We start from the raw sequence: 56,390 nt of genomic DNA, 5'->3' as shown, positions 1-56,390 counted from the left end.
CCTCGGCTGCCAATATGCCGGCTGGAGCCTGCGCGCCGGGAGCGGCAAGGAGGCCTATTTCGCGCTCGGCTCGGGGCCGGGACGCGCTGCCGCGCGGGTGGAACCTCTTTTCGTGGAACTGGGCTACAGCGACGATGCCGACAGTGCCGTCCTGATCCTGGAAACCGCCTCGCCGCCGCCGGAGGCTGTGGTGCGCAATGTCGCCGAAGCGACGCGGCTGGCGCCCGAAGCCCTCACCTTCATCTATGCGCCGACCCAGAGCCTGGCCGGGGCGACCCAGGTCGTCAGCCGCGTGCTCGAGGTCGCGCTGCACAAGGCGCACAGCCTCGGCTTTCCGCTTGCCGACATCGTCGACGGCCTGGGCACGGCACCTTTGGCGCCGCCCACGCCGGATTTCGTGCGCGCCATGGGCCGAACCAACGATGCCATCATCTATGGCGGCCGCGTCCACCTGTTCGTGACCGGCACGGCCCAGGCCGCCAAATCGCTGGCCGAAGCCCTGCCGAGCCCCACCTCCCGCGACCATGGCAAGCCCTTCGCCGAGATTTTCAGCCGTTTCAAGGGAGACTTCTATGCCATCGACCCGCATCTGTTCAGCCCGGCGGAGGTCATCGTCACCGCGCTCGAGAACGGCGAGACCTTCCGCGGCGGCCATCTGATGCCGGATCTGGTGGATGCCTCCTTTTCGTAGCGAACGCTGGCCTCGCAGGAACAAATCTCGCAGGAACTCTTGGTAGGACATCTCGAATTGAACCCGGTCGAACACCCTGTGGGACGCGGATTGCGCATCGGTCTGGCGGCCGACAATGGCGAATGGCATCGCGGCCGCCTGCTTGGCGCCCTGCGCGCCTGCGGCATCGAGCCGGTGCTGTTTTCCCTGGCTGACGTGGCCATGGTCACCGGCGGGGGCGAGCCGCTGCGCATACCCGGCTTCGAGGGAGAATTGCCGGACGGGGTGCTGCTGCGGACCATATCCGGCGGCACCTTCGAGGCGACCACCATGCGGCTCGGCGTGCTGCATGCCCTGGTTGCCGCGGGCGTGGTGGTGTGGAACGATCCGCGCGCCATCGAGCGCTGCGTCGACAAATCGATGACGAGCCTGCTGATCGCCAGGGCCGGCCTGCCGACGCCGGACACCTTCGTGGTCTCGAGCCGGGAGGCGGCGGCGGCGGTCGTGCGGCGCGAGGCCCGGGCGGACGCGCCGCTAGTGCTCAAGCCGCTGTTCGGCTCGCAGGGCAAGGGCCTGCGCCTGATCGGTGCGCCTGACGACCTCCCGGAGACCGAAGAGGTGGCGCGGGTCTATTATCTGCAGCGTTTCGTGCGCCGGAACGTGGAAGGATGGCGGGACTATCGCGTCTTCGTCTGCGGCGGCCGCGTGGTTGCAGCGATGGCGCGCGAGGGCGATGGCTGGATCACCAATGTGCACCAGGGAGGGCGCCCGTCGCGCTGGCAGATGCCGGAGGAGGCGGAGAGCCTCGCCCTGCGGGCGGCCCAGGCCGTGGATGTCGCCTATTGCGGGGTCGATCTCATCGAGGATGACAGAGGCCGCTTCCTGGTGCTTGAAGTCAACAGCATGCCGTCCTGGTCCGGCCTGCAGAGCATCGTCGACGTCGATATCAGCGAGGCCGTCGTCCGCGCCTTCCTGAAGGCCGTCTATGCCGCCCACCGTCCCGCCATGGTGGCCGTGTCATGAACTATCATCGCCCCAGCCTCGATCTTGCCGGCGCCTACAGGGACGCCTGCCTGGCCGAGCTCCAGGCCCTGAAGCCCGGCAATGTGCATGTCTTCGCCGATATCGGCGAAACCAGGGTCGCCGATTTCGAAGCGAGCGCCCGGGCCTCCGCATCCGCGATCGGGCAACCGGGTGCCAGCGTCGGGGCGCGTATTCTCGGCGCGATCCGGGCAACACACGAAACGATCGGCTGGAACACCAATCTCGGCATCGTGCTGCTCTGCGCGCCGCTTGCCGTGGCCGCGGAGGCAAAGGGAGCCTTGCGGGCGGCCCTTGCCGAGGTCCTGCGCGGGCTCGACAGGAACGATGCGGCCGACGCCTTCGAGGCGATCCGCCTGGCGTCGCCCGGCGGGCTGGGAAGCGCCGACCGGCACGACGTTCGCGAGCCGCCGACCGCGACCCTGCGCGAAGCGATGGGCGAGGCTGCCGGGCGCGACCGCATTGCCCGCGCTTATCTCACCGATTTCGAGGACGTCTTCGAGACGGGCCTGCCGGCGCTCCGGCAGGCACGGGCGGCGGGGCTCGACGAGCCCTGGTGCGCCACTTCAGTGCACATGGCCTTCCTGTCGCGTTTTGCCGATACGCATATCGAGCGCCGCCGCGGCCGCGAGCAGGCCGAAGCGGTGCGGGCGCGCGCTGCCGAAATCATCGAGGCGGGTCCGCCAGGCCCTGCCTCGCTCGCAACCTTGCTGGCATTCGATGCCGAACTGAAGAAAGGAGACCTCAACCCCGGAACTTCCGCCGATTTCACCGTGGCGACATTGTTTGCCGCCGCAATCATGCGCCTTCCGGCCGCCGGCACCTGAACGGATGCTTGCTGGTGACGGGATGCGCGGTTACGCTCATAAAGCTATCTGGCCAACCGGTTCGGCGCCGTGCCGAACGCTGAAAACAAGGATAGATGGCTCGGCCGCCGTTCCAAGGGATCGGGGCCTTTGTTCTCGCAGGGAGGACTATCGAATATGGCAAAGATCACGAAGGTTTTGATCGGCGAATCCCTTGTCGGCGACGGCAATGAAGTCGCTCATATCGACCTGATCATGGGTCCTCGCGGCTCGGCCGCGGAGACGGCGTTCTGCAATGCCCTCACCAACAACAAGGATGGCTTCACCTCGCTTCTGGCGGTGATCGCTCCGAACCTGCAATGCAAGCCCAACACCTTGCTGTTCAACAAGGTGACCATCAAGGGCGCCAAGCAGGCTGTGCAGATGTTCGGGCCGGCCCAGCACGCCGTGGCGCGTGCGGTGCAGGACAGCGTCGCCGACGGCACCATTCCCGCCGATGAGGCCGACGACATCTTCATCAGCGTGGGTGTCTTCATCCACTGGCTGGCGGACGACGACGCCAAGATCCAGAAATACAACTACGAAGCGACCAAGCAGGCGATCGAACGCGCCGTCAATGGCTGGCCGAGTGCGGCCGAGGCCACCAGCAAGCGCGAGCAGGTCAAGCACCCCTTCGCTGCATAGATAGGGGACAGCCCTGGGCAGGAGCCGCCTGCTGCGCCCATGCCTGCAGGCCTGCTTCGGCGGCTGGCCGCCGTCTTTCTCGGACGCTGAAATTTCGCCGGAGGGACGCTGTTTCCTCCGGCGAAGACTTGGATCATTGTTGCAAGACTTGGATCGTCATTGCGAGCGCGGCGAAGCAATCCAGAAGCCGGCAAGTGTCAGGGCTGGATTGCTTCGCTGCGCTCGCAATGACGGCGCGCCTTCAATACTGGCCGATATTACAGGCGCCCATCATGCAAAGCCGAGGCGACGAGAATGCCGGATATGCCGATGCTGGCGAGAGCGGCAAGGTCGCGCCGGTCCCGGAGGCCACCGGCGGCATAGAGCCTGCAGCGGGCCGGTGCCTGCTCGCGAAGCGCGGAGAGACGCTCGAGGTCGGGCCCGCTGCCCATGCCGACGCGCCCCAGCGTCATGACGATCACCCGCTCCGGCCAGATCGACGGCGTGGCGAGGATCGCGTCCGGGCCGACATAATCGTCGCCGCGAAAATCCAGCGACAGCACGGCATGATCGGCCAGGTCCCGCACCAGTCTGTCGTCGCTCTGGCTCTCGGAGCCGAGCACCGGCAGGCCGAGGCCTTCATCGAGAAAGGCTTCCGCTTGCGAGCGGGTGGCAATGCCGGCGTCGATCCACAGGCGCACCGTCGGAAAGGCGGTGGCGAGGCGCCGCAGGCTGGCGGTATCGCGCCCGCGTCCCTCTATGCCGTCGAGGTCGGCGACATAGAGCTGGCGCGACGGCGCGGCGTTGAGCAGGCCGGTGGCGACATCGACCGGATCGGCCGTCGGGCTGAGCGGCGTGACGATCGGCCGATACAGGGCACGATCGCCCGCTTTGGCCCGCACCACCGATCCGTGCCGGAGATCGATCACCGGCACGATCTCGACGCCGGCGCTCCCGTCCGCCGAGGCACGGCTTTTGTCCTGTCGATACGGTGCGGGCATGATGACGACTCGAAAGCGGCGCTACCCCTTTGTGGCACGGCGCCTTGAATGGGGAAAGCAACAGGCCGTGAAAGTGACAGGTATGGATTCCACTGCGCATGATGATCCGGGGATCGCCACGAACGACCTGGTGCTGGGCTGGGATCTCGGGGGCGTGCACGTCAAGGTCGCCGGCGTGGCACAGGGCCGGCTCCAGGCAGTGACGCAGGAACCCTACCAGATCAGGCAGGGGCTCAAAGTGCTCGACGAAGCCTTTGCCGCTCTGCCGGCCTGGGCGCGGCAGGCGCGCCATCATGCGGTGACCATGACCGGCGAGCTCAGCGCCCTGTTCGACGATCGTGCCGCCGGCGTGACGGCCCTGACCGATTGGGCCACCCGGCATTGCCAGGGCGAAATCGTCATCTATGGCGGACGGGCGGGCTTCCTGCCGCCCCATCGCGCGGCTGCCCATGCGGTGGATGTCGCCTCGGCCAATTGGCATGCGACCGCAGCCTTCGTCGCGTCCCGTCTACCGAATGCCCTGCTGATTGACATCGGATCCACCACCTCCGATCTCATCCCGATCGAGGACGGGAAAATCACGGGCATCGGCTATACCGATGCCGAGAGACTGGCGTCGGGCGAACTGGTCTATGCCGGCGTCGTGCGCACGCCCTTGATGTCGCTCGCCGAAAGACTGCCCTTCCAGGGGCAGGACGTCACGCTGGTCGCCGAGCATTTCGCCACCATCGCCGATGTCCATCGCCTGCTCGGTACCTTGCCCGAGGAGGCCGACCAGCACGATACGGCCGATGGCCGCGACAAGAGCCTCGCCTCCACGCGGACCCGGCTGGCGCGCGTCGTCGGCCAGGATGCGGGCGAGGCCGCCGATCATGTCTGGAATGAGCTGGCGGCTCATTTCGCCGAGCTGCAGCTGCGCCGCCTCCACGATGCCGCGGCCCGCATCCTGTCGCGCCGCAAAGGTGCGGCACGCCCGCCCCTGGTGGGCTGCGGCGTCGGCCGCTTCGTGGTGCAGGCGCTCGCGGCCCGCATGGGCCTCGCTTATCACGATCTCGCCGACCTGGTGCCGAGCACCGAGGGGGCGAAGAGTTACTGGGTCTCCTCCTGCGCACCGGCAGTGTCGCTCGCGCTGCTCGCGGCCGATCAGACCGTCATCCCCTTCCCTCGCCACGATGTGGCTCGCCGGGGATGACAGAGCCGTTCCCGGCTCGGGGATCGCGTCTCGACCCTACGAACCAGCTGGTGTCGGCCCGGCCAGGATCTTTTCCTCGATCCACTGCCAGGCTTCCAGCTCGGCCTCGCCGGCCGTCTTGCTGATGGCGATGCGGAGGTAATCCATTTCGGTGCGGATCTTGTCGGGGCTGAGCATATGCAGCCTCGTCGACAGGATGGCCGCTTCCAGCACCGCGGCCTGGGCGCGGTTATAGCCGAGGAAGGGATGGTGGAGGCCCTGGTGGACGACGCGGCAGCGAAAGCGAGGCCTGACCTCGTCGGGCACGATAGCCTCGACCGCGAGCTCCATATGGGCCAAGGCCTCGGCCAGCCTGACCCCCTCGATCCGCTCGCAGGGGCAGGTCGCCCAATCGCGCCGCCCGGTGACGCAGCCGGCGATCACCCTGATATCGAGCGGCGCCGCGGCGGCAAGAAAGGGATGGCGCTCCAGATTGGCGATGGTCGGCGAGGGGCAGAAGGGGGCGACGACATAGTGCTCGCCTTCCTCGATCAGGCCGAAGGGCACCAGATGCGTGCTGCCATCGGCATTGAGGGTGGTCACGACGGTTTCGAGAATGCGCGGCATCTTTATTGTTCCTTGCGGCCGGCCAGCGTGTGGCCCGGCGCCTTGAAACCGGTGGCGTCTTCGTCCGGCTTGTCCGCGGCGCAGCCGAAATCGAGCGGCTCGTCCTGGGCATAGCGCTTGCCGAGCCGCCAGGCGGTTTCGGCCTTGGCCAGTTCCGTGCCGAGATAGAAGGCATGGGCCGCGTCCTTGGCGACGTCGAGCTGCGGATAGAAGGCCAGGGCATCCGTGCCGCGGGCATGGATGGCGCGGTTATAGGCGTGGATGCCGTCATCGCTGACCTCGATGCGGAAATTGGTGTCGCGCACGGCCGCGGCATTCTGCTCCACCTGCTCGGGCGAACTCACCACCGGCCGTTTGTCGTGCAGGGCAAGCAGGGCCGAGCCATAGCCCTTGGGCAGGGAACCGTCCGCCTTGGCCGCGAACATCAGCCGGCGTGCCGCGTCGTGCTCCTGCAGCGTGCGGCGGGTATGGGCGCTGACCTGCACCACCAGCACATGACGGATGGCGAGTTCCGAGCAGATTCCCATCAGGAGGGCGGTGAGGCCCAGACTGTCGGCTTCGGTCAGCTCCGTGAGGTTGCCGGTTCCCATCAATATTTCGGCCTGCGGTTTCAGGCGCCGGAACTCGACATAGCGTGCAAGCGAGGCGGCAAAGCCGAAATGGATCGGATCGAGCACGGGGTCGGCGATGAAGGGCCGGCCCGCCTCTTCCATGCGCTCGACGGCCCGCAGCAGCGAGGCGAGATCGCTGGGTTCGACGGGCACCAGCACGGGGATGGCCTGTGTGCCCAAGGCGAGATCGAGCGTGTGCTCGTTGAGGCTCAGCAGGAAATCGGCGCCGGCCTCGGCGCCTCGCCTGAGTTCGGCGGGAGCGGCGCTGTCGACGCTGACCCTGAAACCATGCTGCTTGAGCAGGCGGATGCTGTCTTCGAGATGCGGGAAGGGCGTATCGGGCAGCGCGCCGAGATCGATGACATCGGCACCCTTGGCGGCCATGGCGCGGGCGCGCTCCAGCAATTGCTCGGGCGAAAGCTGCGAGGCTTCGACGATCTCGGAAAAGATGGTGACGTCGTGGCGCGAGAGATCGGGCGGATGGCCGCCCCGGCCGAGAAAGGCCGGCAGGTCGGCGATCTCATCGGGGCCGCGCTCTACCGGAATGCCGAAATGGCCGGAGAGGGCCTCGAGGTCGGCCCGGCAGCGGCCGGGCAGCAATATGCGGGTGACGCCCTCGGGCAAGGCGATGCGCCGCCGGATGATCTCCTCCGTCATCAGGGCGGCGACCTTGACGCCGGCGTCAAGGATCAGCCAGTCGAAGGAGACCCGGCCCAGGGCCGTCATCGTGCGCTCGAGCCTGGCGCGGCTGAGGTGGCCGGTGATCAGGGCGAGGCGTTCACGCATTTCAGCCTTTCCAGCAGCGCCTGGCGCAGGCTCTCATAGGTTTCGACCACCGTCGTCGCCTCGAAGTCCTTGAGCCGCTCGACATTATCGAGGTCAATGCGCCTCGGATAGACCTTGACCATGCCGGAGGGGGCCTGCGTCTCCATTTCCGGTGCCGTGTCGCAGGCGAACACGATCGAGGGGATACGGCATTTGCCGGCCTGCGCATAGACATTGGTGGCGAGCGTGTCGGAAATGCCGAACACGCATTTGGCCACGGTGTTCGAGGTCGCCGGCGCCACCACCAGCGTATGGTAGTCGCCATGGTAGAAGGCGCCGACCGGGGCGGCGCTGGCCGTGGTGTCCTTGATCAGCCGCGTGCCCTTGGGGAGCGCATCGAACTGCTTGCGATACATGCGGATCACCTCGGCCGCGGCGCGGGTGACGAAGAGATCGCACTCGCCCACCTCGCGGATCAGCTCCAGGCATTCTGTGAAGTAATGGCCGGAACCGGTGAGGGCCCAGGCAAGGCGTGGCTGTTGATAACGCCGGCTCATGAAGCCTCGCAGGGGACGGAGAGCAGGGCGGGAAAGCCGGCATCGGCGGAAGGCCCCGCCACCAGGATGGAGCCGGCGAACCGGGCCGCGTAGCGGGGAAAATGGGCATCGACGATATCGGCTGCCGCCAGGGCGGCGGGTGTCGATGCTGTTGGAGCGTCGACGGACTTGACCAGGATCAGCCTGTCGGCGCCGAGTTCGGTGGCCAGCCAGGCCGCCAGGCTGTCCGAGGTCACCGCCCAGCTTTCGGCGATATCGGGATGCCCGGCGCGCAGCTCGGCGGGGTGCCAGATCGGGAGCCTGCCTTGGCGGAGCGCCGCTTTGACCGCCTCTCTGTCTCCGGCCGTCGTCAGCCGCGGGTGGCGGGTGGCCAATATCTCGGCCAGATGCGTCATGGCGTCGAGGGCAAGGCGGTGGGCGAGCCCGTCGTCGAAGGGCATGGCCGCCTGCACCTGGCGCACCGCATCGGCAAAGGGACCGCCGCCGGCCACCAGCACCAGCGGCGCCCCGGTTTCACAGGCGAGCTGAGCGAGCAGCCGCTCTAGGCGGGCCGAGCCGCACAGGCTGCCGCCGATCTTGACCACGGTCAGGCTCATGCGGCCTGCTCGCCATCAACCTGCCGGCTTTGCCGGATGGCCTGAAGACGGTAGGCCGCACGGCCGATGGCCAGGGGATCGAGCTGGCCGCGCCGGTCGCCGGCCAGGCAAAGCCCGCCCCGAAAACCGAGGTAATCGGGATTGAGGGCAGCGAGCCGGTCGATGTCCTCGATGCGCAGGGAACCGGCAAGCCCCGACATCAGTCCGAGCTGGCGACAGTCCGCCACGAAGGAACCCAGCTGGTCCATCGTCAGCAGATCGGGCAGGCGGATGCCTCTTTTTTGGCTCGTATCCAGCATGGCGCCGACAAAACCGGCTTCATGCAGCGCTGCCACCAGAGTCAGCGGCGGGTTTTCGTCGGCGAACAGGACCGCGATGAAGCGTCCCTGCCCGGCGAGCCGCCGGCCAAGCGCGGCGACACCGGTGGGTCGGGCCATGGCACGGCCGAGGCCGAGCTTGACGAAGGTGACGCCGGTGGTGGCGACCGACAGGGCGCTGCGGGCCAGGCGCTCGACATCATCGTCGTCCCCGGCAACGGCGCTGGTGACGATGCCCTCGGGCAGGCTGGCATGAATGCTGCGGATGGAAGCAAGGGGCAGCGCGCCCAGGGCGCCGGCGTCCGGATCCTTGGCGTCGATGAGATCGGCCCCATGCGCAAGGGCGAGCCGCGCCTCGGCGCTGTCGACGACACTGACGAGCAAACGGGTCACGATGCGCAACTTCCCCTTCTTGTTTCCTAACAATGCCCGCATGGGCGGTCGGCGGCAACCATGCGATTTTCAACGCGCCTGCCGCGCTTCTTCCTGCAACTGGCCGGCGACGAAATCCGTGGCGTGCTGCCAGGCCTCGTTGGTGTCGCCCCGGAAGCTGATCTGCCGGAAAAACGTGCGCTTGCCGTCCTTGGCATCGAAAACACCGACCCAGATCGCCGAGATCAGGGTGCTGGTCTTGTGCACGGCGCCAGTCAGGATGAGATCCGCGCCGGCCTTGCGCGCTTCTCCCAGCAGGCAATCCTGGTCGTTGCTGGCGCAGGCGATGATTCCCGGCGTGGCCGGAACGATGCGATAGGAGCCGCCGGCCTGCAGCCGGTCGGTCAGGCGGGTCGACATCGCCTTCAACCGGTCGGCATGGGCCTCCTTCTGGTCGGATGCTTCGCCGGAGGTGTCGAGATAGCCGAAGGGCAGGGCGAGCAGGGCCTTACCGGCCTCACCGGCCCGGCCGTGCGAGGGCAGAGCGGCAGCCATTGCCAGCAGAACAAGCGCCGTCACGCCTGTCTGCCGCAGTTGGCCGCGAGGTCTTCCGCTCCAATACTGCAAGCTGCGCCGACGCGTTCCTACAATCAGGGACATCCAATCAAGCACAGTAGTCCCTTTGTAAATAAGAATATTCTATGAGAGCATATCAGTTCACGTTCTGTAAAAATTGCCATGAACACGAAAGCTAGTACAGACTGTATTCAGCTTATAATTTTCTTAGGTATATTAAGTTGACGTCCTTCAATTGCAATGCGTAAGCTTGCCGATGTGCAGGCACGCAGAGGCCTGCGCGTTCGGGAGCGAAATGTGTTGCCGGCTGCGAGTTCAAAAAGCCTGTCCAGCCTGATGGCAGCCTTGCTGTTCGTCTTTGTGGCTGTGCTGTCCTGCGGCGCGGCAAGGGCGGCCGAACCGCTCGAAATCCGCATCGGGGTCATGACCCATAAGGCTCCGCCCCCTGCGCTTTACGAACTCGATCCTACCCCGGAAGACGAGGCCGTTGCCGGCGCGGGGCTTGCCATCGACGACAACAACACCACGGGGCGCTTTTCCGGCCAGCGCTATGTCCTGGACCAGGCCGTGCTGGACAAGGGCCAGTCGCCGGTGGAGGCGGCCGTCAGGCTGGTCGATGCAGGAGCGAAATTCCTGGTCGTCGCTCTGACGGCGGACGAACTCCTGGCTGTCGCCGACGCCCTCAAGGGGCGTCCGGTGCTGGTGTTCAATGCCGCTGCGCAGGATGACAGGCTGCGCGGCGCCGATTGCCGCGCCAATCTGTTCCACATCCCGCCGAGCCGGGCTATGCTGACCGATGCGCTGGTGCAATATCTGGCGACCAAGCGTTGGATGAAGCTCTTTCTCACCTTTGGGCCGACCGGGGCGGACAAGCTTTATGCCGATGCACTCAAGCAGTCGGCCAAGAAATTCGGCCTCACTCTCGTCGCCGAGAAGGCCTGGGAATTCGGCCCGCTCGCCCGCGCCCGCGGCGACAGCATCACCCAATCGGATGCCTTGGTGTTCAGCCGCGGCATCGACTACGACATCATGGTGGTGGCCGACGAGGAGGCCGATTTCGGCGATTATCTCGGCTATCGCACCTGGGATCCCAAGGTCATCGCCGGCACGCAGGGCCTGATCGCCACCTCCTGGCACCGCGCCCAGGATGCCTGGGGCTCGGCGCAGCTGCAGAGCCGCTTCTTCAAGCGCGCCAAGCGGACCATGCGGCCGATCGACTATCAGGCCTGGGTCGCGGTGCGCGCCGTCGGAGAGGCGGTCACGCGAACCAAGTCGGCAGATCCGGCAGCGATTTCCGCCTTCCTTGTCGATCCGAAATTTCAGCTGGCTGCCTTCAAGGGGGTGCCGGTGAGCTTCCGCGGCTGGGACCACCAGCTGCGCCAGCCGGTGCTGATCGCCCAGCCGATGGCGATCGTCTCGGTGTCGCCGCAGCCGGGCTACCTGCATCAGCGCAGCGTGCTCGATACGCTCGGCGCCGATCAGCCGGAAAGCCAATGCCATTTGCCGTGAACGCGCTGCGGGAATGCCCGCCTGGAGAGGAACCGATCATGCCGCATTTCGCCAAGGCTGCTTTTTTGGGGCTGGCGGCCGCTTGCCTGGCCGGAACCGCGCAGGCTTATACGGTCTATGTCTCCAACGAGAAGGGCAATTCGATCACCGTGATCGATTCCGAGACCCAGACCGTCAAGCAGACCGTGCCGACCGGCCGGCGCCCGCGGGGCATCACCATCTCCAACGACGGCAAGTCCCTCTATCTGTGCGCCAGCGACGATGACGGCGTCGAGGTGATCGACACGGCGACGATGAAGGTGGCGCGCACCTTGCAGTCCGGCCCCGATCCCGAGCTCTTCATCCTGCACCCTTCCGGCAATCCCCTCTATATCGCCAATGAGGACGATGCCCAGGTGACGGTGCTCGACGTGCGTGAGAACAAGGTGCTCGCCACCGTGCCCGTCGGCGTCGAGCCGGAGGGCATGGGCATCAGCCCTGACGGCAAGGTGCTGGTGAATACCTCCGAAACCACCAACATGGCCCATTTCATCGACACCACCAGCTTCCAGGTGATCGATAGCGTGCTGGTCGATTCGCGCCCGCGCTTTGCCGAGTTCAACAAGGACAATTCCAAGGTGTGGGTGAGTTCCGAGGTCGGCGGCACCGTCAGCGTGATCGAGCCGGGTACCCGCAAGATCCTCAAGAAAATCGAGTTCCAGATCCCCGGCGTCACGGCCGAGACGATCCAGCCCGTCGGCGTGCGCGTCACCAAGGACGGCAAGACCGCCTTCGTGGCGCTCGGGCCGGCCAATCGCGTGGCGGTGATCAATGGCGAGACGCTCGAAGTCGAGAAATATCTGCTGGTGGGCCAGCGCGTCTGGCAGCTCGCCTTCACGCCGGACGAAAAATATCTCTACGCCACCAACGGCAATTCCAACGACGTGTCGGTGATCGATGTCGCAAGCCAGAAGGTGATCAAGACCATTCCGGTCGGCGAGGCACCCTGGGGCGTGGTGGTCTCGCCGAACTGACGAGACGCTTCAACAGCAAGATGATTCGAAAGACTTGGGGAGGAAGACCATGCGTATCGCAACTCTTGTCGGCGCCCTGACGGTACTGGGCCTTGCCTGCGGCCCGGCCCTCGCGGAAAAGAACTCCAATCGCGTCGAGGGCAAGGGGACGCCGGCCAAGGCCTGGGCCCTGATCGGCGATTTCTGCGGCATCAAGACCTGGCACCCGGCCATCGCCTCCTGCGAGCTTTCGGAGAAGGATGGCGCCAAGATCCGCACCCTCACCACGAAGGACGGCGCCAAATTCGTCGAAAAGCTGGTCAAGTGGGACGACAAGGACACGTCCTACACCTATGCCATCCTCGAAAGTCCCCTGCCGATCGAGAATTACGTCTCCACGCTGAAGGTGGAAGAAGACGACGAGCCGGGCAAGATCGCCATCACCTGGTCCTCGACCTTCGATCCCAAGGGCGTGTCTGGGGACGCCGCGCGCAAGGCCGTGGCGGATATCTATCTGGCCGGTCTGCTTCAGCTCAAGGCCAAGCTCAAGGGCAAGTGATGGTTGTTCGGACTGCCCGTTCCTGGTGTATCCTGCCGCCTTCTCGGCGCGAGGATCGACCATGACGGTTCGCACGGACAAGCCGGCGCTCTCGGTTTCGGCCGTCGGCCACCGCTTCGGCAAGCGCGAAGCGCTGGCCGATGTCTCCCTTGAGGTGCAGGCCGGCCGCTTCGTCGCCCTGCTTGGACCGAACGGCGCCGGCAAGACGACCTTGTTCTCGATCGTGACGCGGCTCTATCAGAACCGCTCCGGCCGTGTCGAGGTCTACGGGCATGACCTCAACCTCACTCCGTCGCGGGCGCTTGCCGAGCTCGGCGTCGTCTTCCAGGCTCGCACGCTCGATGCCGATCTGACGGTGCGCCAGAATCTTGCCTATCACGCCGCCCTGCACGGTCTCGGCGGACGGGCGGTACGCGAGCATATTCTCGCACTTCTCAAGCGCGTGGGCCTCGGCGAGAGGGCCGACGAGAAGGTTCGCACACTTTCCGGAGGTCAGGCCCGGCGCGTGGAGATTGCGCGCGCTCTGGTGCATCGCCCCCGCCTCCTGCTCCTGGACGAGCCGACGGTCGGTCTCGACCTTGCGGCCCGGGCCGATATCGTGGCTACCGTGCGGCGGCTGGTGGCCGAGGAGGGCATCGCGGTTTTGTGGGCGACCCATATCTTCGAGGAGATCGCCAATGATGACGACGTCTATGTGCTGCATCGGGGCCGGATCGTCGCCGAGGGTAAGGCGGCCATGCTCGCCGCCCGCAGTGGTGCCAGCCTGGCGGAAACCTTCCGGCGCCTGACCGACAGGGAGGCCGCCTGATGTCGGATGCGGCGCTTTCCTCGCGGCTGAGCTTTTCGGGCTATCTCGTCTGCCTCGGCGGCATCGCGCATCGGGAGATGCTGCGCTTCGTCAACCAGAAGGAGCGTTTCCTCTCGGCACTGGTGCGCCCGCTGATCTGGCTGTTCATCTTCGCCGCCGGCTTTCGCAACGTGCTGGGGGTCTCGATCCAGCCGCCCTACGAGACCTATGTACTCTACGAGACCTATGTCATGCCGGGGCTGGCCGTGATGATCCAGCTCTTCTACGGCATGCAGTCCTCGCTTTCGATGGTCTATGACCGCGAGGTCGGCTCGATGCGGGTTCTGCTCACCAGCCCGTTCCCGCGCTGGTCGCTGCTGGCCGCCAAGCTCACGGCGAGCGTGCTGGTCTCGGTGCTGCAGGTCTATGTCTTCCTGGCGATCGCGGCCTGGTGGGATGTCGACGCGCCGGTGCAGGGCTATGTCCTGGCGTTGCCCGCGCTGGTGCTGACCGGCCTGATGCTCGGTTCGATCGGCCTCTTCCTGTCCTCGCTGATCCGCCAGCTGGAGAATTTCGCCAGCGTGATGAACTTCGTGATCTTCCCGATGTTCTTCGCCTCCTCGGCGCTCTATCCGCTCTGGCGCATCCGGGAGGCAAGCGAGGGGCTTTATCTGGCCTGCCTGGCCAATCCGTTCACCCATGGGGTCGAGCTGGTGCGCTTTGCTCTCTATGGCCGGCTCGAGCCGGTCGCGCTTGCGGTGGTGGTTGGCACCACGGTGCTGTTCTTCGCCGCCGCGCTCATCGCCTATGACCCGTCCCGCGGCCTGATGGTGCGCCGCGGCGGCCCCAAAGGAGAAGCGTCATGAGATTTGGCAGGCCCGCACTATCTGGCAGGTCCATGGTTCGGACCCTTCGGCCGGCCGTGCTCATGGTGATGCTGGCGGCCGGCATGGATTGGGGCCATGCAGTGCAAGCCCAGCAACCCCAGCCCGATCCCGACTGGCCCTGCGTCCAGCGCAAGGTCGGCACGCTCAGCGCCGGCGTGGTGTGGAGCGGGCCGGACATCGCAACGGCCGGCGACTGGACCAAGGATTTCGATACGGCGGCGATGGCCCAGAAGCTCGCTTCGCGCCGCACGCCGATCGAGGAGGTCGACGGCCTGCTCGACGGTTTCGTGCAGCAGGCCGGCGCGGACAAGGACATCCGCCTGACGCGCCTGTTCGCAGGCGTGCTCGAACTGGTCAATGAGGAGCGCGACAAGATTCTGGGCGGCATCGGCCGCTATGCCCGCGGCCAGAACAAGCTTGCCGACCGCATCCGGGACGAGAGCGACAAGATCAGCGCCGCCAAGGATTCCCCCGGCGCGACGGGCAGCAAGGAAACCGAGGATCTCGAAACGCAGCTCAAATGGGACAAGCGCATTTTCGAAGAGCGCGGCCGTTCCCTGACCTATGTCTGCGAGACGCCGGTCCTGCTCGAACGCCGGCTGTTCGACATCGCTCGCCGCATCCAGCAGCGTCTGTGACAGGGATCCCGGTCGACGCTCTGAACCGCGCGGGCCCATCGTGGCCGACGGGATGAAGTGGAACACGGCCTTTCGCCAGAGGTTTGGAAGGGCACCCTCGGCTTTGGGGTGCTCTTCACCAGAGCAAGGCGCGCGTGAACGCTTGTTTGCTCTAATTCTTTGTTTCCAAGCCAATCGAAGGATTGGCTTGAGTGTTTTGCGATTCCTGGTGACGCCGTCTCCTCGCAAAACGCTATGCTTCAAGGGAGAAGGCCAGTGATCAAGTCAGTCTGTGCCGCGGCGGCCCTCGCATTGGGCCTCGCAACCAGCGCTCTTGCCGCTCCAAATGGGGTGGTCACGCGGGAAAACCAATGCAGCATATCACGGCTCCAGCAGATGCAGCTCAGCGTGGACGGGATCCGGGATCCGCTGAGACACGAAGCGGCAGCCGAGGAATTGGGCATGGCGGTGGCCCTGATGCGGGACAACGATCCTGATGGATGCATGATCCATCTCAGCAACGCAGCGGAATATGTGACGCCGTGATGAGAAAGGGCGCCAGAAAGGCTAATGCAGTTCACTTAAGCGTTTCGGGGTGCTCGACCTTTGTCATTGCCGGGCTTGACCCGGCAATCCAGCTCTCCGACGGTTCATCCGTGCGGCTTCTGGGTAGCCGGGTCAAGCCCGGCTATGACAAATTCGGAGCGGTTCCTGCTTAAGTGAACCGTATTAGCCAGAAAGCGCCCTTTTTCCTGACGTCGGTACACGGGGCAAAGCTCTCCATCGGCCCGCTGAACCCTCGATTGGCAAATCCCTGACCGCCTATAGGCGAAGTAAATGTGTAATATTATCGATTAGAACCTGTGGGATGCGTCAATGACTCACGATCGAAGTGGTTTGGCGAGCAAATAGGTCTTCGGTTGGGACTTTCAAATGACTTCGCAGCACATCGTCGGACTCTCTGGCCCGAATTCCTTCCGGTGCCCCTGTTGCCGTTACTGGACACTAAGTGAGCGCGGTGGCTACGAGGTTTGTCCAGTCTGCCACTGGGAGGACGACGGCCAGAACGATCATGATGCCAGTCAGGTCCGTGGAGGCCCCAATGGTCTCCTGTCTCTGAGCCAGGCACGATGCAATTTCGAGCGGTTTGGCGCTGCAGATCCGGAGCGCTTCGCGCGGCGTCATCCTAAGCCTTCATAAGAACGGTTCCCTGAAAGTCCCGCGGCTCTCCAATTCCTTGTTTTGACGCGTTTTCTTAATCGAAAAGTCTATCAACTTTTCTAGAAAACGCTCTATAGCGTTTTGCGATTTGACGGAGTCACCTAGAATCGCAAAGACGCGTCAGAACGACGAGTTAGAGCAAATAAGCGTTCATACCTGAACGCGCTTTGCTCTAGGAGCGTAAGGTGCCCGGTGAAGTTGCTCGAAGGCGGCCGGCGCTGGCGTTGATCCTTTCAATCTTGGCGGAGGCTCTCCGGCCAGGCGGTGTTTTGAAAGCCAACTGGATAATCTGGTGCTCCTGCGTGAGCCAGCAAAATTCCGGCACGACCGGCGATAGATTGGCCCATATGTACGGGCTTCGCGATCTCGCACCCTGGCGACCTCACTTCTCGCCATTGTGAAGTCCCGCCGCCCGGAGATCATGTAGGCTGCTGCCGGATTGGAAAGGGGAGGGACGATCGATGACCCGCATGACGGCCAAGGATTTCCCTCAGGAGCTTCTGGAGCTCTACGACTATTATGCGCATGGCAAGATCTCCAAGCGCGAGTTCCTCGATCGGGCCGGTAAATTCGCCGTGGGCGGCCTGACGGCAACGGCCATTCTGGCCTCGCTGAGCCCGAACTACGCCTATGCGCAGCAGGTGCAGTTCACCGATCCGGACATCGTGGCCGAATACATCACCTATCCCTCGCCCAAGGGGCATGGCGATGTCAGAGGCTATTTCGTGCGTCCAGCCAAGGCGGCCGGTCCCGTCCCCGGCGTGGTCGTCGTCCACGAGAACAGGGGTCTCAACCCCTATATAGAGGATGTGGCGCGTCGCGTGGCCAAGGCGGGGTTCGTTGCCCTGGCGCCCGATGGCCTGAGTTCGGTCGGCGGCTATCCGGGCAATGACGACAAGGGGCGGGACCTGCAGGCCAAGGTCGATCCCGAAAAGCTGATGAACGATTTCTTCGCGGCGACCGAGTTCCTGATGAAGCACAAGTCCGGCACCGGCAAGGTCGGCATGACCGGCTTTTGCTATGGCGGCGGCGTCGCCAATGCCACGGCGGTGGCCTATCCCGAGCTTGCTGCCGCCGTGCCCTTCTATGGGCGCCAGCCCAAGGCCGAGGACGTGCCGCGCATCAAGGCGCCGTTGCTGATCCACTATGCGGAACTCGATACCCGCATCAATGAAGGCTGGCCGGCCTATGAGGCTGCGCTCAAGGCCGGCGGCAAGACCTATGAGGCCCATATCTACCCCGGCGTGAACCACGGCTTTCACAACGATTCCACCCCTCGCTACGACGAGGCGGCGGCCAAGCTCGCCTGGGATCGTACTATCGCCTGGTTCAGGCGCTATCTGGCCTGAGACGTTCTGTCCCTAAACCTTATGTCGGCGCCCCTTCGCGCGCTGCGCTGTCGGACGGATCGCAGAGAGCCCCGGACACTCTCGGCGCCCGATCGCATGGCTTCATCCGGCCCCCGATCGCAGCCATTGCCCGGCAAGCGAGTTAATCTGACTTTCTGCAATTTCTTTGCTACGGGAGGAAAATTCCCTACAAGGTGGGTTGTCTTAGTGTTGAACAGGCGCGACTTATCCAACATGTGCTGCCGTCGCCCTGCCGAGGATGCGAACAACCAAAATATTATTGGATATTGGGCATTTAAGATGCGGAATCCGCCAAAGCTGGACCCCGAATTGCTGCGGGCCTGCTATCTCTCGGGGCAGATGACGGAGGCTCAGTGGCAAGAGCACATCGCCAATGGCGATGTCGAGGAGCTTGCCGGAGCCAAGGATGACGGTGCTTCGATTTCACCCCTAGAAGCCGCGATGATCCTCGGCAAAGAGGCCATGCTGGTGCGTGCCCGTCAGTTCATGGACAAGCACCCCGAACTCTCGGTTGGTGATCTCATGGTCGAATTCGCGCTGCTCGAGGCTGAACTCCTGATAGCGTCGAAAAACCGGGCGGCCTAGAACGATAGTCAGTCAGACTGTTCGGATATCGTTCATGAATTCGACAAGATGGACGCGTCCTTCCGGTCCCGGTCGGATCGAAAACCGCCATATGCGGCAGGCTCGGTTGTTGTCGTCGTCTGAGGAACGTCGCCGAGTCCGGGCGATATTGTCGCAATCCGCAGATTGCGGGAGGTTTGACCCTGAGTAATATTGTTGGATTTTTCGATACTTGATTTATCACTTTCTTATAAATGGAGTGCGTTGAATTTAGGAATGTTATTCATGATCCCATGCACTGACATCATTTCATTCCTTTTCTTGATTCCGAGCTTTCGCATTATATTCATGACATGAACGCCAACCGTGCTTTCTGAAATAGACAGCATGGAAGCAATATCCTTGGATTTTTTTCCCTGTTTGAGAAATGACAGGATTTCGATCTGTCTGTCCGTAAGATTTTTGTCTTGAGTAATTACTTGTTTGCTGTTGTATATAGTCTGCTTTGCAGACAGGAAGCAGTGGGCAGGAATAAAGCTTCCACCTGCGCAAATCATTCGTATCACAGGCATCACGATCTCGAACCCTAGGTTCATCGTTATATAGCCGTTCACCCCGAGCAACATCGATTTCCGGATATACTCTCCCTCTTCGACATCGGTTATGATGATGACTTTGTTCGTGCTCGCGATTTTCATCACTTCCTGCTCGCGAGACGAAATTAGCTCCAATAAATCCTTTAATCCAATCGCAACAAAAATAAATAATACGTCGTTGTCGACCAGATCCTCGGAAGTTGCTTCATCGTCTTCGGCGGTTTCCGAAATACATATATCCGTTGCCCTCAGGGACGAAATTATACAATCTCTTATGAGCTTGTTATTGGAGGCGAATCTTATTTTCATGTCTCTTGTGTGTCCGACTGTCCGACAAGGCAACGTGAAGGAATAAACCCCCAACGCCGTGATACGCGCACGCCCCCGGAGCGGATCATTCCCTCTCTTCCAAGGGTCGCCATCCTCACATTCGGAACAGGCCCCATAATCATCGATCCCTCCGATCGTCTAAGGCGTCTCGATCTGAAACTCTCCTCTTTTCTCGGAGGGCTTTTATGTATTTTTAAATATAAAATTGGTGTAATAAGAAACTTTGCTGACCATGAAGCAAAAATAATTGATATTATCAATAAATTTAACTAATATATACTATATATTTGTCTATTCAGTTACTGACGATAAAAAGCCGAGATCCGATGGCGAGTTGTTAGTGCTTGTTAGCGATAGCAATCTTTATGGGGGCAATAAAGAAAATAGGTTCTCCTTATGCTCCGTAGGCCTCATTTTTTGATGCATATTTATGAACCTGATTGTTTTCTGTTTCCACACTGTGCACTGCGTGTGGAACCGTAACGGCAGATCAACAATTCGTGCCAGAAACAAAGGCGCGCGCGTCGCAAGCGCTGCTTGTGACCTGGAGGGAAGAGGTCCAGGGGGCTGAATGACGCAGACTTTAGCCCGTGATGAGCGGCTTCTTCATCGGGCCGCCAAAGCGCAACTTCGATGATGACGTTCACGTCATCTGGTGGATGATTGCTGATTGATGCCGCTTCGATGCGCATCTCGGCTCCGTTCCTTCCCTGACGGCTCATGCCCGAAGCAGCTCCCGGGCAGGTCACCAGAAATGCCGATGTGGAGGGCGGCAATTGCCCGGCGAGCCCGGACGCCGACATTGCGGTTAGACGAAGACCAGCCGCTGGAGCCTCGCGGCTCGGTCACCGGGTCTCGTTGCCTTGTTTTTGGCGTTTGGCCTTTTTCCTGCGTGTCAGCATGTTCAGCCCCTCGACAAGCGCCGAAAAGCCCATCGCGGCATAGATGTAGCCCTTAGGCACATGATAGCCCATGCCATCGGCTATGAGCGTCATGCCGATCATCAGCAGGAATCCCAGCGCGAGCATGACGATGGTGGGGTTCTTCTCGATGAAGGAGGCGAGAGGCGCGGCTGCCACCATCATCACCGAAACCGCCGCGATGACGGCGATATACATGATCGCGATTTCATCGGTCATGCCGACGGCGGTGATGATCGAATCGATCGAGAAGACAATGTCCAGCAGCAGGATCTGAAAGATGGCGGCGGCCATGGACAACTGCAACGCCTCCCCGACCATGTTGCTCTTATCGTCGTCCACGTCGACGGTATGATGGATCTCCTTCGTTGCCTTCCAGACGAGGAACAGGCCGCCCGCGATCAGGATCAGGTCGCGCCATGAAAAGGCATGGTCGAACAGCGTGAACACGGGCTGCGTGAGCTGGACGATGAAGGAGATCGTCGCCAGCAGCAGCAGCCGCATGATCAGGGCTGCCGAGATGCCTAGACGCCGCGCCCGCGCCTGCTGGTGCTTGGGAAGCTTATTGGTGAGGATCGAAATGAAGATCAGATTGTCGATGCCGAGAACCACTTCCAGCACGACCAGCGTCGCAAGGGCGGCCCAGCCGACGGGGCTGGTGATCCAGTCGAAATGGTGCAGCAGGCTTTCCGGCATAAGGCTCTCTTTCAAGTCTCGTCGGTTGCGGTGGACGGTTGAGGGTATCGGCGGGAAGGCGGCTGGAGCGTTTTTAAGAAAAATCGGCAGGCATTTCGACTGGAAAACGCGTCGTAACAAAGAGTTGGGGAAAAAGTGCGATTCATTGAATCGCACTTTGCTCTACCGGCTACGAGTTCCCGTCGCTTGGCTGACGTAGAAATGAAATCCCGATCATTGCGGTTGTTCAGATAGCCGATCAACTCGGGCCTATCATGATCGACGGCTGACCGGCTCCCAACGTGTGCTGCAGGGCGGCCGGCGGTATTCTCGCCACCGGATGCTCAGGCATTTCGTCGGCGCGCGCAGCATGGAAGGCAGCGGTCTGTGCCTCGATATGCGCTTTGGCGCGCTCGATACGCTCGTTGTTGGAGTCATCGAGAGCTCGGGATGAGCCTCAGCGCCGGGCGTGCCATCCCAGCCGGCTTTCGATGCGCCGGGCGCTTGCCTTGACCAGGGCGATCAGGTCCGGGTCCTTCTGCTCCAGTTTTCGGTCAGGTACCACGATCGAGATCGTCGCGCGGCAGGCGCCCTGATTGTCGCGGATCGGAGCAGCGATGCAGGCGACCGCGAAGTCGGAATCGCCGGCTTGGATCGAAAGGCCCTGCTCGAGGGCATCGGCCGATATCTTCGCCAGCACATTCTGGTCCGTCTCTGCCCGGCCGGTCGGCGAGGCGACCGCCGAGCGCGCGAAGATCGCACGGCGCTCGGCTTCCGGCAGATGGCCGACCAATATGCGGCCGGATGCGGTCCAGTTCAGCGGGCTGCGCGTACCGACGCGCGAGGTCACTTGGAAATGATCCTTGCCCTCTTCCATGGCCAGCACGACCATGTGGTCGCCGTCCCGCCCGCAGATCTGGATGGTCTCGCCCGAACTCTGGGCGAGCTCATGCATCTCCTGTTCCGCCACGGTCAGGAGGTCGAGCGTGCGCGCATAGGTCAGGCCGTAATGGTAGAGGCGGGGCCCGAGCCAGAGCAGGCCGCCATCCTGGCGGTCGAGCATCTCCTTTTCCACCAGGTCGTCAACGATGACGTAGATCGTCGACAGCGGAGCGCCGATATCGCGCGCGATCTCATAGGCGGTAGCGGGGCGCTCGACCTTCTGCAGATAGTCGAGAATCTGCAAGGCGCGGTCGATGCCGCTGGTGCGCGAGCGGCGCCGGGTGGCACCGCCTTCGTTGGCATCGTCACGCTCGAGGGCTGTCGTGGACATGGGATTCAGGGCTTTCCATCACACTTCATTCTATGCCGCGCTCCCGGCATTGAACAAGCAGGGCTCAATCCGGCCATTGCAGAATGGCGGCCTCTTTGGCCAGCAGGCGATCCTCGAAGGGGGTGGCAATCGGCAGATTGGACTTGCGGGCCTGTTCGAGTTCCTCGGTGAGGCGGGCCGCCACGGTATCTTCTTCATCCGGGTGCAGGTTGCAGGGATCGAGAAAGAAATAACCGTGCTCGACCTCGTGATCGCGCACGATCACCGGGCAATCGCCGGCGGCAAGGCGGTCGGCAAGGTCCCAGGCGGTGATGCGGGCTTCCTGGGGATCGACGAAGACCTGGAGCCGGTCGAGCGGATTATTGGTCGGGTCGGGCACGATCACCGCCTTCACGCCCGCCTTGCCGTCGAGGGCCATCACCCAGTAGTCGAGGGCCTTGCGCTCGCGGGCGCGGATGCCATCGTGATCGCGCGTCTTCCAGGCCTGCAGGGCAGCCAGCGTGCCGACGATGCCTTCCTTGCCCACCTTCATGCCGCGGCCGATGCCCCGGTTCTGCAGATAGACATTGCGCACCAGCTCCTTGGGACCGGCCACGATGCCGGAGGTCGGGCCGCCCAGGAACTTGTGGCCGGAATAAAGGACGAGGTCGGCGCCATCGGCCAGGAAGCCCTGGAGATCATATTCGGAGGCGGCATCGACGATAACAGGAATGCCGCGTTCATGGGCGACCTTGGCGAAGATTCTGAGCGGGATCTGCGCATAGTCGACGACGTGGTGGGAGACTACATAGACGGCGGCGGCCGTACGATCGGTGATGGCGCCGGCCAGATGGTAGGCCGAGGCGCTGGTGGCCTGTCCGATAGCGACAACCTTCGCGCCTGCAAGGCGGATCGCCTGCTCGACGGGCGCCCCATAGCTGACCATGTGGCCGGACTGGATGATCACCTCGTTCTTGAGGCCGGTGGTGTCGGGCAGGCGTTCGATGGCGGCCAGATCGGCGCCGGTCATAGCAGCGGCGACGGCGAGGCTGATCGCGGCCGAGCAGGAGGCGGTGATGAAGCCGGCCTCCGCGCCGGTCAGGTTGGCGATCACCGCGCTCGCCTTGCGATGGAGGTCGCCGAGTTCGACGAACTCGCTCAGGATCGCCGAGACCGCCTCCACGGCCGGCGGCACCACGATGGAGGCGCCGAGCGAGGTCATGGTCCCGGATACGTTGATGACGGGCCTCAGGCCGAGGCGGCTGCGGATATCGTTGGCGGGCAAGGAATTGCGCTCCGAAAGGCGAAAGTAGAAGTGGTTCAGTCGATCGCTACGATGGCTTCGATCTCGACGGTGATCTGGCCGGGCAGCGAGCCCTGGCCGACCGCCGAACGGGCATGGACGCCGCTGTCGCCGAAGACTTCGATGAGCAGGTCCGAGCAGCCGTTGATCACGGCCGGATGCTGGGCGAAATCGGGCGCCGCATTCACCATGCCGAACAGCTTGACCACCCGCCGCACCCTGGAGAGATCGCCGAGCGCGTCCTGCATCACGGCGATCAGGTTGATGCCGGTCAGGCGGGCATGCTGATAGGCTTCCTCGATCGAGACTTCGGCGCCGACCTTGCCGGTATGCGAGCGGCCGTCGGCATGGTTCGGCCCCTGGCCGGACAGGAACAGCAATTTGCCCTCCTGCACATGGGTGACGAAATTGGCAATGGGCGCGGGCGCGACGGGAAGTTTGATTCCGAGGGCTGCCAGCCGCTCATAGGGCGAGGCGTGCGGGCGCGGAACCGTCCCGGAAATGGTCATTGAAAACACTCCAATAATGCAAACAGCGCAGTCGTCATGCGAAGAGCTCGGCTTGGCGGATGCAGGCGACGTGGTGCCCGCCGCCGACAGGCTCGACCGGCGGGATGGTGGTCGAGCAGGCCGGCGCGGCGGAGGGGCAGCGGGTGCGGAACACGCAGCCCGACGGCGGGGCGATGGGGCTCGGAATATCGCCCTGCAGCGGCACGCGCGTGCGCCGGCGGGTGGGGTCGGGCACCGGCGCGGTCGCGAGCAGGGCCTTGGTATAGGGATGGCGGGGAGCGGCATAGACCTGCCGGCTCGGTCCCCGCTCCATGACACGGCCGAGATACATCACCACCACCTCGTCGCACAGATATTCGACGACGGAGAGGTCGTGGGCGATGAACAGCATGGTCAGGCCCAGCTTCTTCCTGAGATCGCCGAGCAGATTGAGAACCTGGGCCTGCACCGAGACATCGAGGGCCGAGACGGGCTCATCGGCGACGATGAATTCGGGCTCGACCGCGATGGCGCGGGCAATGCCGATGCGCTGGCGCTGGCCGCCGGAGAATTCATGCGGAAAGCGCGTGGCATAGTCGGGCGACAGGCCGACCAGGTTGAGCAGTTCGGCGACGCGTTCGGCCCGGGCTCTGCCGCGGGGATAGCCACAGGTATCGAGCGCCTCGCCGATGATGGCCGAGATGCGCATGCGCGGATTGAGGCTGGAGAAGGGGTCCTGGAACACGATCTGCAGCCGGCGGCGATAAGCCAGCATCTCTCTGGCGCCGAGGCCGAACAGGTCCACTCCGTCGAAGATGGCCTTGCCGGAGGTCGGTTCGACAAGGCGCAGCACGGAGCGGCCGGCGGTGGTCTTGCCCGAACCGGATTCGCCGACCAGCCCGACCGTGGCGCCGCGGCGGACATCGAAGCTGACATCCTCGACGGCGTGGACGATGCGCCCGTTGCGGGCGGGAAAATGCTTGGTGAGATTCTGCACGCTGAGCAGGGGCGTATCCGCCATGGCCTGGGGCGAGGGGGCAGTCGTCATAGCTCGGCGCTCCGGATGCAACGCGAGAAGCTGGCCGTACCCGTCGGCACCAGCTCAGGAATGGCGGCGCTGCAGGCCTGGAGCGCCATGGAGCAGCGCGGTCCGAAGGCACAGCCGGGCGGCAAAGCGGTGATCGGCGGCACAGTGCCCGGAATGGAATGCAGGGCCTGCCGCTCGCCATTGGCATCGATGTCACGCGCCGCGTCCGGCGTGCAGGCGAGCAGGCCTCTGGTATAGGGGTGGCGCTGACGGGCGAAGAGGTCGTTGACCGGAGCCTGCTCGACGACCCGGCCGCCATACATCACCACCACATCATGGGCGATCTCGGCGACCACGCCGAGATTATGGGTGATGAACAGGATGGACATGCCGAACCCGGCCTGGAGACGGCGCAGCAGGTCGAGGATCTGGGCCTGGATGGTCACGTCGAGGGCGGTGGTCGGCTCGTCGGCGATCAGCAAAGACGGGTTGCAGGCGAGCGCCATGGCGATCATCACGCGCTGGCGCATGCCGCCGGACATCTGGTGGGGATAGTCGTCGAGGCGGGAGGCGGCGTCGGGGATCTCGACATGCTTGAGCATGGCGAGCGCTCGCTGCCTGGCCTCCTGGCGGTTGACCGGCTCGTGCAGGGCGATCATCTCGCCGATCTGGTCGCCCACCGTGTAGAGCGGATTGAGGCTGGTCATCGGTTCCTGGAAGATCATGGCGATCTCCTTGCCGCGCATGCGGCGGAACTGGCGGGGCGTGAAGGCGGCGAGGTCGTGCACGCCGCCGGCCCTGTCGCGGAACAGGATCTTGCCGCCGGCGATGATGCCGGGCCTGGAGAGCAGCCCCATGATCGACAGGCTGGTGACGGACTTGCCCGACCCGGATTCGCCCACCACGGCAAGCGTCTGCCCGCGCTTGAGGTCGAAGGTCACGCCATCCACTGCCTTGGCGGCGAAGCGCTTGGTGACGAACCAGGTGCGCAGGTCCTGGACGGAGAGGATGGTGTCGGGTGCGATCGAACCCGTCATGACTGCCACCCGCAATGAGGGCAGGCGTGCTTGCCGGCCATCGGCGCCTGTGCCGGGACATAGCGCTGCGCGGCGATCGCCTCGGCGCCCAGAATGGCTTGGCGCGGCTCGAACACCTGGGTGAGCCGGCTGAGCGCACCCTGCGAGTCCTTGACGGCGATGTCGGCGTCGACGACATCGAACAGGGTGAACTCGGCGGGCCGGCCCTTGTCCAGCAGCCCATCCGCCTGAAGGCCGATGGCCCGGCGCGGCGCCGTGGTCACGGCGGCGACCACCTCTTCCAGCTTCATGCCGAGCGAGAGCAGCTTCGACATGGTCGTCGCCATGTCCCACACCGCCCCGTCGAGCGAGCGGTTGTGCAGGTCGGTCGAGATGGTCCGGGGTGGCAAGCCGCGCGCCAGGGCCGCCTTGGCGACGTCGAAGGAAAAGGAGGCGCCGCCATGGCCGACATCCAGCACGATGCCGCGCGCCGCCGCGTCCTCGGCGAGGCGATAGAGATCCTCGTCCTCCAGGATCGAACTGCCGGCCTTGCCGTTGAAGCAGTGGGTGACGATGTCGCCCCCCGTCAACAGGCCGAGGACGTCGTCATAGAGCGGGGGCGGCTCGCCGACATGCACCATCAGCGGCAGCTTGAGGACGCGGCCGAGCTTCTTGGCGAGCTTCACCGGCGTCAGGTCCCAGCCGCCGGTGATCACGTGGCTGGCCCGCACCTTCAGGCCGACGATGACGTCGCGGTTCTTCTCGACAGTCGAGATGATGCGCTCGAAATCGATGGAGCGGATGTCCATCAGCTCGCTGACGCGATTGCAGGCGACCAGGCCGATCGAGCCGAGATTGAGGAAGGCGTAGACGTTCTCGCGCGCCGGCTCGATGATGAACTCGCGCAGGCCGTGGAAATTGGCCTCCCCGGCCGAGCCGGCGTCGACCATAGTGGTTACGCCGCGCGCGGCGCCGCATTGCTCGGGGCGGAGCGAGATGTCGGTGCCGCCATACCAGACATGGACGTGAAGATCGGTCCAGCCCGGCGACAGTAAGCCCCCGCCGGCATCGAGGACGCGGATATCGTCACCGGTGGCGATCGAGGCCGCGACCTCGGCGATGCGGCCCTCCCGGTCGACGAGGATGTCGAGGGGCGTGCCGGCCGGGGCCGCGAAGCCGATGGTCCTCGCACCCTTGATGAGCAGCGGCCGGTCGGCGCGGGGGAAATGGTTGCCGATCATGGCTCAGATATCCTTTGCCAAGCGCGGATCGAGGAGATCGCGCAGGCCGTCGCCGACCAGTTGCAGCGACAGCACGGTGACGACGATGGCGGCCCCGGGAAACCACATGAGCCAGCCCGCTTTGTCCATGAATTGGCGCCCGACGCTGATCATGGTGCCCCAGGTCGGCGTGTCGGGCGAAATGCCGACGCCGAGGAAGGACAGGCCCGCTTCGGCGAGGATGGCATTGGCGAAGATGAAGGTGCCCTGCACCAGCAGGGGCGAGGTGACGTTGCGCAGGACATGGCGCAGCAGGATCTTCCAGGTCGGCACGCCGAGGGCGCGGGCGGCCTCGACATAGGGCAGTTCCCGGATGACCAGGGTGGAGGCGCGCACCACGCGGGCAAGGCGCGGGGCATAGACGATGCCGAGCGCGATGACGACGTTGATGGCCGAGGCGCCGAGGGCGGCCACCAGCGCGATCGCCAGCAGGATGTCGGGGAAGGCCATCATCGCGTCGATCAGACGCGAGAGGGGCGTGTCGGCCTCACGGAAGAAGCCCGCGGTGAGGCCGAGCGCGATGCCGATCAGCGAGGCCAGCACCACCACGGCGAGGCCGACGGACAGGGAGGTCTGGGCCGCATAGAGCATGCGGGTGAAGATGTCGCGCCCGAGATCGTCGGTGCCGAACAGATGGGCGAGGCTCGGGCCGTTCAGGCGATTGGCGACCGAGAGCTTGGTCGGCGAATAGGGGGCGACCAGCGGCGCGAGGATCGCGGCCAGGGCGATGACGGTGAGAACGGCAAGACCGATGAAGGAGGTCGGCCGTCTGATCAGGCGGGACAGCAGGCCGGGCGCCGCCTGGTAGGAGGAGGAGATGTCGGCCATCAGTAGCGCACCCTCGGATCGATGAGGAGGTAGAGCATGTCGATGCCGAAATTGACGAGGACATAGAGCCCGGCGATCACCAGCAGGGCTCCCTGGATCACGGGGTAGTCGCGCCGGAGCACGGCGGACACCACGAGGTTGCCGATGCCCGGCACGCCGAACACGGTCTCGGTCACCACGGCGCCGGAGATCAGCAGCGCGGCGGTGAGGCCGATGACGGTGAGGATCGGGATCAGCGCATTTTTGAAGGCATGCCTGATCACCACCCGCCATTCGCTCATGCCCTTGGAGCGGGCGGTACGCACATAGTCGTCCGAGAGCACGTCGAGCATCGAGGCGCGGGTGAAACGGGTGATCAGGGCCGAGGAGACCACGCCCAGGGCCACTGCCGGCAGGACCAGGTGATTGAGGCGCTCGCCAAAGGACGCGCCGGGGCCGCCATAGCCGGAGGTGTCGAACCAGCCGAGCTTCACCGCGAAGATCTGCATCAGGACGAGGCCGAGCCAGAAACTCGGCACGCTGGCGGCGAACATGGCGAGCGTGGTCGCCGCCTGGTCGAACAGCGAGCCGCGCCAATAGGCCGAGAGGATGCCCACCGGCAGGGCGATGATGCTGGCGATCAGCAGCGAGAACAGCGTGAGGAAAAAGGTCGGCTCGGCGCGGGCGGCGAGGGCCTGCGTCACCGGCTGGTTGAGGAAGATCGACTGGCCGAAATCACCCTGCACGAGGCCGAGGACGTAATAGGCGAACTGGGTGATGATCGGGCCGTCCAGGCCGAGCTTGGTGCGCAAGGCGGCGATATCGGCCTCGGACGCGTCGGGCCCGAGCATCATGGCGGCCGGATCGCCCGGCGTGACCCGGACGATGATGAACACGATCGTCACGACGAGGGCCATCACGATGATCATGCCGAGGAGGCGGTGGAGAATCGTGCGCAGCATCGATGGAGCCTTGCGTTGTTCGAGGCCGGAAGATCGCGGGCACCGGCGTCGGATGTCGGCCGGTACCTGCTCTCGAGCTCCCTTTGGGAGAGAAGGGAGCTATGACGTTTGAGCCGCCATCTCTTTCCCTCGGCCGTTGGCCTCGCCGGGAATGACAGATCTAGTTCGGCACGCTGGCGATCTCACTTTCCTTCCAGATAGGCATTCCAGAAATAGGGCCAGGGGGCCGGCGTGACGCCTTTCAAGTTTGGGGCCTGGGCAGCGAGGGCATTGAAATTACCGACCTTGAAGGCGGGCGCCTCGTCATAGAAAGCCTTCTGGACGGCCGGCCAGAGGGCCAGCCGCCTGGCGGGATCGGACTCGGCATTGAAGGCGCCGAGCGCCTCGTGCTTCTTGTCCGAGACCCACCAGCCGGGCGAGGTGTCCGACATGAAGCCGGTCAGGGACGGCTCCGGCAGGAAGGGGCTGTGGGTGATGTAGATGTCCCACAATTTGGGGTCGGTGCGGTTCTTGGTCAGCGTCGCCCATTCCACCACGTCGAGCTGGACCTTGAAGCCGGCCGCCTTGAGATATTCGGCGGCGACCTGCGCCAGCTTGTAGTGGAACTCATATTGGCGGCTGGTCAGGATGCGCAGCGGCTTGGAGCCGTCATAGCCGGCCTCCTTCAGCAAGGCGGCGGCGGCCTCGACGTCGCCCTCCGGCTTGTAGGGCTGCGTTCCTTCCTCGGTATGCCACTTGTAATCCTTGGGATAGAGGGCGCCGTCGACCGAGAAGAATTCCTCCGATCCGAAGGCGGCCAGCATCATGTCCTGCGGCGCCAGTGCCGCCTGGATCGCCTTGCGGATGCGGATGTCGGAGGCGAGGCCTTCCTTGTTGTTCATGAACAGGACCGGCCAGCCGAAGGGCTTCAGCAGGACCGGGGCGGTCTTGCCCTTGGAAATCTTGTCGAAAGCCTCGACGGGCAGGGAGTCGACATAGGCGAACTGGCCGGCGGCGGCGCCTTCGACGCGGGTATTGGGATCGGGCACCGGCACGAAGCGGATCTCGTCGAGATATTGCTTGCGCGCGCCGCCATAGCCATTGGGCTCGCCCGGGCGGGAAGCGTAGTCGTCAAAGCGCGCCAGCTGGATGAACTGGTCGGGCTTGCGCTCCTTGAGCTTGTAGGGCCCGGTGCCGATGAAGCTCGTCAGGGGATCCTGCCCGGCATTCTTGGCCGGAATGATGATCGCCGCGGCATTGTTGAAGGCGAGCAGGGCCAGCAGCGGCGCATAGGGCTTCTTGAGCTTGATGGTGACGGTGTGATCGTCGGTCGCCTCGATGGCGGCGATCATTTCCGCCGTCTGCTTGCCGCGCGTGGCGATCTTCGTCCAGCGCTGCAGCGAGGCGATGACGTCGGCGGAGTTCATCACCGAACCGTCATGGAACTTGATGCCGGTGCGCAGGGGGATGGTGTAGGTCAGGCCGTCGGCCGAGATCTTCGGCATCTCGGCGGCGAGCAGAGGAGTGACGCCCCAATCCTTGTCGAAGGTGAAAAGCGTTTCGAAGATGTGCTGCGAGACGATGCCCACGAGATCGGCGGTCGAGGCCATCGGGTCGAGCGTGGGCGGTTCGCCGACGGTGGCGACATCGATAACGCCGCCCTTGGCGGCATCAGCCCATGCCGGTCCGGCAGCCGGAAGCAGTGTCAGTGCAAGCACGGCAGTCAATCGCGCCAGGCGTCCCATATCGTATCCCCATGTTACATTACTATGTAATCTATAACTTATTTGTGTATCGTTATGCCCTCAATGCCGGGTCCGGTCAAGCTGGTTCGTCTCGCCCGGCCTCCACAGGGTTGGTCGGGAAGCTGCACCTTGTTGTTGAACGCACCCTGGATTTGCCGCTGTGTGAGGGGCGACGCTCCCGACACATGTCGAGGCTGCGCAACCTTGTGAGTAAACAGCGCGAGGGCACAAGAATCGTACGGACTTGACGAAGCGCGACGTTAGGGTAGGGCGGCGTTTTCGCCCAAACGCGCTTGGTCCGATCCGAGCACCGTACACGCATCGGTCGGCCAGGAAAGCCCATGGTTGAGAGGAAATGCGGCATGATCGCGCTCGCTGATATTCGCTATACGCTCCGGGGGCTCTATTTTGGCTCGAGCCGGAAGGCCGTCAGCTTCCAGATCCTGCGCTTCATCATCGATGTCGGCATTCTCGCCTTCTTCATCGCCGGGCCGAGCATGAAGAACGAGGCCTGGCATGCCGCCATCAATGTCATCGTCGCTGCGGTCATCGTGCTTGAACTCGCGGCCAGCGCCCTCGTCGCGCCCAGCCTGAAAAAGTGGGCGCTGCTGCCGATGACCTGGATCGACCTGGCCATTCTCGCCACTTTCGTGGTGCCTGCCTTCTCCAACCTGTTCCTGCGCGTGCTGCGCATCTGGTCGTTGAGCAAGAGCAATCTGTTCACGCTGGCGCTGCGCAAGTCGGGCTATCGGCAGATGGAAGACACGCTACGAGCCGTGATCGACCTCACGGTGTTCCTGTTCCTGGTCTCCAGCTTCGTCTACACCGTGTTCTACGGGAATGGCTTCGAGGGCTATATCCAGGCCCTCTATTTCACCGTCGCCACGGTGACCACGACAGGCTTCGGCGACATCACCCTGCCGGGCAATCTCGGCAAGCTCACCTCCATCGTCGCCATGATCATCGGCGTGTCCCTGTTCGTGCGTCTGGCCCAGGCAATCGTGCGGCCGCACAAGGTGAATTTCAGCTGTCCCCAATGCGGGCTTTCCCGGCATGAGGCGGACGCAGTGCACTGCAAGGCTTGCGGCCATGTCCTGAACATCCCGGATGATGGGGAGTAGGCTCGCTCGATCGAGGTCCGCGGGAGCGCCCGGTCGGCCGCCTGGGCAGGTTATGGCCTGCCCTCAGTCGAGGGGGCAGGTCTTGCAAAGCTTGAGATCGTCCATGCGATAGCGCAGGCAGCAGATCCTGCGCCTGCGTCCTCTTTCGGTGCTGTAGCGGACGGGCTCGAACAGCGGGTTGCTCGTGCCGTCGTCCCAGCGCCGGGTCGCCAGCACGGCGCGGGCCTGGGAGAGTCCTGGATGACCCGTTCCCAGGAATGCCTCCAACTCGCCCAGGCTGTGCTCGACGATGGTTCCGGCATTGCTCCACAGTACCTTCGGGGGTAGGGGACTGGCGCGCGAGATCGCGGCGATCATCGGGGCGAGATGGCCGTCGACCAGGGCTGCGAAACGCTCGTGGACATTGGCTGGGGTAAGACGGCTCCCCGCATGCGGGAGGCGCAGGGCGGCGGTGCGGCCGTCTTCGGAGGGGATCACGCCGATCTCCTCCCCGATGCCGATCGGCAGGCCCCAATCGGCGATGATGTTCGCGGCCAGGACGGGCGGAATCAGGATCGAAAAATGCCATTTCGACCAGAGCGTCGCCACAGCGATAGCCTCCGGCCGCCGGTAGTTCCTGGCGAAGCGGGCCAGCAGCGGCGCGAGTTCCTCGCCCTCGACCAGGGCGGTCGCGGGAAGGAAGGGGCGGGCATCGGCCCCGAGCACCAGATTGTCGGCGAGGAAGGCGAGCGGACCCTGGAAGAGGGTGGCGAACATGGCCGTCATCGCTTCCAGGATGCCACGATGAAATAGGCGCCGCCCAGGCCCGTGGCGATCAGCCCGGCCGGGATCTGCCAGGGAAAGGCGATGGTCCGGCCGGCCCAGTCGGCCAGGATCATCAGCACGGCGCCGACCAGGGCCGAGCCATAGATCTCGGCCAGCGCCGTCCTTATACCGAGGAGCCGCGCCAGATGCGGCGCCATCAGGCCGACAAAGCTCAACGGCCCCACGAAGAGGGTTGCAACGCCGGTCAGCACGGCGACGACCAGCACGACGGCGAGGCGCGCACCGGCAATCGGCACGCCCAGCGAACGGCCGACCGGTTCGCCAAGCTGCATCAGCCCGATCCAGCGCAGCAGGGGCAAAGGCAGCAGCAAGGCTGACGCCGTCGCCAGGGCGATGGCGCGTGCCTCGGCGGCATCGACCGAATAGGTCGAACCCGACAGCCAGCCGATCACCCGCAGGATCCTGGGATCGCCGATGACGAGCAGGATCGACAGCAGCGAGGCCAGCAGCGCGCCGAGGCCTGCCCCGATCAGCAGGAGGTGGTCGGGCGCAAAGGCCGAGCGCCGGCCGAGCCAGAGCACACAGGCCAGGATGGCGAGGCAGGCCAGGCAGGACAGCGCCGCCGTGCCATAGCGGTCGAGGCCCGGCAGGAACAGGGTCGCCACCAGCAGCATCAGGGCGGTTCCCGACGATATGCCGAGAAGCTCGGGGCTGGCCATCTCGTTGCGGGTCAGGCGCTGCAGCAGCGATCCCGCCATGGCGAGCATGGCGCCGGCGCAGCAGGCGGCCGTGATGCGGGGCAGTCGCCAGATCGACAATTCGGCAAACAACACGCCTTGGGCGAATTGCCAGCCATCGGGTCCGGGGCCAAATGTGGCGGCGAGGGCGAAACTCACGACGAGGGCCGCACCAAGGCCGATAAAGGCCGAGGCTGTGCCGAGCTGCAATCGCATCGGCTCGGCCGCCATGGCGAGAGCACTCGTTCCGGCGGGGGCGCGTTGGAGCATCCAGAGCAGTAGGGGAACGCTGAGGAGCATCACGGTGATGCCGGCGGGAATCTCGATGCCGCCGGCCAGTGCCAGCAGGGCCTGGTCGGTCAGCGCCAGCAGGCCGGCGGCGATCAGGGGGGCCGCGACGAGGCGCGCCGGCAGCCGCCTCGCGCCCGCGCCGCGAGCGATGGCCGCGCTGGCTAGGCCGAGAAAGCTGATCAAGCCGACGGTGCTCGCGACCAGGGCGCTCAGCCCGACGGCGGCCAGGATGGTCGCGCCCCTGACCAGCGACGTCCGCACGCCCAATTGCTCGGCGCCTTCGATCTGCATGGCCGAGAGCGGACGCATGAGAAGGAGGATCGCGAGCGACACCAGTCCGAGCTTCAGCGCCAGGGCCAGCACGGTGCCCCATCCGTTCTGGATGAGGGAACCGGCCTCCCAGATGTAGAGATCGCTGAGGGCGTCGAAATGGGTGAGCACCAGCATGGTGCCCAACGCGCCGAAGGCGAGCGAAGCGATCAGCCCAATCAGGGTGACGGTGGTTGGCGCAAAATCGGACCGGGCCGAAAGCAGGAGGACGATGGCGGCCACGCCGATGCCGCCGGCGAGCGCCGGCAGATCCCAGCCCAACGCCAGCAGGCCGGGAGCCCAGATGATCGAGGCGGCGATGGCGCATTTCGCGCCGGCGAAGATGCCCAGCGTTCCCGGCTCGGCGAGCGGGTTTCGCAGCACCTGCTGCAGGACCACGCTGGCCAGTCCCAGCGCGCCGCCGCCGAGGAGGCCGGCGCAGAAGCGGGGTGCCAGTCCGTCCCGGGCCATGATGGCGCGCAGGTCGCCAGCACCGGCCAGCAGGACCGGCCAGCCGGCAGGCGGGACCTGGCGGGAAAGGTTGAGCAGGAACAGGGCCGCGGCCAGGCCGACGAGAACGGCGCTGACGATGATCCAGCCGGACATCCTGCCGATGATCCGGACACTGCCGCTGGCTGCAAGTCGGGCTTCAGGCATCGTGCGGCAGGCTTTCAACGAGCTGGCGGACAAAGCGCAACGCCGAGGCGACGCCGCCATTGGGGTAGATCACCGGCATCATCGTCAGCCTGGCGGCCTTGACGGCGGGAAGGGCCCGCCAGAGCGGATTGTCGGCGAGCCGGGCCAGGGCATTGCGGGTCTCCACGCCCCGGTCGAAATGCACGATCCTGGCCTCGGGATCGCCGGCGAGCTGGTCGATGCCGACCGAGATCACGCCCGACCCGTTCACCCGCCCGCGCCAGGCATTGACGAGGCCGAGCCGGGACAGGCTGTCGCCGATCAATCCCGTTCCGCCAAACAGGGCAACGGTGCGACCATCCTGGGCGAAGCGGCCGACATAGAGGGATCGGCGGGTACGCCCTGCGAGGGCGGTGCGCGCCTCGGCGAAGGTCGCCTCCAGCTGCGAAGCCAGGACCTGCGCCGCCTCCTTCCTGCCGGTCAGCTCCGCGAGCTGGACGAGCAGCCCGGTCGCCTGGGCGACGCCGGACTTGCCGGCCGAGGCCGCATCGAGGGGAACCAGCGGCGCGATCTCGCGCAGGCGGCGCAGGGGGCCGGCCTGCCAGGCCGCCATGACGATGGCGTCGGGCCGGATTGCCTGCAGGAGCTCGGCATTGGGCTCCAGCAGCGGCCCGAGATCCATCACGTCATCGGCAAGCGCCGGCTGCGCGACGAGCCTGCGATAGAGCGCGACATTGGCCACGGCGACGGGGCTGACGCCGAGCGAGACGAGGAGTTCTGTCGCCAGCAGGTCCAATGCGACCAGGCGCAGCGGGGTCGCCGCGCAGGCCTCGATACTCATGCCGGCAAGCAGGGGAGCCGCGAGCATGAGGCGGAGCAAGTCCCGCCGCGTCGCCCCCGGAGCCGGAATCGGCGCTACCATTTATAGGACAGCGTCGCTGTTGCCGTCAGCGGCTCGCCATAGCGGCACCCCGTCGAGCCGGCGCAAGTGTAGAATTTCTTGTTGAGCAGATTGCGCGCATTGACCGTGAGGCTGGCGCCGTCGAGCTTCTTGTCGATCACGCCGAGGTCGTAGCTCGCCATGGCATCGACCAGCAGATAGTCCGGCACATGGGTCGGCTTGCCCAGTATTTCGATGCTGTCGGCGATATAGGTTTCCCCGACATAGCGCAGCCCGCCGCCGATCTTCAGCCCCCGCACGCCGAGATCGTCGAACTTGTAGCTTGCCCACAGCGCGGCGGAATGCCGGGGCACCAGATCCACCGGCCGGCCGATGGTGGAAGCCACGGCGCTCTGCAGGGTCTTGCTGTCGGTGAAGGCGTAGCTGGCGACGAGGTCGAGATTGCCGAAGGAGGAGTGGGCCTCCAGCTCGACGCCGCGCGAGCGAACCTTGCCGATCTGATAGATATCGCCGAGAGCGTCGATGCTGCTGACATTCTGCTGGGTGAGCTCGTAGACGGCGGCGCTGAGCAGCAGGTTGGTGTCCTCGGGCTGGTAGCGCACGCCCGCTTCGTATTGCAGGCCCTTATTGGGCTTGAGCGCTGTGCCGGAGACCGAGTCCAGGCCGAGCTGCGGCGCGAAGGACTGGCTGACGCTGACATAGGGGGCGATGCCGTTTTCGAAGCGGTATACCAGTCCGGCGCGGCCGGTGAAGGCGCTGTCGTTCTGGCGCGACCTGGCGCCGGTCAGGTAGTTCACGGTCGTTGCGCGGCTCCAGTCATGGCGCCCGCCCAGCAGCACGGTCAGGTTGCCCAGGCGAATCTGGTCCTGGAGATAGATGCCGAACTGGTCGCTGAGATTGTCGCTGCCGCGGTCGACGGCGTAGTTGATGACGGGGTAGCCGGAATAGACCGGGTTGTCGATGTCGAGCGGGACGATGTTGCCGCGATAGCGGTGCGAGTCGTAGCTGCGGCGGTAATAGTCGAAGCCGGCCAGGAGCGTGTGGCTGAGCGGCCCGGTTTCGAAGGTCTTCTCGATCGAGGTGTCGGCGGTGATGCCGTAGGAGCGCTCGGTGCGGACGCTGGGCCGCCGCGCGAGCTGGCCGTTGGTGACGGGCAGCAGGCCCGCCTGCATGTAGTCCCAGCTCACGTCGGAGTAATAATAGCGGGCGTTCTGGCGCAGCTTCAGCGTCTCGTCGAACCGATGCTCGAAGGCATAGCCGATCGTGTAGGCGTCGCCCACGAAGCGATCGAAGGATTCCTCGCCCAGGAACAGCTTGCGGGGAATGCGGCCGGTCGCGACATCGTTCCAGTAGAGCGGTGTGATGAAGCGCGTGTTGACGTGCTGGTAGCTCGCCAGGAGCGTCAGCGACGTCGCCTCGTTCGGCTGCCAGGTGATGGCGGGCGCGATATAGACCTTGTCGTCCGGTACGTGCCTGACCCAGTTGTCGGCGTCCCGCACCAGGCCGGTCAGGCGGTAGCGCAGGGTGCCGTCGGCCGTCAGCGCATCGGAGAGGTCGAAGGAGGCCTGCTTGCGGTCATAGCTGCCATATTCGAGATTGATCTCGTGCAGGGGCGTCGGCGTCGGACGCTTGGAGATGGCGTTGATCACGCCCCCCGGCGCCAGCTGGCCGTAGAGCACGGAGGAAGCCCCGCGCAGCACCTCGACGCGCTCCAGCCCATAGGGCTCCTGGGTGCTGTCATAGACGTTGGATTGCAGCTTCATGCCGTCGCGCAGCATGCCGCCATTGCCGGTGGCGACGTCGAAGCCGCGCAGCATGACGTCGTCGGTCATGCGGCTGAAGCCCTGCGACTGCATGCCGACCCCTGGCGTGTAGGTGAGGACGTCGGCCAGGGAGGCGACCTTCTGGTCCACCATCTGGTCCTTCGTGACAACGGTGATGGACTGGGGGGTCTCGATGATCGGCGTATCGGTCTTGGTGCCAGAGGCGCTCTGGCGGGCGACATAGCCCTGCACAGGTCCCCATGCCGATTGGCCGTAGACCGTCACGGGATCAAGTTCGATGGCCTGCGGATTGCCGGTGCCGCCAATGCTGGCGGTGATGTCGGACGAAAGCACCGTGACGGTGGTGGCATTGCTGAAGCGATAGTTCAGGCCGGAGCCCGCCAGCAGCCTGGCAAGCGCCTGCTGCACCGTCAGCGAACCGCGGACCGGGCGGCCGAGCGTCTTGATGGGGCTGTTCTCGCGGAAAACCACGGAAAGACCGGCGACGCGTCCGATCTCGTTCAGCGCCTGGGGGATCGGCCTTGCCGGAATGTTGAAGGCGAAACGCTGTTCCGCCGGCTGCTCGGCCCGGGCCGCCGATACACCCACGCCTGCCGTCGTGCCAGCCATCAGCATGGCGGCCGCCATCCTGCCGGCCACACGCCTCACGCCATGCCTACTCATCGAACCCATCCCCTCGATCATCGATCGCCGGCAAAACCGCGGTCTTGGTACCCGTGGTTACCGGCCTCCATGCTCTTCACGTTCGAGGGGGCGTTTCACTGAACCCCTTGGCGAAGATTTTTCTTCGTATCGCGGAATCGGACACCTTACGGCCGGATGAACACGACGAGGCCGCCGGGCAAAGCGGTCATGCGGAAGCCGACGCTGGCCTGCAGGGACTGCAATGCCGCATCCGTATCGGCCAGGCTGAAGCTCCCGGTGACGAGCTGGTCGCCCAGACCCGCATCGGTGACGATGATCCTGCCCCGGCGATAGCGAGCGATCTCCTCGATGACGTCGGAGAGCCTGGCCCGGTAGAAGACATAGCGACCCTGGCGCCAGGCCAGGGCATCCTTGAGATCGACCTGTTCGATCTCGCCGAGGCCCTGCCTGTCGAAACGAAGGCGCTGGCCCGGCTCGTCCAGCAGCGCTTCGCCGATATGCTCGGCCTTGACGGCGACCTTGCCGCTCTCCAGCGTGACGACAGTGCCGTCCTCGCCGAGATTGACGTCGAACTGGGTGCCGATGTCCCTGATGGCGCCATCAGGCACCCGCACGACGAAGGGAGCCTTGCCGGGTGCGACGTCGAAGGAGGCGGTGCCGCGCAGGAGCTTCACCTGCCTTTCGTTCTTGTCGAAGGTCTCGTCGAAGGCGCTGTCGGCATCGAGAAGCACCTTGGACCCATCGGACAGCGTAACGGTGCGCCGTTCGCCGCGGCCGGTGCTGTGATCGGCCATCAATTTCTGCAGCAAATGGGGATTCTGCAGCCAGAGCACACCGCCGAGGCCAATGGTCAGCGCCAGTGCGGCGGTCGACAGCCGCCGGAAGGTGCGATGCTGGCGCCGGCCCCTGTCGACAGCATAGAGATAGGGTGCGAGCGCTTCATTTTCACGGGTGGCAAGGCGGCGGGCAGGCTGCTCGGCAGCGTTCCAGACCTCCTCCGTCCTGCGAAGGGCGTCGGCATGGGCGGGATCGGATCCGAGCCAGTGCTCGAACGCGGCCTGCTCGGCCCGCGACAACCCGCCGAGGCGGCGAACGAACCAGTCTCTGGCCTCCTGTTCGACATCCGCTCTGGAGGATTGGGGGGATGCCATGATCTGTGGCCTCGAAACCGCTTTTTCGTCTATGGCGCCGGGCGATAGAGCGTTTTGCGATTAGACGGAATCATCTCGAATCGCAAAGACGCGCTGAACCAAAGAGTTAGAGCAAAACGGCGTTTCCGTCCAAACGCTTTGCTCCAGAGAATTGCGGCACTATAGCCCGACTGCGCCTGGCTTGCCCGCCGCGTGATGCCTGCCGACGCGATCGTCAGGGACGAGCGTCCGTGGAGGATGGCGGCCGGCGGCTTCAGGCCCCGTCCGCGGATGCACCATCGGTTGCGGTGCAGGCAGCCAGCGCCCGCGCCATGTGCTTAGCCACCGCGCGCTCCGATATGCCCAGCGTCGCGGCGATCTCGATGAAACTATGCCCGTGAATGCGGTTTAGCAGGAAGATATGCCGCGTCTGCCGCGGCAGCGCCGCGATCGTGTCCTGGAGGAATTGCAGGTTCTGGCGGGCCGAGAGGATTTCGAACGGCGTCGCCGGGGAGGCCGCATATTGGCTCGGCAGCGTATCCTCCTGCAGGCGCTCGCGCCTCGCCTCCGACCTCAGGTGATCGATCGCGGCATTGCGTGCGCAACGGGTCAGGAACGCAGATGCGTTGCCGGTGGTGTCGCTGGTGCGCTCCCAGATCCGCAGGAACATGTCCTGGATGAGGTCGAGCGCTGCATCCCGACTCCTGACTTTGCGCCGCAGCGTCCGCTCCAGGCGAGGCCGCTCCGCGGCATAGAGAGTTTCGATGTCGTGGCTGCGGCTGTTCATGGAGCGAAATCTGTGAGCGGGGCGGCGATGCTGGGCAGGTGACCAAGCATTATCCAGAAAAGCAGCACCGCTCAACGAAAATGATTTATATTTATTCTAAATTGTGCAGATTATTAGCATATTATTGCGACAATCTCTAGTATTAATCAAGAAAAAATTAATCTACGCTGCAATTCTACATTAAAGGATGGTGCAGCCACGCCGTTCTGCCGGCAAACCCATTCAGCCGGAAATACTCATTTGTCGAGCGCCCTTGTCTGGCGCGTCCCTGTCATTCCACCCTTGTCGGGGACAGGGCAAAGACGCCCTGGCTGTTCTCAGGCAAACTGCGCCCGGTGCAGCCGGCCATAGATTCCGGACTTGTCGAGGAGATCGCTGTGGCGACCCTGTTCGACGATGCCGCCGCCGTCGACGACGAGAATGCGATCGGCATTCTTGATCGTTGCCAGGCGATGCGCGATCACCAGGGTGGTGCGCCCCTTGGACAGTTCGGCAAGGGCCTGCTGGATCGCGAGCTCGGTTTCGGTGTCGAGCGCCGAGGTCGCCTCGTCGAGGATCAGGATCGGCGGGTTCTTCAGGAACATGCGGGCAATGGCCAGGCGCTGCTTCTGGCCGCCGGACAATTTGACGCCGCGTTCGCCGATGAGGGTGTCGAGGCCGTTGGGCAGCGAGGCGATCACGCCATCGAGCCGGGCGCGGCGGGCCGCCTCGAGGATCTCGCCTTCGCTCGCTTCGAGGCGGCCATAGGCGATGTTCTCGCGGATGGTGCCGCCGAACAGGAAGACGTCCTGCTGCACGATGCCGATCTGGCTGCGCAGGGAGCGCAACGTCAGGTCGCGGATGTCGATGCCGTCGATGGTGATGGCACCCTCGGTGACGTCATAGAAGCGGGGAAGGAGCGAGCAGATCGTGGTCTTGCCGGCGCCCGACGGGCCGACAAAGGCCACCGTCTCGCCGGCCGCGATCGACAGATCGAGATGGGCCAGGATCTGCCGGTCGGGCGTATAGCCGAAGCCGACCTTCTCGTAACGGATGGCGCCGGTGAGCGGCGGAGCAGGCCGGGCATCGGGGCGGTCGGTGATGTCGGGCCGGGTGTCGAGAAAGTCGAGATAGCGGCGGAAGCCGGCAATGCCCTTGGGATAGGTCTCGATCACGGCGTTGATCTTCTCGATGGGACGGAAGAACACCCCGATCATCAGCAGGAAACCGACGAAGCCGCCATGGCTGAGCTGGCCCGTGAGGACGAAATAGCTGCCGGCGACCATGACGGCGAGCTGGGTGAGCCGCATGCTCAGATAGCTCAGCGAGTTGGAGGCGGCCATCAGCCAGTAGGCCTGCAGCTTGGTGCGGCGATAATTGGAATTGTCGCGCGAGAACAGGGCCCGCTCATGGTCCTCGTTGGCGAAGGCCTGCACCACGCGGATGCCGCCGACATTTTCTTCGATGCGGGTGTTGAAGCTGCCGACGCTGTCATAGAGCGCACCCCAGTTCTTGGTCATGCGGCCGCCATAGCGCAGGGTCACCCAGGCCGTCACAGGCACGACAATGGCCGTGATGAGGGTGAGCTCGACATGCAGCGAGAACATCAGGAGGAAGGCGCCGGCCAGCGTCATCACCGCGATGAACAGGTCCTCGGGCCCGTGATGGGCGATCTCGCCGATCTCCTCCAGGTCCTTGGTGAGCCGGGCGACGAGATGCCCGGTCTTGTTGTTGTCGAAGAAGCCGAAGGACAGTTTCTGCAGATGGTCGAACGCCTTGCGCCGCAGCTCGGTCTCGATGTTGATGCCGAGCATGTGGCCCCAATAGGTCACGATCGCCATCAATCCCGTGTTGATGACGTAGACGGCGAGAAGGCCGACACAGGCCAGGGTGATCAGATGCCACTGGCCTGACGGCAGCAGCGTATCGATGAAGATCTTGATCGCGACCGGAAAGCCGAGCTCGAGCAGGCCGGAGGCGATCGCGCAGGAAAAATCCAGCAGGAACAGGCCGCGATGGGGCAGGTAATAGGCGGCGAAGCGTTTCAGTAAGGCCATGGTGGTCGAGCAATCAGGAATGTAGGACGTATCGGGCGCAAGCTATACACGGCGCGCCGGAGCGGGGCCATTGCCTCCCTTCGGGGCCTCATCGTCTTCATCCCCCTCACTGCGGCCTGCGCCCGACCTGCCAGATCAGATAGGGCAATCCGATCAGGGCTGCCACGATACCGGTCGGCAGTTCGCGGGGGGCAATCAGCGTACGCGCCAGGACATCGGCGACAACCATGACCAGCGCGCCGATCAGGACCGAGCCGAGGATCTGCGACCACGCCCGGCGCAAGCCGATGAGGCGCGCCATGTGCGGGCCGGCAAGGCCGACGAAGGTGAGCGGACCGGTGGCCATCACAGCGACCGACGTCAGCAGCGAGGCCATGGCAAGGATCGCCAGCCGGCTGGTCTGGACCGGCAGTCCGAGGGCCCTGGCCGTGACCGGACCCATCGGCACGATATCGAGCCATCGCCTCAGCGCAAGGGCGGCCGGCAGCAGCAGGGCCGCAAACGCTGCCGTCGTCACGACCTTCGACCAGTCGGCGTAATAGGTCGATCCCGCCATCCAGGCGAGCACCTGCGGCGCGCGCGGATCGCCTAGCGCGAGGAAGGCGACGATGACGACGTCGAGCAGCGCCGAGAGGGCGAGGCCGGTGAGCAGGACCTGGTCGGGGGCAAAGCCGCTGCGCCGGCCGACCATGAGCACCAGGAAAAGTGCGAGGAAGCCGCCGGACGCACCGGCAGCCGTATGAGCAGCCAGGCCGGTCGTCTGGCCCAGGATCATCGCCAGGGCCATGCCGAAGGCAACGCCGGTGCCGATGCCGAGAACCTCGGGCGCGGCCAGCGGATTGCCCGATACCCGCTGCAGCAGCAGGCCTGCCGTGGCGAGCATGGCGCCGGCCAGCGCGGCGATCGCAGCCCGCGGGGCTCGCCAGGGTTCGACCAGGGCGAAGTCTGCCGGCGCGATCAGCCGCCAGCCCAAACTGCCATGGCCGATCAGCAGGGCGCCGGCCACAGCCAGGACGAGTAGCGCCGCGAGTACAGGCAGGAGCCGGGTCCGGTCACGAGCACCGGTGGCCAGGGAGCGCTGCGTGGAGGGGGGCTCGCTGCGGCGCAAGCGCGGCAGAAGCCAGAGCAGGAGCGGGGCGCCCAGCAGGGCCGTGGCCGCGCCCGTGGGCAGGTCGATGATACCGGCGGCTTCCAGCAGCCCGACGATGGCATCGACCGCCAGCACCAGCAGGGCGCCGGTCAGGGGCGCCAGCAGCAGCCGGGCAGCAAAACGGCGGGCTCCCGCCAGGCGGGCGATTTGCGGTGCAGCCAATCCGACGAAGCCGATCACCCCGACATGGGCCGTGACCACCGCCGTGAGCAAGGCGGCAAGGAGGAGGCCGGCGCTGCGCACCAGGCCGAGCGGCACCCCCAAAGCGCGGGCATTTTCCTCATCCAGGGCGAGCAACTCAAAGGGGCGGGCCAACAGGGCGGCAAGGAGGTAGAGCGCGCCGATGGACGGCGCCAGCGCCGCCGGGGCCGACCAGTCCTGCTGCGCCAGCGAGCCGCCGCCCCACAGGAAAAGGATGGCGACGAATTCCTGATTGAGAAGGCGTAGCGCGATGGTGAGGGCGCCGCAGAACAATCCCGCCACCAGGCCGGCCAGCACCAGGGCGACGGATGAGAAGCGATTGCGTGCCGCGCAGGCCATCACGAAGCCCAGCGCCAGCAGCGTGCCGGCCAGAGCGATTACGGGACGTCCGAGCATGAGCAGGCCGGGTGCTGCGACGAGCACCACGGTCAAGGCGAGCTGGGAGCCCGCCTCCAGGCCGAGCGTGGTGGGCGAAGCCAGCGGATTGCGCAGGGTCTGCTGCAGCAGGAGGCCGGCCAGGCCGAGCCCCGCGCCGGCCAGAAGCGCGGTGAGCGCGCGGGGCAGGGCCGCGAAGTGGAAGACGAGCTGCTGCGGGTCATCGAGCCGGGGATGGAGCAGGGCGCCCCACCATTGCGGGGCCGGCAATTGCGTCGTCCAGCACCAGCCGGTCAGTATAAGGGCCAGCAGGCCGAGGACCGCATAGGCAAGCAGGGGGCGGTATGTGTCAGAGCCGGGCATTGCCGCCATCCGCCGCGCGGGTCCCACTGAAGGCCTCGACCAGGAGACGGGCGAAGCGCTGGGCGGCCGTGAGGTCGCCGAAGGGCCAGGTTGCGGCAAGCCGCTTCACGCGGCCCTGCCTCACCGCCGGCAGATTGCCCCACAGGCTGTTCGTATCGGGTGCAAGCGTCACCTTGGAGGGCAGCGGATCGACCACCACGATCTCGGCGTCGGCAAAGGGGGCAAGCTTCTCCACGCCCACCAGGGCAAAGCCCCAGCCATTAGTCGGCGCGTTCCAGGCATTGGCGAGGCCGAGCCGCTGCAGGGCACCGCCGAACAGGCTGGAAGGGCCGTAGACCCGCACGAAGCGCTTGTCGAGAAACTGGATGACCAGCAGGCGGGGCATGGCCGTGCCTGCGAGGTGCCGGCGCAAGTTCGCAAACTCGGCATCGGCCCGTGTCACGACGGCCTGCGCCCGCGCCTCGCGTCCCGTGGCCTTGGCCAGCGCCTGGAGCTCGGTTTCGGCATGGCGCAGGGGATCGCCCGCGCCGGAATAGACCGCCACCTCCCGGGTGGGCGCGATGCGCTGCAGCGCGGGGCGCGCCGCGGCACCGAGCGGGCTGACGATGATGAGGTCCGGTTTGAGCGGGGCTATGGCCTCCAGGCTCGGCGTGTCGCGGAGGCCGACATCCGGCGTACCCTGCGACAGGGGCGGCTCGCCCACCCAGATGCGATAGAGATCGGCATCGCCAACACCGACGGGATCGATACCAAGCGACCTCACCATGGCCGTCGCCGTCCAGTCGAGCACGACGATGCGCTCAGGCACGGTCGCCGCTTGGGCATGTGCGGCGCCCGGGACGAGTGCCAGGCAGGCGACGACGATGACCCCATGGCACAGGGCGGGCCATTTCACCGAAAAGATCTCATACCGAGCCTCAAAGTCACCGACCCATCGAGGGCTTGTCTTGCTGGGATTGCAGGCATCCTTGGCTGCGCTGCCAGGAGAGCCGAGCGTCGGCTTATGACACTTGAAATATACAATGTGCAACAGAGAATATTCCAGCTCTTGTGCAGTTTTGAATTCCTATAAATTGTGCAAACCAAAACAAGTATAATCGTATTTGTTTGCGAGTAATTCTATTATAAGTTTGTTTACATGGCAAAGCTTGTTGGTCTAAACGTCTGCCAAATGACGCTGCAGGCTCGTGACGCTGCGCGATATTGTTTCTCTCATTGGGATGGCAGAGGTAATGGACCGGCGGGTTGGAGTTTGCGTCAAGCTGTGCACGGGAACGGCATCGGGCCTGTTGATGCTGGCTGCGGCGACGGCCGCGGCGGCACAGGAGGGTGGCAATGGCGGAACGATTGCGCTTGACCCGGTTGTCGTCAGCGGCGGGACCGGCACGAGCCCGGTGACGGGCTACGTCGCCAAGAAGACCACGGCGGGCTCCAAGACCGACACGCCGATCGAGAAGGTTCCGCAATCGGTGACCGTGATCGGCCGCGACCAGCTGGAGGCGCGCCAGCCCCAGAAGCTCGACGAGGTCTTCTACTACACCCCCGGCGTGACCGGTGCGCCCTATGGTTACGACCCTCGCACCAACTGGGTGTTCATCCGCGGCTTCGACGCCAGCCAGACCGGCATCTTCCTCGATGGCCTGCCGCTCTACCAATATGCCTTTGGCAGCTTTTATGTCGATCCCTACGCCCTCGAGCGCGTGGAGGTGCTGCGCGGGCCTTCCTCGGTGCTCTATGGCGGCGGCAATCTCGGCGGCATCCTCAACCTCGTCTCCAAGCGGCCGAGCGACGAGCCGCTGCGCCGGATCGAGGCGGGCGTCAACAGCTGGGGCCAGGCCAGCACGGGGTTCGACCTCGGCGGCAGAATCGACGAAGCCGGTGTGTGGACCTATCGCCTGACCGGGCGGATCGCGGGCGGGGGATATGAAACCGACAAGGCCAGAGGCTTCCAGGGCTTCATCGCGCCAGCCCTGACCTACAAGCCCAATGATGCCACCAGCCTGACGCTGCTGGCCAACTACACCAATATGGATCTCGACCATACCGGCGGCTTCCTGCCCTATTACGGCACGGTGAAGCCGACGCGGTTCGGCCGCATCCCTCGTGATTTCTACTCCGCCGAGCCGTCCGACGACATGTATCGCCGCTCACAGGCGATGATCGGCTACCAGTTCAAGCACGATTTCAACGATGCCTGGACCTTCCGCCAGAACGTGCGCTACGCCTATCTCGATACGCGCGAGCGCTACGCCTACCCTTACGGCTATTACAACCCGGATGCCGCCTATGGTGGGGGAAACCCGCTTCCGCTGACCCCCGGCAACGAGCTTTACCGAACTGGCTTTGCCCACCACACCACCGCCAACACCTTCTCGGCCGACAACCAGCTCGAAGGCCGGTTCGACACCGGGCCGCTGGCGCATGACCTGCTGTTCGGCCTCGACTACAAATATTATGCCATCAACCAGATGCAGGGGTTGTTCAACGCCACGCCCATCAGCCCCACCGATCCGGTCTATGGCGCTCCGCAGGGCGGGGTGGTCACGCCCTATCTGCGCCAGAAATACACCATGCACCAGCTCGGCGCCTATCTGCAGGACCAGATCAGCTTCGCCGATAATTGGCTGCTGACCCTGAATGGGCGCTATGACCGGGTCTGGACGGATAGCACCGCCTCGGTCGGCAATGCCAATTTCAACGGCGTCGAAGGCGCCTTCAGCGGCCGTGCCGGCCTGTCCTACGCCTTCGCCAACGGCATCACGCCCTATGTCTCGATTTCCCGCGGCTTCAACCCGGTGATCGGATCGAATTTTGCCGGCCAGCCCTTCAAGGCGGAGACCGGCGTGCAGTACGAAGCCGGCGTGAAATATCGCCCGACCTTCTTCGACGGCCTGATCACCGCCGCCTATTACGACCTCACCAAGCAGAATGTGGTGACGCCGGATACTGCGCACCCCTTCTTCAGCAACCAGCTTGGCGAGGTGCGCTCGCGCGGGTTCGAATTCGAAGTGCAGGCCAACGTCACCGACGCCCTCAAGATGACGGCTGCCTTCACCGCCTCGCAGATTCGCATCGAGAAGGACACCGATCCCACCGTGGTCGGGAAGCGGCCGAACGTGGTGCCGGAAACCACCGCCTCGCTGTGGGCCGACTATACCTTCCAGGAGGGGATACTGCAGAATCTCGGCCTGCAGGGTGGCATTCGCTATATCGGCTCGTCCTATGCCGACAACCAGAACCTCTACAAGGTTCCGGCCGTCACCCTCGTCGATCTCGGCATGCACTACAAATACAAGGCATGGGACCTTGCCCTGAACGTGAACAACGTCTTCGACAAGCGTTACGTCGCGGGCTGTTCAGGCATCTATGGCTGCAACTACGGCGCGGGCCGCGTCGCAACTCTGAAGGCCAGCTACACATGGTAGATTTTCGCCGCAACGGGCCATTGATGGCCGTGATTTCGCTTGCCTTGATGGCGCCGATTCAGGCTTTCGCCCAGGATGCACAGCCGGCTCCTCCGCCCGCCGGCGATCCAGTCGCCACCGCCGCCAGCATCCTGCCGCATGACCTGTCCCCCTGGGGCATGTTCATGCAGGCCGATATCGTGGTGAAAGGCGTGATGATCGGGCTCGCCTTCGCCTCGCTGGTGACCTGGACGATCTGGCTGGCCAAGGGTGTCGAACTGCTCGCGGCCAAGCGGCGGGCACAGGCGGCCGCGCGCCTGCTCGAAGGTGCCGAGAGCCTGGAGGCTGCGTCCCGGTCCATCACGGCGCGCCTGTCCGGCAAGGGGGCCGTCGCCGATCTCGTGACGGCGGCCAACCGCGAATTGCGGCGTTCGGACGACCTGCCGGCCGAGGGCATCAAGGAGCGCCTGGCGATCGCGCTTGCGCGTATCGAGGCGCGTGCCGGCCGCTCCATGACGCGCGGCACCGGCCTGCTCGCCACCATCGGCGCCACCGCCCCCTTCGTCGGCCTGTTCGGCACGGTCTGGGGCATCATGAATTCCTTCATCGGCATCTCGCAATCGCGCACCACCAATCTGGCGGTGGTGGCCCCCGGCATCGCCGAGGCCCTGCTCGCCACCGCGATCGGCCTCGTCGCGGCCATTCCGGCCGTGATCATCTACAACGTCTTCGCCCGCGCCATTGCCGGCTACCGGGCTCTCCTGTCGGATGCTTCGGGCGAGGTGCTGCAGCATGTCTCGCGCGATCTCGAGCGCCAGGAACGCGGTGATCTGGAGCGGAACGGCAATGCCGCCCCCGTCCGCACGCTGGCACCGGCGCGTACGCAGACGGCGGGCTGACGGCATGGGCGTTTCCCTCAAGGATCCGCAGGACGGCGACCTGTCGGAAGTCTCCGACATCAATGTCACGCCGTTCATCGACGTCATCCTGGTGCTGCTGATCATCTTCATGGTGGCGGCGCCGCTCTCCACGGTCGACGTCGCCGTCGACCTGCCCGTCTCCAATGCCAAGGTGCAGCCGCGCCCGGACAAGCCGGTCTTCCTGACGGTGAAGAAGGATCTGACCCTGGCGCTCGGAGACGACGGCATCCCGCGCGAACAGCTTCAGCCGGCCATCGACAGGCTCACGGGCTCGGACCGCGAACAGCGCGTCTTCCTGCGCGCCGATGGGGGCGTGGCCTATCGCGACATCATGGGCGTGATGAATCTCCTGCGCAATGCGGGCTATCTCAAGATCGCCCTGGTCGGCCTGGAAGATACCGGACAGGCCTCCAGCACGGGCGCCGCGCCGCAGCAATGAGTGAGCAGGTGCCTTTGTCCAGGCTGGCCGGCAAGTCCTCGACCTTGCCCAACCTCGTCCTGTGGACCGCAGCGGCGGCCGTGATGCTGCTCGTGCATGGCGCCGGCATCTGGGCCGCCCGCGACTGGCACCCGATCGGCCCGCCGCCTGCCGGCAATCCCGAACCGGCCATCGAGTTCGATCTGGCCCCGCCCACCACCCTGCCTGAAGCCCCGCCCCAGGAGGCCGTCGCCGAGGCCCAGCCCGAGCAGGCGCAGGAGACCACGACCGATACGGTCCAGCCGGTCGAACCCGAGCCGGTCCAGCCGCAGACGCAGGAGGTCGAGCCCACGCCGGTGGAGTCTCAGCAGGTACCGGAGCAGACGCCGCCTGAACCGGTGCCGCCGGAAACGGTGGAGCCCGACACGCCGCCGGAGCCTCCTCCGGAGGTGGTGCCCGACTTGCCGACGAAGGATAAGGCCGAGGTGATCCTGCCGGCCGCGCCCAAGCCGCAGCTCAAGCCGAAGAAAGAGAAGAAGCCGGCGCCCCGCAAACAACCGGAGCGGCAGCGCCAGGTCGTGCAGCCCAAGCCAGCCATCGTCGCGCCCCGCCAGCAGGCGGCCCAGGCTACGGCGCCGCGCCAGCCGGGTTCGGCAACGGGCGACGAGCTCGCCGCCTGGAAGCGCGCCGTGAATGCGCGAGTGAACCGAGTGGCCAACTCGATATCGGCAAGCGGAAGGGGCACGGTCCGCGTGACCTTTTCCATTAGCGCCAGCGGGCAGGTTTCTTCCCCCCGTCTCGCCGGCTCGAGTGGCAATCCGAGCCTGGACACCAGCGGCATCAACACCATTCGTCGGCTTGGCTCCGTCCCGCCCCCGCCCGGCGGGCGCGCCGCGACTGTGACCATACCCATCATCTTCAGGTGATAACGCCGATGCATATGACCGCTTCGCACGAGAACACACCCATTCCGGTACCGGTTCTGCCGGATACGCCGTTATTTGGACTTGAAGATGTCAGCTTTGCCATCCCCGGGCGCGTGCTGCTGCAGCCCCTGACGTTGTCGCTGGCGCCAGGGCGGGTGATCGGGCTGGTCGGCCATAACGGCTCGGGCAAGTCGACTCTGGTCAAGATCCTGGCGCGCCAGCAGGCGCCGACCTCCGGTTCCGTGCGATTCGGCGGCACCCTGCTCGCGGACTGGGGCGAACGGGCCTTTGCCCGTCAGGTCGCCTATCTGCCCCAGCATATCCCGCCAGCGACCAGCCTGCTTTCCAAGGAGCTCGTCGCCCTCGGGCGCTATCCCTGGCACGGCCCGTTCGGCCGGTTCAGCAAGACCGATTCCGAGAAGGTTGCCGAGGCCATGGCGTTGGCCGATGTCGGCCCCTTCGCCGACCGTTTGGTCGATACGCTGTCGGGAGGCGAACGCCAGCGCGTATGGCTCTCCATGCTGATGGCGCAGGATACGCGTTGCCTCCTGCTCGACGAGCCGATCTCGGCGCTGGACATCGCCCATCAGGTCGACGTGCTGGCCCTGGTCCAGCGCCTGTCGCGCGAGCGCGGCATCGGCGTCATCGTGGTGCTGCACGACGTCAACATGGCCGCCCGCTATTGCGACGAACTGGTCGCCCTGCATGGCGGCCGCCTGATCGCCCGCGGCACGCCCGCCGAGATCATGACGCCCGCCTGCCTCAAATCGATCTACGGTATCGAGATGGGCGTGATGCCCCATCCCCAGAGCGGGGGACCGGTGAGCTTCGTGCTGTAGCTGCTCTACGTCGGGACCGGCTGGGGACCATTCCTTCGGATCAGGCCGCTGTCCTTGCCGAGCGGGCGTCGAACACGAAACCGAGGAAGTTCAGCAGCACCTGCGCCGCCAGGATCGCCGTGCTTCCGGTCTGGTCGTAATCGGGCGCCACCTCGACCAGGTCCATACCGACCACCTCGTTGCGGCGCGCCAGCGCCTGCAGCATTTCCAGCACCTCGTAATAGAGGAAGCCGCCATGCGAGGGCGTGCCGGTTCCCGGGGCGATGGAGGGGCAGAAGCCGTCGATGTCGAGGGTGACATAGACACGGGCGCTGGCCGGGATCCGTTCGATCACGTTCGTGGCCCCGAGCGAACGCATCTGCCGCACTGACAGGATGTCCGAGCCCATCCGGCGGGCATCGTCATAGCCCTCCTTGGCGGTGGAGGAGACGTTGCGGATGCCGATCTGGGTGAGACCGCTGACATAGGATTTCTCCGCGGCCCGTCGCATCGGATTGCCATGGCCGTAGCGTACGCCGTGGCGCTCGTCGACGAAGTCGAGATGGGCGTCGATCTGGAGGATGTGGATGTCGCCTCGCCCCGCAAAGGCGTCGATACAGGGAATATTGACGGAGTGGTCGCCGCCGATCACCACCGGCAGCGCGCCAGCGTCGAGGATGGCTGAAACGCCGGCCTTGATGTTGGCGTGGCTTTTTTGCGTGTCGGTGTGGACGATGTCGGCGTCGCCGATGTCGATCATCCTCACCGAGGCCGGCAGATAGGTACGGTCATCCTCATGGTCATAGGCGCCGGCGTGGCCAAAGCTGAACAGGGTGGAGGCCTCGCGTACCGCACGGGGACCGAAGCGCGCGCCGGCGCGGAACTGGGTACCGAAATCGAACGGGGCGCCGAGAATGGCGACATCGGCATCGATGCGCTTCCAATCCGCGACATAGGGACGCTTTGCGAAGGTGGAGATGCCGACGAATGGCAGGTTCAGCCGCCCGGCTTCATAGGAGTGTTCGTTCATCGATAGGTCCTTGCGGTTTCAGGAAGTGGGGTGGCTGCCCCGTCTTGCCCCTATGGCGTTTTGCGATTTGACGGGGTCACCTCGCATCGCAAAGACGCGTCGGAACAAGGAGCTGGAGCAAATGGGCGTTCACACTCGAACGCACTTTGCTCTAGTCGTCGTCGAGGGCGGAGCCGGCCCGGCCGGCCGTCGTCATGGCGATGGCGGCGAGGGTGACCAAGGCGGCGGCGACCAGGAACCAGGCCGGGGCGAGCTTGCTGCCGCTCGCGCCGATCAGCCAGGTGGCGATCAGCGGCGCGGTGCCGCCGAACAGGGCGTTCGCAGCGTTGAAGCTGAGGGCAAAGCCCGAATAGCGCACGCGCGTGGGAAACAATTCGCACAGCAGCGTCGGCAGCGTGCCGCCATTCATGGCGAGGAGGGCGCCGAACAAGGCCCAGATCCCCAGGATCGCCAGGAAGCCGCCGGAACCGAGGCCGGTGAAACTGACGGACGAAAGCATGATGAACAGCGGAACGGTGAGGATCGCGAACAGCAGCGAGCAGGCGATCAGCACCGCCTTGCGGCCAAGCCGATCCGACAGCGCCCCCATCACGAAGATCGAAGCGAGATAGACCATGAGCGTGATGGTCGAGCCGAGAAAGGCGGCGGTTTCACTGATGCCAAGCTCGGTGGCAAGATAGGTGGGCATGTAGCTGAGCACGAGATAGAAGCCGACCGCGTTGAGCAGCGTGCCGCCGAAGGCGATCAGCACCTGGCGGCGGTGCTTGCCGAGAAGTTCGAGCACCGGTGCGGGCGGCACGTGATGCGCTGCCTCCAGGGACTTGAAGTGGCGGGTCTCCTCGAGCCGGCGGCGAATGAAGACGCCGACATAGCCAAAGGGCAGCGCGAACAGGAAAGGCAGGCGCCAGCCCCATGCCTGCAGCTGTTCGGTGGTGAGCAGCGCATGCAGCAGGGCCACGAACAGCGAGGCGGCCAGCAGGCCCGCGGCCTCGCCGGCCGGCACCAGGCAGGTATAGATGCCACGCTTGCGGTCGGGCGCGTGCTCGGACAGGAAGGAGGCGGCCCCGGCATATTCGCCCGAGGCGGCAAAGCCCTGCACGAGGCGGGTCAGCAGGAGCAGCACCGGCGCGGCCAGCCCGGCCGTCTGGTAGGACGGCAGGAAGGCGATGACGAAGGTGGCTGACGACATGATGAAGATCGACAGCGTCAGGGTCGATTTGCGGCCGAACCTGTCACCGAAATGGCCCCAGATCACGCCGCCGATCGGGCGGACGATGAAGGACAGGGCGAAGACGCCATAGGTGGCCATCAGGGCGCTGCGTGTATCAGTGGCCGGAAAGAACACCACGGCGATCACCGTCGCCAGAAAGCCGTAGACGGCATAGTCGAACCATTCGACGAAGGTGCCGATGAAGCTCGCAAAGGCAGCCCGGCGCAGGACGGGGCTCGTGGCGGCGGCATCGCCACCGGCTCGAAGTTGGGATGGCGTGGTCGCAGGATGTGGATGGCTCATGGAAACGTCCCCTCTTGGATGAAGCGCGATCATCAAGGCGTCGTCCGGCCGGGATGGTGATGGTGCCTTCTATGGGCAAAGGGCAGCCGGGCGATTGGCTGGGAACGATGCCGCAAATGGATGCATTCATAATTCGGAACTTTCCAATTCTTACATCGGGAATTTTGATGTAATGGGAAGCTGTCGAAACCTGTATGTCCCGGAGACCGTCATGCGGATCAGCGACTACATGGTGCGGAACCTGCGCACCTTCTGCGCGGTAGTGGAGCATGGCGGCTTTGGCGGAGCCCAGGCCGTTCTGGGCGCGGGCCAGTCCGTGATCTCGACCCATCTCAAGGATCTCGAACTCGCCCTCGGTTTCACGCTTTGCCAGCGCGGACGCGGGGGCTTCTCGCTGACGCCCAAGGGCGAGGCGGTCTATCATGAAGCCAAGCGCATGCTGGGCTCGCTCGAGACCTGCGAGGCCAATCTCGGCGTCCTGCGCAAAATCCTAACCGGTCATCTGCGGGTGGGCATCGTCGACAGCGAGGCCGACAATCCCGATTTGCCGGTGCATCGGGCGGTGCGGCGCTTCTTTGCGCGCGAACAGCAGGTTCGCCTCAGCCTGGAAGTCGGCACGCCCGAGGCGCTGGGCAAGGGGTTGCAGAATGGAGACATCCACGTCGCCATCGGTCCGTTTCCGAACCGGCAAGCCAATATCGACTATGCGCCTGTCTATGTGGAGGAACATGCTCTCTATTGCGGGCGGAGTCATCCGCTCTTTGACGCCGACCCGGCGCTGATCACGCCGGCGCTGATCGCCCGCCACCCCATGACCGTTCGTCCCTATCTGCATCGCGCCGAACTCGCCGCATTGCAGGATCCCCTGATCACGGCCTCGGTCTCGAACATGGAAGCGCAGGCGGTGCTGATCCGCAGCGGTTGTTTCCTTGGTTTCCTGCCCGTTCATTTCGCGAGCAAATGGGTCGAGCGGGGCGAGATGCGTACCCTTGACGGACCCGGTCTGGTGTGGCGGTCGCAATTTTACATCGCCTTGCGCGTGCAGCCCGAGCCGACCGAAGTGGCGCGTCAATTCACGCGCGATCTTGCGGCGACCTTGGCCCTTCCCGAGATGGGGGAGCGGCTCGGATAATGTCTTTCTATCAAATAGATGATGCCCTTAAAAGTCGATCTGGGTTATCGGATAGTCCATCCAATTCGTCTCAACCGAATTGGCTCAAATCAGATTGAAAGAAGTCGATGACAATCGCCGAGCATGGTTAAAATAGACCGATGAAATACGTTCGCCACGATTGTGACCGAATCATTACTTAGCGGTAAATCTGGCAAACGGAGACCGATCTATGAAAAAAATTCTGATCACGGTTTTAGCGGGCGCCGTCGCTATGTCGGTAGCGGGGTGTGCGTCGGACAATCCCGGGGACCGGGCGGTCGGTGGCGGTGTGCTCGGCGGCGTGGCCGGCGCCGCCATTGGCGCCGGTGTCTCGAAGAACAAGGGACGCGGTGCCCTCATCGGTGGCGCCATCGGTGCGGCCGGCGGTGCCGCCGTCGGTGCGGCCACCACGCCGAGCCGCGAACCCGAGCCGGGTTATGATGGCTATGGTGGCGGTCCGCGCCAATGTGCCCAGGTCGGCTACGATTCCTACGGTAACCGGGTCTGCACGGCCTATTACTGAGAAAGCTTGCGAGCGGGATAGACATTCCCATCCGAAGAACAGCGGCCGGCCTCATGGCCGGCTCGCCACCCGGTGCGGCTCACGCGATGAGATCTGCCGCGGGGCAGGGATTTCGGCGGTGCCAACGACGTCCCCCCGGTTCGATTTCGCGCCTTCGGCACTCCCCGAACAGACCGAAGATGACGGCCTTGCCCGGCCTGCCTGGCCGCCGAACCCATGTTTTTGCCTAAATCCGGCTTAACATCATGGGTCGGCAGCGTGGCGGGAACCTGCGGAGCATTTCCTGATGATCGAGAGCATAACTCAGTACAGGGCCGAGACTTGCTTGGTCATCGGAAAGCCGAAAAGGCCCTTTAGCGCATAGATCCGATTGTCGATAAGCGTTGGTCCGATCATGACCGAGGGACGACGCATCCGTTGCAGAAGGAACAGGGGCCGCTTCGTGAAGTGGGGCGGGTAAGGTGGTGGATGAAGGATGGATGGGCGCCCGGTGCACAAGGCGAGCAGGGGAATGGCAACCCGGCGGAGGGGGACAGTCCGTCCGTCAAGGTGCGGTCTCGGTTTGACGGGCAGACCTTCGGTTGGATGTGCCGGCAGGGGAGTGCTTTCCAGCCCCCTCGAGATCAGGAACGGGAGCGGCCGCTCCGGATGGTTGACAGTGCGAGGGCTGTTCGCCGACAACAGCGAATGAAACTTGCCGTTTTGCGAAAGTCTCGGTTCGCGGTGGCAAGACAGGCGGACGGGCGCCAGCATTTGACCGCCTTCCTCCAGGCCCGGCTGGAAAAGGATCGCACCATGTCCGCCAACACCAATCTCCCGGGCTGACGGCATGCGGGGTGTCATCGGAGCGATCCTGTTGTCTGCCGCGGTCCATGCCGGCACCGCGCATTTCAGCCTGGCTCTGGCCCAGGAAGTGAGGCGCTCGGCCGTCGGTTATATGGACGTGACCTGCGACAGGTGGACGGCGAGCGCCAATTCGACTCAGGGCACGGCCTATGCGGCCTGGGTCGCCGGCTTCCTGAGCGGAGCGAACCTGGCCGAGCGGGCGGAGGACTGGCTGATCGACGAGGACGGCACCTCGATTCGCCGCTGGATCACCGAATATTGCAAGGCCCACCCCGGAGAAACGCTCGGGGCCGCCGCTGTAATGCTGCGCCAGGCGCTTCAGCAGCGCGCACGGTAACGTTAGGACGCGGCCTCTTGGCTCGCGCCGGCTTGCACCAGCCCTGCTGATCCGTTGCAGCGAAAAACACATGGCCACCGCGCGGAGCCGCGCGTGAAGCAAACTGCCGGACCCGTCGGCGTGGGGCGCTTGCGATTGTCGCTACCACCGGTTCCCTCAGACGCCGAATGTCGTGATCGTGCTCGACCGGACGCTGGCCGCATCGATGCCGGCTCCGGAACAAGGCTGGAGGCGGATGGGATGGGCCGATAACCGCATCCGCAGCATCAAGGCGATGCGATGCCGAGGCGCCGGGGCCAATGGCTTGGCGACCTATGCCGAACACCGCGATGCCCTGGAAATTGGATGAACCTGATATCGGCAAAGCGCGGTCGTTCCGGGCGTGAATATCCGTGCCCGCGCGAGCTTGGAAACACGATTCGAGTCAAGCTTTACGGGGCCGCAAAGCTTGCATGACGGTTCTGCAAAAAAGTGATGTTTTGGCTGTTGACACCGGCGGTTGGGCTCTTCTATACAGCGGCCATCGACGGACGGCGTTGCCGCGGATTGAGCGGCGGCGCTGACGTGTCGCTTCACGGACAAGGAGCTCTGGCTTAACCGGCCGATTGGCGG

Annotated in this window: 54 protein-coding genes (1 of these 54 running past the window's edge); 25 read left to right on the top strand and 29 right to left on the bottom strand. The window is 64.7% G+C overall.

Annotated features, from left to right (window positions below; genetic code table 11):
- From mch to fae, 4 genes are all read left to right on the top strand, one after another.
- Positions 1-691 carry the 3' portion of a methenyltetrahydromethanopterin cyclohydrolase gene (gene mch, locus C5L14_RS19390; protein WP_245443437.1) on the top strand. 284 nt of this gene lie to the left of the window's left edge, so the window shows 691 of its 975 coding nt (coding positions 285-975); the start codon falls outside the window, past its left edge; the stop codon is at positions 689-691.
- Between the two features lie 90 nt (positions 692-781).
- Positions 782-1,693: an ATP-grasp domain-containing protein gene (locus C5L14_RS19385; protein WP_105863725.1), complete on the top strand. Its 912-nt coding sequence runs from the start codon at positions 782-784 to the stop codon at positions 1,691-1,693.
- Positions 1,690-2,538 (top strand): triphosphoribosyl-dephospho-CoA synthase, encoded by an 849-nt coding sequence (locus tag C5L14_RS19380; protein WP_105863724.1) that lies wholly within the window; start codon positions 1,690-1,692, stop codon positions 2,536-2,538. The genes C5L14_RS19385 and C5L14_RS19380 overlap by 4 nt, the downstream gene beginning before the upstream one ends.
- Positions 2,539-2,694: 156 nt before the next feature.
- Complete coding sequence (fae, locus tag C5L14_RS19375; RefSeq protein WP_105863723.1) at positions 2,695-3,201, top strand: formaldehyde-activating enzyme; 507 nt, start codon at positions 2,695-2,697, stop codon at positions 3,199-3,201.
- A 257-nt stretch (positions 3,202-3,458) separates the two neighbouring features.
- Here fae and C5L14_RS19370 read toward each other — a convergent pair whose 3' ends face one another.
- On the bottom strand, positions 3,459-4,181 hold the full coding sequence (locus C5L14_RS19370; RefSeq protein WP_105863722.1) for a HisA/HisF-related TIM barrel protein: 723 nt from the start codon (positions 4,179-4,181) through the stop codon (positions 3,459-3,461).
- A 67-nt stretch (positions 4,182-4,248) separates the two neighbouring features.
- On the opposite strand from C5L14_RS19370, the gene C5L14_RS19365 reads away from it, so the two are divergent.
- Positions 4,249-5,373: a hydantoinase/oxoprolinase family protein gene (locus tag C5L14_RS19365; protein WP_342588419.1), complete on the top strand. Its 1,125-nt coding sequence runs from the start codon at positions 4,249-4,251 to the stop codon at positions 5,371-5,373.
- Positions 5,374-5,409: 36 nt separating this feature from the next.
- Here C5L14_RS19365 and C5L14_RS19360 read toward each other — a convergent pair whose 3' ends face one another.
- From C5L14_RS19360 to C5L14_RS19335, 6 genes are all read right to left on the bottom strand, one after another.
- Positions 5,410-5,979: a DUF447 domain-containing protein gene (locus C5L14_RS19360; protein ID WP_105863720.1), complete on the bottom strand. Its 570-nt coding sequence runs from the start codon at positions 5,977-5,979 to the stop codon at positions 5,410-5,412.
- 2 nt (positions 5,980-5,981) lie between these two features.
- Positions 5,982-7,376: a DUF6513 domain-containing protein gene (locus C5L14_RS19355; protein WP_105863719.1), complete on the bottom strand. Its 1,395-nt coding sequence runs from the start codon at positions 7,374-7,376 to the stop codon at positions 5,982-5,984.
- Positions 7,355-7,912: a flavoprotein gene (locus tag C5L14_RS19350; protein ID WP_105863718.1), complete on the bottom strand. Its 558-nt coding sequence runs from the start codon at positions 7,910-7,912 to the stop codon at positions 7,355-7,357. Before C5L14_RS19350 ends, C5L14_RS19355 begins: the two co-directional genes overlap by 22 nt.
- Positions 7,909-8,508, bottom strand: a complete 600-nt coding sequence (locus C5L14_RS19345) for a uridylate kinase (RefSeq protein WP_105863717.1) — start codon at positions 8,506-8,508, stop codon at positions 7,909-7,911. Before C5L14_RS19345 ends, C5L14_RS19350 begins: the two co-directional genes overlap by 4 nt.
- Positions 8,505-9,218, bottom strand: a complete 714-nt coding sequence (locus C5L14_RS19340; protein WP_245443436.1) for a (5-formylfuran-3-yl)methyl phosphate synthase — start codon at positions 9,216-9,218, stop codon at positions 8,505-8,507. Before C5L14_RS19340 ends, C5L14_RS19345 begins: the two co-directional genes overlap by 4 nt.
- A gap of 69 nt (positions 9,219-9,287) precedes the next feature.
- On the bottom strand, positions 9,288-9,776 hold the full coding sequence (locus tag C5L14_RS19335) for a DUF2380 domain-containing protein (protein WP_181161252.1): 489 nt from the start codon (positions 9,774-9,776) through the stop codon (positions 9,288-9,290).
- Between the two features lie 297 nt (positions 9,777-10,073).
- On the opposite strand from C5L14_RS19335, the gene C5L14_RS19330 reads away from it, so the two are divergent.
- The 10 genes from C5L14_RS19330 to C5L14_RS19290 all read left to right on the top strand — a co-directional run bounded on the left by C5L14_RS19330 (position 10,074) and on the right by C5L14_RS19290 (position 18,300).
- Positions 10,074-11,282: an ABC transporter substrate-binding protein gene (locus tag C5L14_RS19330; protein WP_245443435.1), complete on the top strand. Its 1,209-nt coding sequence runs from the start codon at positions 10,074-10,076 to the stop codon at positions 11,280-11,282.
- A 38-nt stretch (positions 11,283-11,320) separates the two neighbouring features.
- The gene (locus C5L14_RS19325) at positions 11,321-12,295 is read left to right on the top strand and encodes a YVTN family beta-propeller repeat protein (RefSeq protein WP_105863713.1); all 975 of its coding nucleotides are present in this window, start codon (positions 11,321-11,323) and stop codon (positions 12,293-12,295) included.
- Between the two features lie 49 nt (positions 12,296-12,344).
- Positions 12,345-12,833, top strand: a complete 489-nt coding sequence (locus C5L14_RS19320; RefSeq protein ID WP_105863712.1) for an SRPBCC family protein — start codon at positions 12,345-12,347, stop codon at positions 12,831-12,833.
- Between the two features lie 61 nt (positions 12,834-12,894).
- Positions 12,895-13,641 carry an ABC transporter ATP-binding protein gene (locus C5L14_RS19315; RefSeq protein ID WP_105863711.1) on the top strand — a complete coding sequence of 249 codons (747 nt, stop codon included), beginning with the start codon at positions 12,895-12,897 and terminating at the stop codon, positions 13,639-13,641.
- Positions 13,641-14,486: an ABC transporter permease gene (locus C5L14_RS19310; RefSeq protein WP_105863710.1), complete on the top strand. Its 846-nt coding sequence runs from the start codon at positions 13,641-13,643 to the stop codon at positions 14,484-14,486. Before C5L14_RS19315 ends, C5L14_RS19310 begins: the two co-directional genes overlap by 1 nt.
- Positions 14,487-14,518: 32 nt before the next feature.
- Positions 14,519-15,145: a hypothetical protein gene (locus tag C5L14_RS19305; RefSeq protein WP_105863709.1), complete on the top strand. Its 627-nt coding sequence runs from the start codon at positions 14,519-14,521 to the stop codon at positions 15,143-15,145.
- 255 nt (positions 15,146-15,400) lie between these two features.
- On the top strand, positions 15,401-15,670 hold the full coding sequence (locus C5L14_RS30010) for a hypothetical protein (protein WP_146126964.1): 270 nt from the start codon (positions 15,401-15,403) through the stop codon (positions 15,668-15,670).
- A 387-nt stretch (positions 15,671-16,057) separates the two neighbouring features.
- The gene (locus C5L14_RS30970; RefSeq protein WP_105863708.1) at positions 16,058-16,324 is read left to right on the top strand and encodes a CPCC family cysteine-rich protein; all 267 of its coding nucleotides are present in this window, start codon (positions 16,058-16,060) and stop codon (positions 16,322-16,324) included.
- A gap of 482 nt (positions 16,325-16,806) precedes the next feature.
- Positions 16,807-17,694, top strand: a complete 888-nt coding sequence (gene yghX, locus C5L14_RS19295; protein WP_105863707.1) for a YghX family hydrolase — start codon at positions 16,807-16,809, stop codon at positions 17,692-17,694.
- A gap of 210 nt (positions 17,695-17,904) precedes the next feature.
- Complete coding sequence (locus tag C5L14_RS19290; protein ID WP_146126963.1) at positions 17,905-18,300, top strand: hypothetical protein; 396 nt, start codon at positions 17,905-17,907, stop codon at positions 18,298-18,300.
- A 227-nt stretch (positions 18,301-18,527) separates the two neighbouring features.
- Here C5L14_RS19290 and C5L14_RS19285 read toward each other — a convergent pair whose 3' ends face one another.
- The 11 genes from C5L14_RS19285 to C5L14_RS19235 form a co-directional block, all read right to left on the bottom strand.
- A complete protein-coding gene (locus C5L14_RS19285; RefSeq protein ID WP_105863705.1) occupies positions 18,528-19,184 on the bottom strand; it encodes a response regulator transcription factor in 657 nt (218 codons plus the stop codon).
- An 866-nt stretch (positions 19,185-20,050) separates the two neighbouring features.
- Positions 20,051-20,821, bottom strand: a complete 771-nt coding sequence (locus C5L14_RS19280) for a TerC family protein (protein ID WP_105863704.1) — start codon at positions 20,819-20,821, stop codon at positions 20,051-20,053.
- Between the two features lie 436 nt (positions 20,822-21,257).
- A complete protein-coding gene (locus C5L14_RS19275) occupies positions 21,258-22,073 on the bottom strand; it encodes an IclR family transcriptional regulator (RefSeq protein WP_105863703.1) in 816 nt (271 codons plus the stop codon).
- Between the two features lie 64 nt (positions 22,074-22,137).
- On the bottom strand, positions 22,138-23,337 hold the full coding sequence (locus tag C5L14_RS19270) for an aminotransferase class V-fold PLP-dependent enzyme (protein ID WP_105863702.1): 1,200 nt from the start codon (positions 23,335-23,337) through the stop codon (positions 22,138-22,140).
- Positions 23,338-23,372: 35 nt separating this feature from the next.
- The gene (locus C5L14_RS19265; RefSeq protein WP_105863701.1) at positions 23,373-23,864 is read right to left on the bottom strand and encodes a RidA family protein; all 492 of its coding nucleotides are present in this window, start codon (positions 23,862-23,864) and stop codon (positions 23,373-23,375) included.
- 34 nt (positions 23,865-23,898) lie between these two features.
- Positions 23,899-24,891 (bottom strand): ABC transporter ATP-binding protein, encoded by a 993-nt coding sequence (locus C5L14_RS19260; RefSeq protein WP_245443434.1) that lies wholly within the window; start codon positions 24,889-24,891, stop codon positions 23,899-23,901.
- A complete protein-coding gene (locus tag C5L14_RS19255; RefSeq protein WP_210203269.1) occupies positions 24,888-25,895 on the bottom strand; it encodes an ABC transporter ATP-binding protein in 1,008 nt (335 codons plus the stop codon). Before C5L14_RS19255 ends, C5L14_RS19260 begins: the two co-directional genes overlap by 4 nt.
- A gap of 8 nt (positions 25,896-25,903) precedes the next feature.
- Complete coding sequence (locus C5L14_RS19250; protein ID WP_105863699.1) at positions 25,904-27,127, bottom strand: amidohydrolase/deacetylase family metallohydrolase; 1,224 nt, start codon at positions 27,125-27,127, stop codon at positions 25,904-25,906.
- A gap of 3 nt (positions 27,128-27,130) precedes the next feature.
- A complete protein-coding gene (locus C5L14_RS19245) occupies positions 27,131-27,994 on the bottom strand; it encodes an ABC transporter permease (protein ID WP_105863698.1) in 864 nt (287 codons plus the stop codon).
- On the bottom strand, positions 27,994-28,935 hold the full coding sequence (locus C5L14_RS19240) for an ABC transporter permease (protein ID WP_105863697.1): 942 nt from the start codon (positions 28,933-28,935) through the stop codon (positions 27,994-27,996). Before C5L14_RS19240 ends, C5L14_RS19245 begins: the two co-directional genes overlap by 1 nt.
- A gap of 182 nt (positions 28,936-29,117) precedes the next feature.
- A complete protein-coding gene (locus C5L14_RS19235; protein WP_428832641.1) occupies positions 29,118-30,650 on the bottom strand; it encodes an ABC transporter substrate-binding protein in 1,533 nt (510 codons plus the stop codon).
- A gap of 371 nt (positions 30,651-31,021) precedes the next feature.
- On the opposite strand from C5L14_RS19235, the gene C5L14_RS19230 reads away from it, so the two are divergent.
- Positions 31,022-31,780 carry a potassium channel family protein gene (locus C5L14_RS19230; protein ID WP_245443433.1) on the top strand — a complete coding sequence of 253 codons (759 nt, stop codon included), beginning with the start codon at positions 31,022-31,024 and terminating at the stop codon, positions 31,778-31,780.
- Positions 31,781-31,843: 63 nt separating this feature from the next.
- Here C5L14_RS19230 and fhuF read toward each other — a convergent pair whose 3' ends face one another.
- From fhuF to C5L14_RS19185, 9 genes are all read right to left on the bottom strand, one after another.
- Positions 31,844-32,536, bottom strand: a complete 693-nt coding sequence (gene fhuF / locus C5L14_RS19225; RefSeq protein WP_181161251.1) for a siderophore-iron reductase FhuF — start codon at positions 32,534-32,536, stop codon at positions 31,844-31,846.
- A gap of 5 nt (positions 32,537-32,541) precedes the next feature.
- Complete coding sequence (gene fhuB, locus C5L14_RS19220; RefSeq protein WP_181161250.1) at positions 32,542-34,539, bottom strand: Fe(3+)-hydroxamate ABC transporter permease FhuB; 1,998 nt, start codon at positions 34,537-34,539, stop codon at positions 32,542-32,544.
- On the bottom strand, positions 34,532-35,386 hold the full coding sequence (locus C5L14_RS19215; RefSeq protein WP_181161249.1) for an ABC transporter substrate-binding protein: 855 nt from the start codon (positions 35,384-35,386) through the stop codon (positions 34,532-34,534). Before C5L14_RS19215 ends, fhuB (C5L14_RS19220) begins: the two co-directional genes overlap by 8 nt.
- A 47-nt stretch (positions 35,387-35,433) precedes the next feature.
- Complete coding sequence (locus C5L14_RS19210; RefSeq protein ID WP_181161248.1) at positions 35,434-37,866, bottom strand: TonB-dependent siderophore receptor; 2,433 nt, start codon at positions 37,864-37,866, stop codon at positions 35,434-35,436.
- A 146-nt stretch (positions 37,867-38,012) separates the two neighbouring features.
- Positions 38,013-38,999 carry a FecR family protein gene (locus tag C5L14_RS19205; protein ID WP_105863690.1) on the bottom strand — a complete coding sequence of 329 codons (987 nt, stop codon included), beginning with the start codon at positions 38,997-38,999 and terminating at the stop codon, positions 38,013-38,015.
- 253 nt (positions 39,000-39,252) lie between these two features.
- A complete protein-coding gene (locus tag C5L14_RS19200; RefSeq protein WP_105863689.1) occupies positions 39,253-39,765 on the bottom strand; it encodes an RNA polymerase sigma factor in 513 nt (170 codons plus the stop codon).
- Between the two features lie 317 nt (positions 39,766-40,082).
- Positions 40,083-41,801 (bottom strand): ABC transporter ATP-binding protein, encoded by a 1,719-nt coding sequence (locus C5L14_RS19195; protein WP_105863688.1) that lies wholly within the window; start codon positions 41,799-41,801, stop codon positions 40,083-40,085.
- A 106-nt stretch (positions 41,802-41,907) separates the two neighbouring features.
- On the bottom strand, positions 41,908-43,890 hold the full coding sequence (gene fhuB / locus C5L14_RS19190) for a Fe(3+)-hydroxamate ABC transporter permease FhuB (protein ID WP_181161247.1): 1,983 nt from the start codon (positions 43,888-43,890) through the stop codon (positions 41,908-41,910).
- Positions 43,877-44,785 (bottom strand): ABC transporter substrate-binding protein, encoded by a 909-nt coding sequence (locus tag C5L14_RS19185; protein ID WP_105863686.1) that lies wholly within the window; start codon positions 44,783-44,785, stop codon positions 43,877-43,879. The genes fhuB (C5L14_RS19190) and C5L14_RS19185 overlap by 14 nt, the downstream gene beginning before the upstream one ends.
- A 325-nt stretch (positions 44,786-45,110) precedes the next feature.
- Here C5L14_RS19185 and C5L14_RS19180 point away from each other — a divergent pair, with 325 nt between their 5' ends.
- From C5L14_RS19180 to C5L14_RS19160, 5 genes are read left to right on the top strand one after another with little or no spacing between them, the layout of a single operon-like run.
- Positions 45,111-47,315: a TonB-dependent siderophore receptor gene (locus C5L14_RS19180; RefSeq protein WP_428832640.1), complete on the top strand. Its 2,205-nt coding sequence runs from the start codon at positions 45,111-45,113 to the stop codon at positions 47,313-47,315.
- A complete protein-coding gene (gene exbB, locus C5L14_RS19175) occupies positions 47,309-48,193 on the top strand; it encodes a tonB-system energizer ExbB (protein WP_105863684.1) in 885 nt (294 codons plus the stop codon). Before C5L14_RS19180 ends, exbB begins: the two co-directional genes overlap by 7 nt.
- Positions 48,194-48,197: 4 nt before the next feature.
- Entirely contained in the window at positions 48,198-48,653 is a 456-nt protein-coding gene (gene exbD, locus C5L14_RS19170; RefSeq protein ID WP_105863683.1) for a TonB system transport protein ExbD, read from the top strand.
- A gap of 8 nt (positions 48,654-48,661) precedes the next feature.
- Positions 48,662-49,558 (top strand): energy transducer TonB family protein, encoded by an 897-nt coding sequence (locus C5L14_RS19165; protein WP_146126962.1) that lies wholly within the window; start codon positions 48,662-48,664, stop codon positions 49,556-49,558.
- A gap of 14 nt (positions 49,559-49,572) precedes the next feature.
- A complete protein-coding gene (locus C5L14_RS19160) occupies positions 49,573-50,397 on the top strand; it encodes an ATP-binding cassette domain-containing protein (protein ID WP_105863931.1) in 825 nt (274 codons plus the stop codon).
- Positions 50,398-50,437: 40 nt separating this feature from the next.
- On the opposite strand, the gene speB is transcribed toward C5L14_RS19160, so the two are convergent.
- Positions 50,438-51,406 (bottom strand): agmatinase, encoded by a 969-nt coding sequence (speB, locus tag C5L14_RS19155; protein WP_105863681.1) that lies wholly within the window; start codon positions 51,404-51,406, stop codon positions 50,438-50,440.
- A 151-nt stretch (positions 51,407-51,557) separates the two neighbouring features.
- Positions 51,558-52,919, bottom strand: a complete 1,362-nt coding sequence (locus tag C5L14_RS19150; RefSeq protein ID WP_105863680.1) for an MFS transporter — start codon at positions 52,917-52,919, stop codon at positions 51,558-51,560.
- Positions 52,920-53,130: 211 nt separating this feature from the next.
- On the opposite strand from C5L14_RS19150, the gene C5L14_RS19145 reads away from it, so the two are divergent.
- From C5L14_RS19145 to C5L14_RS30405, 4 genes are all read left to right on the top strand, one after another.
- Positions 53,131-54,051, top strand: coding sequence for a LysR family transcriptional regulator (locus C5L14_RS19145; RefSeq protein WP_181161246.1), 921 nt, complete (start codon positions 53,131-53,133; stop codon positions 54,049-54,051).
- 211 nt (positions 54,052-54,262) lie between these two features.
- On the top strand, positions 54,263-54,595 hold the full coding sequence (locus tag C5L14_RS19140; protein WP_068294316.1) for a YMGG-like glycine zipper-containing protein: 333 nt from the start codon (positions 54,263-54,265) through the stop codon (positions 54,593-54,595).
- A gap of 829 nt (positions 54,596-55,424) precedes the next feature.
- Positions 55,425-55,778: a hypothetical protein gene (locus C5L14_RS19130; RefSeq protein ID WP_105863677.1), complete on the top strand. Its 354-nt coding sequence runs from the start codon at positions 55,425-55,427 to the stop codon at positions 55,776-55,778.
- A gap of 172 nt (positions 55,779-55,950) precedes the next feature.
- Positions 55,951-56,127 carry a hypothetical protein gene (locus tag C5L14_RS30405; RefSeq protein ID WP_181161245.1) on the top strand — a complete coding sequence of 59 codons (177 nt, stop codon included), beginning with the start codon at positions 55,951-55,953 and terminating at the stop codon, positions 56,125-56,127.
- Positions 56,128-56,390: the final 263 nt, after the last annotated feature.

Source organism: Labrys okinawensis (assembly GCF_002982075.1).
Taxonomy (GTDB): domain Bacteria; phylum Pseudomonadota; class Alphaproteobacteria; order Rhizobiales; family Labraceae; genus Labrys; species Labrys okinawensis_A.
This window is presented reverse-complemented; position numbering and strand designations above follow the sequence as displayed.

What these genes read in the sequence shown, in the direction of transcription:
- C5L14_RS19345 (WP_105863717.1), bottom strand. Translation starts at nt 8,508, where the DNA reads ATGAGCCTGACCGTGGTCAAGATCGGCGGCAGCCTGTGCGGCTCGGCC.
- C5L14_RS19325 (WP_105863713.1), top strand. Translation starts at nt 11,321, where the DNA reads ATGCCGCATTTCGCCAAGGCTGCTTTTTTGGGGCTGGCGGCCGCTTGC.
- C5L14_RS19315 (WP_105863711.1), top strand. Translation starts at nt 12,895, where the DNA reads ATGACGGTTCGCACGGACAAGCCGGCGCTCTCGGTTTCGGCCGTCGGC.
- C5L14_RS19145 (WP_181161246.1), top strand. Translation starts at nt 53,131, where the DNA reads ATGCGGATCAGCGACTACATGGTGCGGAACCTGCGCACCTTCTGCGCG.
- C5L14_RS19320 (WP_105863712.1), top strand. Translation starts at nt 12,345, where the DNA reads ATGCGTATCGCAACTCTTGTCGGCGCCCTGACGGTACTGGGCCTTGCC.
- fhuF (WP_181161251.1), bottom strand. Translation starts at nt 32,536, where the DNA reads ATGTTCGCCACCCTCTTCCAGGGTCCGCTCGCCTTCCTCGCCGACAAT.
- C5L14_RS19280 (WP_105863704.1), bottom strand. Translation starts at nt 20,821, where the DNA reads ATGCCGGAAAGCCTGCTGCACCATTTCGACTGGATCACCAGCCCCGTC.
- C5L14_RS19360 (WP_105863720.1), bottom strand. Translation starts at nt 5,979, where the DNA reads ATGCCGCGCATTCTCGAAACCGTCGTGACCACCCTCAATGCCGATGGC.
- C5L14_RS19245 (WP_105863698.1), bottom strand. Translation starts at nt 27,994, where the DNA reads ATGGCCGACATCTCCTCCTCCTACCAGGCGGCGCCCGGCCTGCTGTCC.
- C5L14_RS19215 (WP_181161249.1), bottom strand. Translation starts at nt 35,386, where the DNA reads ATGCTCGCGGCTCCCCTGCTTGCCGGCATGAGTATCGAGGCCTGCGCG.
- C5L14_RS19150 (WP_105863680.1), bottom strand. Translation starts at nt 52,919, where the DNA reads ATGAGCCATCCACATCCTGCGACCACGCCATCCCAACTTCGAGCCGGT.
- C5L14_RS19140 (WP_068294316.1), top strand. Translation starts at nt 54,263, where the DNA reads ATGAAAAAAATTCTGATCACGGTTTTAGCGGGCGCCGTCGCTATGTCG.
- fhuB (WP_181161247.1), bottom strand. Translation starts at nt 43,890, where the DNA reads ATGCCCGGCTCTGACACATACCGCCCCCTGCTTGCCTATGCGGTCCTC.
- exbD (WP_105863683.1), top strand. Translation starts at nt 48,198, where the DNA reads ATGGGCGTTTCCCTCAAGGATCCGCAGGACGGCGACCTGTCGGAAGTC.
- fae (WP_105863723.1), top strand. Translation starts at nt 2,695, where the DNA reads ATGGCAAAGATCACGAAGGTTTTGATCGGCGAATCCCTTGTCGGCGAC.
- C5L14_RS19265 (WP_105863701.1), bottom strand. Translation starts at nt 23,864, where the DNA reads ATGACCATTTCCGGGACGGTTCCGCGCCCGCACGCCTCGCCCTATGAG.
- C5L14_RS19205 (WP_105863690.1), bottom strand. Translation starts at nt 38,999, where the DNA reads ATGGCATCCCCCCAATCCTCCAGAGCGGATGTCGAACAGGAGGCCAGA.
- C5L14_RS19350 (WP_105863718.1), bottom strand. Translation starts at nt 7,912, where the DNA reads ATGAGCCGGCGTTATCAACAGCCACGCCTTGCCTGGGCCCTCACCGGT.
- C5L14_RS19240 (WP_105863697.1), bottom strand. Translation starts at nt 28,935, where the DNA reads ATGCTGCGCACGATTCTCCACCGCCTCCTCGGCATGATCATCGTGATG.
- C5L14_RS19380 (WP_105863724.1), top strand. Translation starts at nt 1,690, where the DNA reads ATGAACTATCATCGCCCCAGCCTCGATCTTGCCGGCGCCTACAGGGAC.
- C5L14_RS19180 (WP_428832640.1), top strand. Translation starts at nt 45,111, where the DNA reads ATGGCAGAGGTAATGGACCGGCGGGTTGGAGTTTGCGTCAAGCTGTGC.
- C5L14_RS19275 (WP_105863703.1), bottom strand. Translation starts at nt 22,073, where the DNA reads ATGTCCACGACAGCCCTCGAGCGTGACGATGCCAACGAAGGCGGTGCC.
- C5L14_RS19285 (WP_105863705.1), bottom strand. Translation starts at nt 19,184, where the DNA reads ATGAAAATAAGATTCGCCTCCAATAACAAGCTCATAAGAGATTGTATA.
- C5L14_RS19160 (WP_105863931.1), top strand. Translation starts at nt 49,573, where the DNA reads ATGACCGCTTCGCACGAGAACACACCCATTCCGGTACCGGTTCTGCCG.
- fhuB (WP_181161250.1), bottom strand. Translation starts at nt 34,539, where the DNA reads ATGCCTGAAGCCCGACTTGCAGCCAGCGGCAGTGTCCGGATCATCGGC.
- C5L14_RS19305 (WP_105863709.1), top strand. Translation starts at nt 14,519, where the DNA reads ATGGTTCGGACCCTTCGGCCGGCCGTGCTCATGGTGATGCTGGCGGCC.
- C5L14_RS30970 (WP_105863708.1), top strand. Translation starts at nt 16,058, where the DNA reads ATGACTTCGCAGCACATCGTCGGACTCTCTGGCCCGAATTCCTTCCGG.
- C5L14_RS19200 (WP_105863689.1), bottom strand. Translation starts at nt 39,765, where the DNA reads ATGAACAGCCGCAGCCACGACATCGAAACTCTCTATGCCGCGGAGCGG.
- C5L14_RS19370 (WP_105863722.1), bottom strand. Translation starts at nt 4,181, where the DNA reads ATGCCCGCACCGTATCGACAGGACAAAAGCCGTGCCTCGGCGGACGGG.
- C5L14_RS19260 (WP_245443434.1), bottom strand. Translation starts at nt 24,891, where the DNA reads ATGACGACTGCCCCCTCGCCCCAGGCCATGGCGGATACGCCCCTGCTC.
- C5L14_RS19130 (WP_105863677.1), top strand. Translation starts at nt 55,425, where the DNA reads ATGCGGGGTGTCATCGGAGCGATCCTGTTGTCTGCCGCGGTCCATGCC.
- speB (WP_105863681.1), bottom strand. Translation starts at nt 51,406, where the DNA reads ATGAACGAACACTCCTATGAAGCCGGGCGGCTGAACCTGCCATTCGTC.
- exbB (WP_105863684.1), top strand. Translation starts at nt 47,309, where the DNA reads ATGGTAGATTTTCGCCGCAACGGGCCATTGATGGCCGTGATTTCGCTT.
- C5L14_RS19210 (WP_181161248.1), bottom strand. Translation starts at nt 37,866, where the DNA reads ATGAGTAGGCATGGCGTGAGGCGTGTGGCCGGCAGGATGGCGGCCGCC.
- yghX (WP_105863707.1), top strand. Translation starts at nt 16,807, where the DNA reads ATGACCCGCATGACGGCCAAGGATTTCCCTCAGGAGCTTCTGGAGCTC.
- C5L14_RS19355 (WP_105863719.1), bottom strand. Translation starts at nt 7,376, where the DNA reads ATGCGTGAACGCCTCGCCCTGATCACCGGCCACCTCAGCCGCGCCAGG.
- C5L14_RS19250 (WP_105863699.1), bottom strand. Translation starts at nt 27,127, where the DNA reads ATGATCGGCAACCATTTCCCCCGCGCCGACCGGCCGCTGCTCATCAAG.
- C5L14_RS19310 (WP_105863710.1), top strand. Translation starts at nt 13,641, where the DNA reads ATGTCGGATGCGGCGCTTTCCTCGCGGCTGAGCTTTTCGGGCTATCTC.
- C5L14_RS19195 (WP_105863688.1), bottom strand. Translation starts at nt 41,801, where the DNA reads ATGGCCTTACTGAAACGCTTCGCCGCCTATTACCTGCCCCATCGCGGC.
- C5L14_RS19230 (WP_245443433.1), top strand. Translation starts at nt 31,022, where the DNA reads ATGATCGCGCTCGCTGATATTCGCTATACGCTCCGGGGGCTCTATTTT.